The 57,671-nt window shown below is 36.2% G+C and carries 47 protein-coding genes and 1 pseudogene (1 of these 48 running past the window's edge); 21 read left to right on the plus strand and 27 right to left on the minus strand.

Annotation, left to right across the window (positions count from 1 at the left end; all coding sequences use genetic code 11):
- The 13 genes from QZ657_RS07870 to QZ657_RS07930 form a co-directional block, all read left to right on the plus strand.
- Positions 1 to 1,488, plus strand: a 1,488-nt coding sequence (locus QZ657_RS07870; protein WP_291966077.1) for a hypothetical protein, incomplete at its 5' end; no start/stop codon positions are given.
- Between the two features lie 225 nt (positions 1,489 to 1,713).
- Positions 1,714 to 2,280: a cysteine hydrolase family protein gene (locus QZ657_RS07875; protein WP_291966079.1), complete on the plus strand. Its 567-nt coding sequence runs from the start codon at positions 1,714 to 1,716 to the stop codon at positions 2,278 to 2,280.
- Positions 2,281 to 2,596: 316 nt separating this feature from the next.
- Positions 2,597 to 3,130, plus strand: coding sequence for a nuclear transport factor 2 family protein (locus QZ657_RS07880; protein WP_291966081.1), 534 nt, complete (start codon positions 2,597 to 2,599; stop codon positions 3,128 to 3,130).
- 343 nt (positions 3,131 to 3,473) lie between these two features.
- Complete coding sequence (locus QZ657_RS07885; RefSeq protein ID WP_291966083.1) at positions 3,474 to 3,917, plus strand: GNAT family N-acetyltransferase; 444 nt, start codon at positions 3,474 to 3,476, stop codon at positions 3,915 to 3,917.
- Positions 3,918 to 3,985: 68 nt separating this feature from the next.
- Positions 3,986 to 4,315: a hypothetical protein gene (locus tag QZ657_RS07890; RefSeq protein ID WP_291966085.1), complete on the plus strand. Its 330-nt coding sequence runs from the start codon at positions 3,986 to 3,988 to the stop codon at positions 4,313 to 4,315.
- Between the two features lie 36 nt (positions 4,316 to 4,351).
- Positions 4,352 to 4,498, plus strand: a complete 147-nt coding sequence (locus tag QZ657_RS07895) for a hypothetical protein (RefSeq protein WP_291966087.1) — start codon at positions 4,352 to 4,354, stop codon at positions 4,496 to 4,498.
- Between the two features lie 189 nt (positions 4,499 to 4,687).
- Positions 4,688 to 5,947 carry a PQQ-binding-like beta-propeller repeat protein gene (locus QZ657_RS07900; protein ID WP_291966088.1) on the plus strand — a complete coding sequence of 420 codons (1,260 nt, stop codon included), beginning with the start codon at positions 4,688 to 4,690 and terminating at the stop codon, positions 5,945 to 5,947.
- Between the two features lie 209 nt (positions 5,948 to 6,156).
- The gene (locus QZ657_RS07905) at positions 6,157 to 7,569 is read left to right on the plus strand and encodes a carbon starvation protein A (RefSeq protein ID WP_291966090.1); all 1,413 of its coding nucleotides are present in this window, start codon (positions 6,157 to 6,159) and stop codon (positions 7,567 to 7,569) included.
- 36 nt (positions 7,570 to 7,605) lie between these two features.
- Entirely contained in the window at positions 7,606 to 8,148 is a 543-nt protein-coding gene (locus QZ657_RS07910) for a hypothetical protein (RefSeq protein WP_291966092.1), read from the plus strand.
- A 44-nt stretch (positions 8,149 to 8,192) separates the two neighbouring features.
- Positions 8,193 to 8,588: a hypothetical protein gene (locus tag QZ657_RS07915; RefSeq protein WP_291966093.1), complete on the plus strand. Its 396-nt coding sequence runs from the start codon at positions 8,193 to 8,195 to the stop codon at positions 8,586 to 8,588.
- 171 nt (positions 8,589 to 8,759) lie between these two features.
- A complete protein-coding gene (locus QZ657_RS07920) occupies positions 8,760 to 9,305 on the plus strand; it encodes a pyridoxamine 5'-phosphate oxidase family protein (protein ID WP_291963811.1) in 546 nt (181 codons plus the stop codon).
- A gap of 20 nt (positions 9,306 to 9,325) precedes the next feature.
- On the plus strand, positions 9,326 to 9,718 hold the full coding sequence (locus tag QZ657_RS07925) for a VOC family protein (protein ID WP_291966095.1): 393 nt from the start codon (positions 9,326 to 9,328) through the stop codon (positions 9,716 to 9,718).
- A gap of 51 nt (positions 9,719 to 9,769) precedes the next feature.
- A complete protein-coding gene (locus QZ657_RS07930; RefSeq protein WP_291966097.1) occupies positions 9,770 to 10,381 on the plus strand; it encodes a hypothetical protein in 612 nt (203 codons plus the stop codon).
- A gap of 87 nt (positions 10,382 to 10,468) precedes the next feature.
- Here QZ657_RS07930 and QZ657_RS07935 read toward each other — a convergent pair whose 3' ends face one another.
- Complete coding sequence (locus tag QZ657_RS07935; protein ID WP_291966099.1) at positions 10,469 to 10,945, minus strand: Dps family protein; 477 nt, start codon at positions 10,943 to 10,945, stop codon at positions 10,469 to 10,471.
- 196 nt (positions 10,946 to 11,141) lie between these two features.
- Between QZ657_RS07935 and QZ657_RS07940 the strand changes: the two genes are divergently transcribed.
- Together QZ657_RS07940 and QZ657_RS07945 are read left to right on the plus strand one after the other, a co-directional pair.
- The gene (locus QZ657_RS07940) at positions 11,142 to 12,041 is read left to right on the plus strand and encodes a sterol desaturase family protein (protein ID WP_291966101.1); all 900 of its coding nucleotides are present in this window, start codon (positions 11,142 to 11,144) and stop codon (positions 12,039 to 12,041) included.
- Positions 12,042 to 12,102: 61 nt separating this feature from the next.
- A complete protein-coding gene (locus QZ657_RS07945) occupies positions 12,103 to 12,729 on the plus strand; it encodes a DUF998 domain-containing protein (RefSeq protein ID WP_291966103.1) in 627 nt (208 codons plus the stop codon).
- A gap of 170 nt (positions 12,730 to 12,899) precedes the next feature.
- On the opposite strand, the gene QZ657_RS07950 is transcribed toward QZ657_RS07945, so the two are convergent.
- The 3 genes from QZ657_RS07950 to QZ657_RS07960 form a co-directional block, all read right to left on the minus strand.
- Complete coding sequence (locus QZ657_RS07950) at positions 12,900 to 14,144, minus strand: metal-dependent hydrolase family protein (RefSeq protein WP_291966104.1); 1,245 nt, start codon at positions 14,142 to 14,144, stop codon at positions 12,900 to 12,902.
- A 13-nt stretch (positions 14,145 to 14,157) separates the two neighbouring features.
- Entirely contained in the window at positions 14,158 to 15,585 is a 1,428-nt protein-coding gene (locus QZ657_RS07955) for an amidohydrolase family protein (protein ID WP_291966107.1), read from the minus strand.
- Between the two features lie 138 nt (positions 15,586 to 15,723).
- Positions 15,724 to 16,320, minus strand: coding sequence for a YdeI/OmpD-associated family protein (locus tag QZ657_RS07960; protein ID WP_291966109.1), 597 nt, complete (start codon positions 16,318 to 16,320; stop codon positions 15,724 to 15,726).
- 129 nt (positions 16,321 to 16,449) lie between these two features.
- Here QZ657_RS07960 and QZ657_RS07965 point away from each other — a divergent pair, with 129 nt between their 5' ends.
- Positions 16,450 to 19,473 (plus strand): ThuA domain-containing protein, encoded by a 3,024-nt coding sequence (locus QZ657_RS07965; RefSeq protein ID WP_291966111.1) that lies wholly within the window; start codon positions 16,450 to 16,452, stop codon positions 19,471 to 19,473.
- A 65-nt stretch (positions 19,474 to 19,538) separates the two neighbouring features.
- Here the strand turns inward: QZ657_RS07965 and QZ657_RS07970 are convergent, their stop codons facing one another.
- From QZ657_RS07970 to QZ657_RS08015, 10 genes are all read right to left on the minus strand, one after another.
- Positions 19,539 to 20,006 carry a GAF domain-containing protein gene (locus QZ657_RS07970; RefSeq protein WP_291966113.1) on the minus strand — a complete coding sequence of 156 codons (468 nt, stop codon included), beginning with the start codon at positions 20,004 to 20,006 and terminating at the stop codon, positions 19,539 to 19,541.
- 11 nt (positions 20,007 to 20,017) lie between these two features.
- Positions 20,018 to 20,284, minus strand: coding sequence for a hypothetical protein (locus tag QZ657_RS07975; protein ID WP_291966115.1), 267 nt, complete (start codon positions 20,282 to 20,284; stop codon positions 20,018 to 20,020).
- A gap of 3 nt (positions 20,285 to 20,287) precedes the next feature.
- Positions 20,288 to 20,653, minus strand: a complete 366-nt coding sequence (locus QZ657_RS07980) for an alpha/beta fold hydrolase (RefSeq protein ID WP_291966117.1) — start codon at positions 20,651 to 20,653, stop codon at positions 20,288 to 20,290.
- 71 nt (positions 20,654 to 20,724) lie between these two features.
- Positions 20,725 to 21,330 carry a YkgJ family cysteine cluster protein gene (locus QZ657_RS07985; protein ID WP_291966118.1) on the minus strand — a complete coding sequence of 202 codons (606 nt, stop codon included), beginning with the start codon at positions 21,328 to 21,330 and terminating at the stop codon, positions 20,725 to 20,727.
- Positions 21,331 to 21,472: 142 nt separating this feature from the next.
- Entirely contained in the window at positions 21,473 to 22,588 is a 1,116-nt protein-coding gene (locus QZ657_RS07990) for a DUF2914 domain-containing protein (protein WP_291966120.1), read from the minus strand.
- A 105-nt stretch (positions 22,589 to 22,693) separates the two neighbouring features.
- On the minus strand, positions 22,694 to 24,301 hold the full coding sequence (locus tag QZ657_RS07995) for a M1 family metallopeptidase (RefSeq protein ID WP_291966122.1): 1,608 nt from the start codon (positions 24,299 to 24,301) through the stop codon (positions 22,694 to 22,696).
- 18 nt (positions 24,302 to 24,319) lie between these two features.
- On the minus strand, positions 24,320 to 25,651 hold the full coding sequence (locus QZ657_RS08000) for a M28 family metallopeptidase (RefSeq protein WP_291966124.1): 1,332 nt from the start codon (positions 25,649 to 25,651) through the stop codon (positions 24,320 to 24,322).
- A 128-nt stretch (positions 25,652 to 25,779) separates the two neighbouring features.
- Positions 25,780 to 26,946 carry an MFS transporter gene (locus QZ657_RS08005; protein WP_291966126.1) on the minus strand — a complete coding sequence of 389 codons (1,167 nt, stop codon included), beginning with the start codon at positions 26,944 to 26,946 and terminating at the stop codon, positions 25,780 to 25,782.
- Between the two features lie 4 nt (positions 26,947 to 26,950).
- Positions 26,951 to 28,474, minus strand: coding sequence for a nuclear transport factor 2 family protein (locus QZ657_RS08010; protein WP_291966128.1), 1,524 nt, complete (start codon positions 28,472 to 28,474; stop codon positions 26,951 to 26,953).
- A gap of 22 nt (positions 28,475 to 28,496) precedes the next feature.
- A complete protein-coding gene (locus tag QZ657_RS08015; RefSeq protein WP_291962015.1) occupies positions 28,497 to 30,710 on the minus strand; it encodes a bifunctional alpha,alpha-trehalose-phosphate synthase (UDP-forming)/trehalose-phosphatase in 2,214 nt (737 codons plus the stop codon).
- A 103-nt stretch (positions 30,711 to 30,813) separates the two neighbouring features.
- On the opposite strand from QZ657_RS08015, the gene QZ657_RS08020 reads away from it, so the two are divergent.
- The gene (locus QZ657_RS08020; protein ID WP_291966130.1) at positions 30,814 to 32,616 is read left to right on the plus strand and encodes a glycoside hydrolase family 15 protein; all 1,803 of its coding nucleotides are present in this window, start codon (positions 30,814 to 30,816) and stop codon (positions 32,614 to 32,616) included.
- On the opposite strand, the gene QZ657_RS08025 is transcribed toward QZ657_RS08020, so the two are convergent.
- The 7 genes and pseudogenes from QZ657_RS08025 to QZ657_RS08055 all read right to left on the minus strand — a co-directional run bounded on the left by QZ657_RS08025 (position 32,617) and on the right by QZ657_RS08055 (position 42,872).
- Positions 32,617 to 34,041, minus strand: coding sequence for a pyridoxal phosphate-dependent decarboxylase family protein (locus QZ657_RS08025; RefSeq protein WP_291966132.1), 1,425 nt, complete (start codon positions 34,039 to 34,041; stop codon positions 32,617 to 32,619). It lies immediately after the preceding gene.
- A 103-nt stretch (positions 34,042 to 34,144) separates the two neighbouring features.
- Positions 34,145 to 35,956, minus strand: a complete 1,812-nt coding sequence (locus QZ657_RS08030) for an acyl-CoA dehydrogenase family protein (protein WP_291966135.1) — start codon at positions 35,954 to 35,956, stop codon at positions 34,145 to 34,147.
- Between the two features lie 41 nt (positions 35,957 to 35,997).
- Positions 35,998 to 36,354, minus strand: a pseudogene (locus QZ657_RS08035) (four helix bundle protein).
- Between the two features lie 46 nt (positions 36,355 to 36,400).
- A complete protein-coding gene (locus QZ657_RS08040) occupies positions 36,401 to 37,591 on the minus strand; it encodes an acetyl-CoA C-acyltransferase (RefSeq protein ID WP_291966137.1) in 1,191 nt (396 codons plus the stop codon).
- A gap of 98 nt (positions 37,592 to 37,689) precedes the next feature.
- Positions 37,690 to 40,095, minus strand: coding sequence for a 3-hydroxyacyl-CoA dehydrogenase/enoyl-CoA hydratase family protein (locus QZ657_RS08045; protein WP_291966139.1), 2,406 nt, complete (start codon positions 40,093 to 40,095; stop codon positions 37,690 to 37,692).
- A 33-nt stretch (positions 40,096 to 40,128) separates the two neighbouring features.
- On the minus strand, positions 40,129 to 40,560 hold the full coding sequence (locus QZ657_RS08050) for a MarR family winged helix-turn-helix transcriptional regulator (protein WP_276472196.1): 432 nt from the start codon (positions 40,558 to 40,560) through the stop codon (positions 40,129 to 40,131).
- 539 nt (positions 40,561 to 41,099) lie between these two features.
- Positions 41,100 to 42,872: an AMP-dependent synthetase/ligase gene (locus QZ657_RS08055; RefSeq protein ID WP_291966141.1), complete on the minus strand. Its 1,773-nt coding sequence runs from the start codon at positions 42,870 to 42,872 to the stop codon at positions 41,100 to 41,102.
- A 252-nt stretch (positions 42,873 to 43,124) separates the two neighbouring features.
- On the opposite strand from QZ657_RS08055, the gene QZ657_RS08060 reads away from it, so the two are divergent.
- Entirely contained in the window at positions 43,125 to 45,722 is a 2,598-nt protein-coding gene (locus QZ657_RS08060; RefSeq protein ID WP_291966143.1) for a T9SS type A sorting domain-containing protein, read from the plus strand.
- Between the two features lie 78 nt (positions 45,723 to 45,800).
- Here the strand turns inward: QZ657_RS08060 and purL are convergent, their stop codons facing one another.
- Entirely contained in the window at positions 45,801 to 49,520 is a 3,720-nt protein-coding gene (gene purL, locus QZ657_RS08065; RefSeq protein WP_291966145.1) for a phosphoribosylformylglycinamidine synthase, read from the minus strand.
- 272 nt (positions 49,521 to 49,792) lie between these two features.
- Here purL and QZ657_RS08070 point away from each other — a divergent pair, with 272 nt between their 5' ends.
- Positions 49,793 to 50,275: a winged helix-turn-helix transcriptional regulator gene (locus QZ657_RS08070; protein WP_291966147.1), complete on the plus strand. Its 483-nt coding sequence runs from the start codon at positions 49,793 to 49,795 to the stop codon at positions 50,273 to 50,275.
- A 166-nt stretch (positions 50,276 to 50,441) separates the two neighbouring features.
- Positions 50,442 to 52,034: an amidohydrolase gene (locus tag QZ657_RS08075; protein ID WP_291966148.1), complete on the plus strand. Its 1,593-nt coding sequence runs from the start codon at positions 50,442 to 50,444 to the stop codon at positions 52,032 to 52,034.
- A gap of 70 nt (positions 52,035 to 52,104) precedes the next feature.
- Here the strand turns inward: QZ657_RS08075 and QZ657_RS08080 are convergent, their stop codons facing one another.
- Positions 52,105 to 53,325 carry an RsmB/NOP family class I SAM-dependent RNA methyltransferase gene (locus QZ657_RS08080; protein WP_291966150.1) on the minus strand — a complete coding sequence of 407 codons (1,221 nt, stop codon included), beginning with the start codon at positions 53,323 to 53,325 and terminating at the stop codon, positions 52,105 to 52,107.
- Between the two features lie 155 nt (positions 53,326 to 53,480).
- Here QZ657_RS08080 and QZ657_RS08085 point away from each other — a divergent pair, with 155 nt between their 5' ends.
- Positions 53,481 to 54,503, plus strand: a complete 1,023-nt coding sequence (locus QZ657_RS08085; protein WP_291966152.1) for a WD40/YVTN/BNR-like repeat-containing protein — start codon at positions 53,481 to 53,483, stop codon at positions 54,501 to 54,503.
- Here QZ657_RS08085 and QZ657_RS08090 read toward each other — a convergent pair whose 3' ends face one another.
- The 4 genes from QZ657_RS08090 to QZ657_RS08105 all read right to left on the minus strand — a co-directional run.
- Positions 54,504 to 54,941 (minus strand): hypothetical protein, encoded by a 438-nt coding sequence (locus QZ657_RS08090; protein ID WP_291961998.1) that lies wholly within the window; start codon positions 54,939 to 54,941, stop codon positions 54,504 to 54,506.
- Positions 54,934 to 55,440 (minus strand): hypothetical protein, encoded by a 507-nt coding sequence (locus QZ657_RS08095; RefSeq protein WP_291961997.1) that lies wholly within the window; start codon positions 55,438 to 55,440, stop codon positions 54,934 to 54,936. Before QZ657_RS08095 ends, QZ657_RS08090 begins: the two co-directional genes overlap by 8 nt.
- A gap of 33 nt (positions 55,441 to 55,473) precedes the next feature.
- Positions 55,474 to 56,016, minus strand: coding sequence for an RNA polymerase sigma factor (locus tag QZ657_RS08100; RefSeq protein WP_291961996.1), 543 nt, complete (start codon positions 56,014 to 56,016; stop codon positions 55,474 to 55,476).
- Positions 56,017 to 56,114: 98 nt separating this feature from the next.
- Positions 56,115 to 57,671: the 3' portion of an ABC transporter ATP-binding protein gene (locus QZ657_RS08105; protein ID WP_291966154.1), read on the minus strand. The gene runs 270 nt beyond the window's last position; only the last 1,557 of its 1,827 coding nucleotides appear in the window; its start codon lies off the right edge, out of view; it ends in the stop codon at positions 56,115 to 56,117.

Genomic DNA, 57,671 nt, shown 5'->3' on the forward strand with positions numbered 1-57,671 from the left:
ACAATGCCCCAAGGGACACTGTTCATAGCTCTGTCGTTATCTGCAAGCTCAAAAAAACCACCAGTAAACATGATTAAAGTTTATTTTGACTGGAATGTCCTCTCACAAATAAAAAATGGAGCACATTCGGAGTTGAAAGAAATCCTTTTAAATAATCACAATTTATTTGTTATTTTTTCTAGTTCTCATATAACTGATATATCTGCTAGTTTGAGTGAAAATCAAAAACAACAGGAACTGATTAACTCGGACTTAGAGTTTATTTCAGAACTAACAGAGAACTATTGTTTATATAACAATGGAAAGGGAATTGTTTGTGAACAGTATCCACCTAAAGAGTTATTTGAGCAGACAATTGAAAGTAAAGACTCATTTAAAGATTTAAGTATTGAAGGATTAATGAAGACCTTCGAAGATGATGAAAAAACGAACAAGATAGTTAAACCATTGTTTGATTTACTTAAAAATCTACCATTAGATGATTCACTTAAAGAAGCTTTCAAAAACCCGGAAAGCGCAGCAATAATTGAAAATATATTCCCTGGTTTAAAAGATAATCCTACAATGGGTGGGTTTTTCGAAAGTTTTTCTCAAATGAATATAAATCTTAATGAAAATGATGGCTACAAGGAGTTAAGACAAACAATACAAAATGGTATGGGTATTAATAGGGATAAGATTTTTAATACTGAAAATCCATTTGATTTAATTGACAAAAGTTACGATAAACTTGGTATTACCGTTGACCAGTTCAAAAACAATGGCAAGTATGCCCCGAAATGGTTTAATGACATATCTAATGAATATCTAAAATTAGATATGCACGGTTATCAAGAAGATAAAGTAAACATTAAAAAAGGTAGAAAAGAAACTTTCAAGAATACAACAGAAGACGCGTTCCACGCAGCATATGCGTCAACCTGCAATTTCTATGTTATTAATGATAAAAGGTCTTACAAGAAAACACTTAAAGTTTTTGAAAAATTAGATATAAATACTAGAGTTCAAAAACCTGAAGAATTTTTAGAATTTTATAAAAATTTCTTAGGCAATAAAGACCCTCAAACTGATTTAAACATTTTTCAAAACCGTTTGGAATCCAATGATTTTTATGAATCCGAAATTGATACAGGAAAATACAGAACATTTTACTTTCCATATTTCTTGTTTGGCTTTTTCAATAAATTAGCTACTTTCCATCCTTTCGACGAGAATGAAGAATGGTCTGTTTTTTTAAGTCAAGACAAGCCAACTAATTGGTTTATAATAGATAAAGAAATAAGAGAATTAGTAAACCGCTTATTAGCAGCTTTCGGTCCTGATATAAATGCCGACGGACCTTTTAAAATGAGCGAATTTGATGATGGAAAGTGGCATGGAAGAAGATGGAAAATAGGCAAATTTACTTTAAGACTAATTGCCGTCAATAATTACGTGCAATTATATTGGGATTTAGAAGCGGAAAAGCCAGCAGATAACAATACCTAAACGTAATGCGGACTTTAGGGCTAAACCAAAAGGTCTGCGTATATTTATGAAGTCGCTAAATCTTTGGGATTTAGCTTTGGACAAAAAAAATAAAACCAAACAATAAGCTTTAGCTTCATGTGCAGACCTGGTTGCCGACAGACAGGCGGAAACGAAAAGTTTGATTGCCTCAGCACTACGCTTAGAAGAGCGGTTGTGTGTCATTATAACTGAACAAACATCAAAATGAAATTAAGAGATAATAATCCAGTTTTAATCCTTGTGGATGTTCAAAAAGCTTTTTTGGAAGAAGATTATTGGGGAGGAAATAGAAATAATAAAAACGCTGAAATCATTTGCGGAGAAATACTAGGGAAATGGCGTGAATTAAATTTGCCTATATTTCATATTAGGCACAGCTCTACAAATCCACAATCGAAACTCAATGAACAAAATAAAGGATTTGAATTTAACGAAAATGTTCTACCTGAGAAAAATGAACCTGTAATAACGAAAAGTGTAAATAGTGCTTTTATAGGAACCAATTTAAAGGAGCAATTGGACGGATTAGGAATTAAAACCGTGGTAATAGTCGGAATTACTACAAATCACTGTGTATCTACCACGACACGAATGGCAGGTAACTTTGGCTATGAGACTTATTTAATTTCCGACGCAACAGCTACTTTTGACAGAATTGGAATTAACGGAGAAAAATACAGCTCTGAAATAATACATTTAACAACCCTTGCAAATTTGAGTGAGGAATTTGCAACTGTTTGGGATTCTGAAAAACTATTGAATGAAATATAAAAACTATAGATTGCTTCACTATTTCTTAACGAGTTATAAATACAAAAATCAGGAGTATTTACCTTAGTATTTAAAATAATTCACGGTCCCATTAAAAAGCAGCTTTAGTATTATATATAATATCCTATTTATTTAATATGAATACTATGAAAAAGTAATTTTAAATCACTAAATTACAGTAGTTTAGAACAAAGCATGTTTATTAATATTAGATGAAGTAAAAAAGTTCCCATAGTATTTGTAACTAACTATATTATTCCCCCATTTGTGGCAAGAGACCAATTGAGTAGAATAATAACCAATAAATACATAAATTATGAGAACTATTAAAATGATTATGCTTTTTACGCTTGCCGTGCTGTTCACTCCGCAAATTAGCACTGCACAAGAAATTTCAGCTACTATGGACTTTGAGAACGCTGAAGCCAATGTAACTACCGTGTCAAATTATGTAAATGCAGTACAGAATGGAGATGTGCAAACTATGGTGGCGCAATTAGCGGACGATGCCAAAATTTATGGCCTCTCTGGGAGTTTTGCTCAAGAAATGAATCCCGCTCAGTTAGCTGAATATTATAAGGAGAGCTTTGAAACCACTAAACATTCAATTGACGAAAACACGTCTTATGCCCCCATAAAAGTAACTGGAGGAATCAATGAGGGCGAATGGGTAATGGTTTGGACAACCGATACCATATCCAATAAAAAAACCGGGCAAAAGATAATGATACCAGCGCAGGTAACCTGCTTTTTAAAAGATGGGAAAATTACGATGATGGCGCATTACTATGATCAATTGAATGTCATGACATCAATGGGGTACACCCTACAACCGCCATCACAAGAATAAGAACTCCCTTTATTAATGTTTAAACCCAGAAGCTTCTTCTGGGTTTTTCATTTGTAATGTACTCATCTAACATTACTTTGTTGAATGAAAAGTACAACGAAATACCCCTTACAGACCCTATTTAAATCTTACCTTTTATACCCACTTATGCATACTTTTTAAAGGAAATTTAGGAGCTATTTTAAATCAAAACTTTATTTTTAAATGATAATTCACAAAAGAATTATTTAATGAAAATGCGAATGGACTTAAACTTTACTGAAATACTTTGTTCATAAACGAGAACAACTGTTCTATACTTTAGTTCATTCCATGACAGCAATTAAAAAGTGTAAACAACAAAATGAAAATTAGAGAAGTACAAAAAAACGATTTTACCATTTCAACGGATAAGAACAAGCTAGATGTTGAAAATATTCACAAATTTCTTTCAAACGAAACCGACTGGGCAAATGGAATTCCTATCCATACGTTGAAAACATCCATTGAAAACTCTTTAAATTTTGGGGTGTACTACAAAAACAGGCAAATTGGTTTTGCAAGAATAATCAGTGACTTTTCTACCATTGCCTATTTAGGTGATGTTTATATTTTAAAGGAATTTAGGGGAAAGGGATTAAGTAAATGGTTGATGAACGAAATAACGGAACATCCTAACCTTCAAGGATTAAGACGCTGGATTTTATTAACTGACACGGCTGAGTGGCTTTATGAAAAATTTGGTTTTACAGAATTACCAAATCCTAAATTGTATATGGAGAAGCATAATCCAAATGTATATAAGTAAAAACGAAAGGTTCTTTACTTCCGTATGATGCTTATCCAAGCTATTATCTGTATTTAAAAAATGAAATTATGGACGTATTTAAACTAGTAATAGAATGGGCAAAAGCCGAAGTATTCTCAACACGTTTCTTTATTTTCTTTGCAATTGGCTTTTTTATAGCAAGTGTAGGATTTTGGCAATTGGGAAAAACAGACTTAGCAAAGGCATATATCATTCCAACGCTAGTAGTAGGTATCTTACTCTTAATAATTGGTAGCGGCACTAACTACGCCAATAATAAAAGAATTAAACAATTTGAAAAGGATTTTTATACCGACGAAACTGCCTTTTATCAGTCCGAAATTGAACGTTCTGAATCCACTATTAAGCAAATTGGACTACGATGGTATCCGTTGTAATTGTCAACATCATTATTTTACCTAATCCACCACAAAATGAAAAATTTATTCACTCTTCAAAATTTAAAATTCATATTAGGTTTCGCGACCGCATTTATTATTTATGATGCCTTTGCAAAAGATGAGATTGACTGGGTAAAAGCAATTGTTGTGGCCATTTTGTCTGTGGTTATAATTTATTGAGTTAAGCACGTAATAGATTACATCTTTAGAATTTGTACTAGTTTCTTTTCTTACAATTAAATAATAGGGATTTAATGTTAGGTTAAAACGTTGGTATCTAAATTGTTCTAATTTTAATTAGTTTGCAATATCATCGTTATAATGAAGATTTTAAATTTTTCGCTACCGTATAGTACAAAGATTTTAGGCTTGATACTTTTAATAATAGTATGCATTTCATGTTCAGAAAAAAATAATGACGATATCTTCGAAGCTGATGATAATGAACAAATAGACAATGATAAACTCATAGTTTCCGGTAAGCCAGAAAATAATGATTTTATAGTAACCGCATCTTATGAGAGTCTGTTCACCGTAGATGCTAAAACAGGGAAAGAAACACTTGTATATACATTTTCCGATCAAACAGATGTGGAAAAACTTGCAGATTATGATGAAGGCAACCTATTTGTTACTACCGATGATAATAGTGTAAACGCAATAAATCTTGCCAACAAAAATCTACTGTGGAGTACTCCAATGCTAAATTATGATACGAGTAGTTATGGGATAACGCCACCTGCCTGTGTAGATGGCATATGCTATGCATCGGGTACTTATGGAGTTGTTGTAGCTTTAGATCAAAATACTGGAGAACTTTTATGGTATTATTCAACGGATCCAGATGGGGATTTGGATGATGCTTTAAACGAGAATAGAACACCTGTAGTTCATGACGGTAGGGTATTTGTAATGTCTGAAGAAAGCTTTTATGGGTATTTCCCTACCTATCTGCATATTTTAGATAAAGAAACTGGGCAATTATTACAAAAGATTGAATTTCCAGAAGACATAGAAGTTATCAATGAACCGTTGATAGTAAATAACATCCTTTACATATCAGCTAAAAATCTATATGCTATAGATTTACAAAGCCTAGAAGTTATATGGATTTTTGAAGCTGAAAAACTAGGCGATATAAATATTTTAAACAATAGTTTGGTGGTACAAGGGGAGCCAACGAGGGATACGGTTTATTCTTCACTTTTCTGTCTTGATTCACAGACAGGTGAATTACAATGGGAAATTGAAACTGGTTTTAAGGCCACATGGTCACCAATTATTGTGGAGAATGTTGTTTATGGGCTTTATGATCAGGGTAATAGTTTAACTTTTAATGATTTAAGACCATATGCAGTTTCTTTGAGCAATGGAGAACAACTTTGGTTTAGGGATGATATCTCCGTTGATAACAGTCCCGTTTACGCAAATGGACAATTGTTTTATCATGGGCATGCCATTAATTATACTGATGAAACTAAAGATAATTCAGGTATAATGGCATTGAACGCGAATAATGGGAATATAGATTGGTTAAATCCTGCTTTTAGGTTTGGTACATCAATGGCTCCATTAGTAGTAGGTCAAAACGGTGTATTTGGTCCATCTTATTATAGAGGAGGAAATTGAACATGCACCTATTCTAGTCTTCCGGTACTTGTCTTGACGCAATGGTAGATGAATATTTTCTAAAAGCATTGTTCTAATTGATAGGCTTAAAAAATAGGATTAAATTTGCTTCGACCTTAGGCTAGAAAATTCTTCTTACTCCTATACCGGTCACTAGTTAAAGCAAACATTCAATTCAATTCATTTTATACCAAGTCTAAAACAACCTCATGATTACATTTATTACGGCACTGGTTTTATTGGTATTGGGGTATATGTTCTACGGTAAGTTCGTGGATAAAACCTTTCAACCCATTGAAACTAAAGATACTCCTGCACACACTATGGAAGATGGGGTAGACTTTGTGCCCATGAACAGTAATAGAAATGCATTTATTCAAATTTTGAATATTGCAGGGGTAGGTCCTATTTTTGGTCCCATATTGGGTGCTTTGTACGGTCCCATAGCCTTTATTTGGATCGTGCTTGGATCTATCTTTGCAGGTGCCGTTCATGATTACCTAACCGGTATGATTTCCTTACGTTTTGGCGGTGCACACTTGCCGGCATTGGCATCGCGGTTTTTAGGCAAATCATTTAGTCACGTGGTTAATTTCTTTGCCCTATTACTTTTAATATTGGTGGGAACCGTTTTTGTAACCGCACCCGCAAATATGATCAATGATGTTATTGGTACGGAAACTAATTATTTGACCATAGTTCTTTTTGCCATATTCTTTTATTACATAATCGCAACCTTATTGCCCATAGATAAGATCATAGGTAAAATTTATCCTGTACTTGGTTTGTTGCTCATATTAAGTGCCATTGGTATTTGCATAGGTATGTTCGTTATTGGAAATCCTATTCCAGAGCTTACGTTTCAAAATATGCATCCGCAGAACATTCCTTATTTTCCGGTTATTTTCTTAACAATATCCTGTGGTGCATTATCGGGTTTTCATGCCACGCAATCGCCCATTATTTCGCGCACCATCAATAATGAGAAAGACGGAAGAAAAGTATTTTATGGCATGATGATTCTTGAGGCTGCCATTGCCATGGTATGGGCAGCGGCATCCATGAGTATTTTAGATGGAGATCAGTTAAATGAGCTTTTGCAAAACGGAGGGCCTACTGCCGTGGTAAACAAAATCGCCATTTTTTCATTAGGAAGCATTGGCGGTACCATTGCTGTATTGGGTGTTATTGTGCTACCCATAACATCAGGAGATACTTCTTTTAGGGCTGCACGTATGATTATTGCCGATTATTTGAAGATAGACCAAAAAGTATTGAAGAATCGGTTTATGGTGGCTATTCCGTTGTTTATCATCTCTTTTATTTTAACCAACATGGATTTTCAGTTATTGTGGAGGTATTTTTCATGGGCAAACCAAGTTACGGCTGCCATTGCCCTGTGGATCGGAGCAGTTTACTTGTATCAAAATAAAACGTATTATTTTATTGCCTTGCTGCCCGCATTTTTTATTACCAGTGTTGTGGGGTCTTACATATTCTATGACCCCAATGTTGGGTTGGGATTGGATATCGTACTATCCAATTGTATAGGTATCGGAATTTCTATTTTGCTGACGGTGTTGTTTTTTATGAAATTGAAAGATAGAAATAGTACTTTATGAGCAAATAGAAATTTACTGACAACCAAAGCTTATAATATGAATAAAACTATCATAGAATTTTTTAAAGAGATAATTACCATTATAGTCGGTATTTTAATTGCTCTCTATATCAATAATTGGAAAGAAGATCGAAAAGATGCAAAGTATATAGATCGGATATTTATATCAATGAATAAAGAGTTGAGAGAAACCAATGACGATATAGATGAAAAATTAATTAAGCAAAGAACTTTAATCGATTCTCTGAATTTTTATATGAAAGATGATGAGTTATCGTTAAGCAAGGTAATAGAAAAGTCAGAAGGTATTTTTGTTCCACTAATTAAACTTAATTCTTGGAAAGCTATTTCTAATTCTAAAATTGAATTGATAGAATATGATAAAATATCTGTCTTGTCAGATATTGAGGAACAAAAGGAACTTTTGAAAATGAAAGCGGATAAACTTATAGATTTTATATACGTGAATTATAAAGAGACCGGAGAAATTAAAAAGGAGTTTTTAAAAGTATACATGTTAGAGATTATAAGTACTGAAATCGATCTTCAAAAAGACATTCAAAAAATAATTGTTGAATAGAACTTAAAATCACATCCTTAAAACATTAGAACTAAAGAATAAAATTGATTAAAATACTAAAAAAGCTATCCTGGTTCATTCTTTATCTACTGTTCAATGCGTTTCTGTTTATAAATGAATTAAAAGTATGGTTTAAAAGAGATACTTCTGGCTACAGCGGCGGCAGTGGTCTTGAGACTGTAGAAGATATTTTAGAAGCCATTAGTGCCATGTTCAATATCTTGGAAAGTATTGCCATGATCGGTTATTTTTATGTAACCGTAGCTTTGGCTATTTTAGCCTTAGTACTATTTATACCGGTGCAGGTGTATTATATAAAACCGAAATTTACAAACCGCAGTAAGAAATTTTGGTATGGTTTATTGGCTTCTTTTGCGGTAGTGCTAGTATTGAAATTACTGCTATATGCTTGGGTTTTTGTAGACGAAAACTACCTGTAAAACCTAGCCAGCTGGATAAATATAGACTGGCTGCACTCATGTAAGGATCCCATTTGTCCAATGCTATAATAAACACATGGAAAGCCTACTGGTCCATTGGAAAGAAATAGAAACAGGAAATAGTGCTTTTTAAGTACTTAGAAAAAATTACGGATAATAAACATTAAAATCATGGGAAAGCAATTACAATCCATTACACCCCAATTACAGGAATTTATAGAAAAGCAGAACATATTTTTTGTGGGTACTGCGGCTGCAGAGGGCAAGGTAAATGTCTCGCCAAAGGGAACGGACTCCTTTCGGGTCATTAACAAGAATAAAATTGTTTGGTTAAATCTGACGGGTAGTGGTAACGAAACGGCTGCACACCTCATCAAAAATAATAGAATGACCATTATGTTCTGCGCCTTTGAGGGCAAACCAATAATTTTGAGATTGTACGGTGTAGCTAAAATATACCATAGAAGAGATCAAGAATTTTCAAAGTACATAAACCTTTTTCCTGAAAATACAGGGTCCCGGCAAATTATAGAAATGCAAGTGGACTTGGTACAGACCTCGTGCGGATTCGCGGTTCCGTTCATGGATTTTAAAGAAGAGCGAACTACCTTGAACGATTGGTCTAAAAAGCAAGGTGAGGAAAAGATCAAAGAATATTGGAAAAATAAGAATACCAAAAGTATAGATGGTTTTGAAACCCATATTTTAGGAAACTAACAGATAAAATAAACAATATATTGAAGCAATCCATAGCACGTATAGCACTGGTCGTTGATGATTACGATAAAGCCATTGAATTTTATACTAAAAAATTAGACTTCCTACTGGTGGAAGATACCCCGTTAGAAGGGGATAAACGTTGGGTCACAGTTACGCCACCAGGGGATGGACAATGCACTTTGGTTTTAGCAAAGGCGGACAATGAAGCGCAGGAATCAAGGGTAGGAAACCAAACAGGCGGACGGGTATTTCTATTTTTGTATACAGATGATTTTTGGCGAGATTACTATGCCATGGTAGAAAGAGGCGTAAAGTTTACTAGAGAGCCAGAAAAGATGCCGTATGGTATGGTAGCCGTATTCAAAGACCTATATGGCAACCTATGGGATTTATTGGAACCTGCGTCTTAATTATAGGTCCATTTTAAACCAAAGAAGATAGTGCTGAAGTTTTTAAAAAATATGTTCAAGTTAAACGGGCTCACCGGTTTTACCATTTCCAGAAATGCTATAACCTTCAAAAGGCTGCTCTGTGGTATTGGAACATCTAGCATAGGAGAGAATAGTATTGAAATTACGGATTACCCTATTGAACCTTCGGTCGTTTATCCTTCAGCAAGCATAGTAGCCCATGAAATTGATGCTATTTCCTTAGAGTTTGGTGTGTGTAAAGTATATGTAAAAGATGATATTGTTCTTGTGTCCGCTGAAAAGAAGAAGGAGCTAGCGCATTTCGCCAAAGTTCATAATTTAAAATTGATACCCTATAGTTGGAATTGGGATTGGCTTCTAGAACCATACTTGGATACGGAATTTACCAAAGAGAACGAGCAACGGGTGTTGAAGAGACTTCTGGAAAACGGTTTTACCGCTAATGAAATCGATGCCATAAGAGCCGAAGTGAAAAAACAAATGTATGCCTATAATTTTGATACCATGCTTTGGGATTGGTGTAGTCTAAGCCTATCTGATGTTTTGAGCGCCATGCGTGCAAAATATAATAAAGTCCAATTTCGTGACTTTTATAGTCGCGCTTTAGAAATTGAAAAACGTTCCCCCACAAATACAAAGTGATCGTACTATCTTTAAAGTAAATAAGGGGCAAAAAAATAGCAAAAATCTAAGTAGACTTTTGCCATTTTATTTAGGTAAAACAATGTGCTATTGTAAGGTAGACTTAAGCATCCAGATTAGTTTTTCTTGTCCGGATATTAAATCGCTAACCAGCGTAGCGGTACCTTCATCATTGTTGTCAGATGATAATTCCAAAATTTCTCGCTCTTGAATCAATAACTCGTTCAAGTTATCTATCAATAAGGAAATACCCGTTGCGCCGTCAGACACTTCTTTGATGATTCTAATAGTCTTGTTGTCCAAGTAATCTTCAAACGTATGTAAAGGTTGTTGATCTAGGGTTAAAATACGTTCAGCGATTTCATCAACGGTTTCAGTAGCTTCGGTGTATAACTCTTCAAATTTTTCATGTAGAAGAAAGAAATTGCTTCCTTTTACATTCCAATGCATACCTCTCAAATTCATGTAATGAACTTGATAGTTAGCTAAAAGAAGGTTTAATTTATCACTAATCTCTATTTTGTAATCTTGGTCTATTCCCACGTTTTTATGTAAAGTTTCCATATGTATGTTGTTTTAATTTCTTAATGTAAAATTACGGATAAAGCCCCTGTTTATAGGTAACTAAAGTTACATAACCCATACAGTTTTCTTATACCGTTATCATTTTTTATGAGTGATAAAAGTTGTCTTTTTAAGCAATTGTAGTTGACCAAATAGATTCGTAAATTAGAAAGGTTAAAACAGATAACGAACCGCCATGCAAATACCCGAAATACCTAATTTAATACACTATGCCATTCCGTTTTTTACGGTCACGGTAATTTTAGAAGTAATACTGTCGGTAAAGATCAAGCTTCATGATTATGAGTTTAAAGATGCGGGTACTTCAATTGTAATGGGTTTGGGTAATGTGGCAATAGGTTTGGTTACTAAAGGCATTGCATTAGGGTTCTTTTATTTGCTGTATAATTTCTATCATGTTTTTGAAATTCCGTTTGCGTGGTGGTCTTGGTTAATACTTTTATTTGCCGAAGACCTTTGCTATTATTGGTTTCATAGAACCAGTCATGTAAGTCGGTTTTTCTGGGCTAGCCATGTGGTGCACCATTCCTCTAAAAATTACAATCTAAGCACGGCTTTAAGACAATCTTGGTCTGGCGGATTTTACACTTTCATTTTTTGGACTCCGCTCATACTCATCGGTTTTCATCCGGTGATGGTTTTGGTACAGATGTCCGTCAGTCTTATTTATCAATATTGGATTCATACCGAGTATATTACCAAACTGCCTAAATGGTTTGAAGCTGTTTTTAATACGCCCAGTCACCACAGGGTACACCATGCCACCAATCCGCAATATTTAGATAGAAACCATGCCGGTATTTTTATTATTTGGGATAGATTGTTCGGCACCTTTGAACCCGAGGTAGAAAAACCGGTATACGGTTTGGTAACGAACATAAACACGTATAATCCCATAAAAATTGCTTTTGGAGAGTGGTACAAAATGTTGACCGATTTCTTTACTTCAAAAACCTCATTGGTAAATAGGTTCAAATACTTGACAAAACCACCCGGATGGAAACATGACGGCACCAGTATTCTTTCTACAGATTTGCGGAGGGATTGGGAAGAAAGTAAGAATGCGGAATTGTAATTGCTGTAACAATACCGAATGATTATCGTCATATAAACAACTGACCAATTCAATTTTCAATATGAGCAATAAGCTAGTAGCGTATATAGGAATTTTAGGAGTTAGTTTATTTGCGATTGCCGCTATTGTTGGTCCGTTGTTAATTGAAGATTATAGCATAGTAAGTCAGTACATTAGTGAATCTTTTGCATCTAATACTGAATATGGATTGTATTTGCAATACTTCGGCTATGTACCAAGCGGAATCTTAATTACTATTTTTTGCTTTAGTGCACCAAAGTATTTTCCAAGTTCAAAATTGATTTTAGCCGGATTCTTCGGATTGGCAATTTTCTATGGTATGGGGACCATTTTGGTAGGATTATTTCCGTGTGATGCAGGCTGCCCAACAGATGTAATGGACTCCAGCCTAGCGCAACTTATACATAATGCAGTGGCATCTTTAACGTATATATTTTTTCCTATTTGTTTGATGGCAATCGGTTTGGGTTTAAAGAAATCTGAGAACTACGGTCGCTTATCCCAAATAGCGAGTGTTATGGGAATCGTCAGCGGTATTTTCATATTCGCGCTATTCTCAAATCCAGAATCTGGCTATAGAGGTATTTTACAACGTATAATAGAAACCTGTTTCATCGTATTTATAGTTTCTAGTGCTTTGAGAATTACCAAGGATGTGGAAAAATAGTATTAAGTACTTAGTACAAAGTATCAAGTTCAAAGCAATTAGTATTAAGTACAACAATTAATAGTCTTGAAATAGCTGCGTTGCGCTCGTTATGGCGAACAACCAACAACGAAAAACGAAAAACGATTTTTGGTCACTGAGCGGAGCCGAAGTGAACGGACAACGAACAACTACTCCTTATAAACCACTCCATCTTTCATTACAAAAGATACATTTTTCATTACGGAGATATCCTTGGTAGGATTCCCTTCAACGGCAATGATATCGGCTAGAAAGCCTTTTTTTAAGTTTCCTAATTGGTTTAAGTGAAACATTTTGGCATTGTTAGAAGTGGCGGAAATTAAAACGTCTAAGGGTTTCATACCATAATCCACCATTAATTCCATCTCTCGATAATTTTCTCCATGGGGAAAAACACCTACATCGCCACCAAAAACAATTTGCACGCCAGAATCGAGCGCCATTTTAAACGATTTTCGTTTCTGTTGAATACGTTCCGGCTCAGGATCGGTACTTTTGTTCCAACCTCTATATTGTGTAATGGCATCACCTGCGGCAAGGGTAGGGCATAGGCCAACACCTTTTTCTTTCATCAATTCAAAAATTTCAGCTGTACCACCGTCGCCATGCTCAATGGTTTCCACACCACCAAGAATGGCTCTTTTCATACCTTCTGGGGTACTGGCGTGGGCAACCACATATTTGCCCGCTGTAGTAGCTGTGGCAACCATTGCATCGATTTCTTCCTGAAGAAATGTAGGTTTGGAATCGGCACCCGGTGTCCATCGGTAATCGGCATAAATTTTTATCAAATCTGCGCCGTTACCCATTTGCCTACGAACGGTGGTAATACAATTGTCAACACCACTTGTAGCTTCTGCACCCAAGGGTACCGTTACGCCATCATGAAAACCTTTTGGACCGTACGCGCCCGTAGCTACAATAGCAGGTCCTGCAACCAATAATCGCGGTCCGTCAATAATACCGTTTTCAATGGTTTTCTTTACGTATACATCTGTATAACCTGCACCTTCGGCCCCAAGGTCTCTCATGGTGGTTACACCTGCCATTAAAGAATTTTTTACATGTACCGTAGCCCTAACGGCACGTTCAACCGGAGACTCTTTGAGAACTTGGTCGTTCCAATCGGTTTCATTGTATGGGTGTAGTAAAATATGGGAATGCCCTTCAATAATACCGGGCATTAAAGTAGTTCCCTTTAATTCAATTTCAGTGGTATGGGCAGGTAGATCAATGCCAGATAATTTACCGGCATATGTTATTAGATTTTTCTCTACTAAAACCACCCAATTTTCATGCATTTCCGTACCATCAAATACGCGGTCTGGTTTTAAGAGTGTTTGTGAAAAACCAAGGTAGCAAGAGAATAGTAGGACGATAAAAAAGGATTTCATAACAATAGTGGGTTTAGTGAACAATAGCAGATGTTAGAAGGCTGTCCAGGTCTGATTTGGAATGATGATTTCCGTTGGATAGAACCATATAAATATCTTGTGTGTTTGTAATATTTTCTAACGGATTGCTGTTGAGTAAAACGATATCGGCAATTTTACCTTCGGTAATAGAACCATAGTCCGCATCTTGTTTTAAAAATAATGCTCCGTTATAGGCTGATGATTTCAGGGCATCTAGCGGAGAAATTCCTGTAGCAACCATAGCTTCCATTTCTTTATGTAATGATATGCCTGGGTAGGTATAGCTATTGTAGGCCCCACTATCTGATCCCGCCAGAAGTGCTACTCCGTTTTTATTCAAGTTAAAAGCCAGTTCGCCAAAGAATTGATCTAGGGCTTTTCGGTCGGCAACCTGTTTTGCAGAAGCATTTTTTACCCGGTCAATTCTGCCTTTATAAGTTTGTTGTATTCCAAGACCCATATATTTTAAGTAGTCATCATCAGCATGGTCAACTTCATCCAAATAACTAAGAACCCTACCAATGTGTAGTGTGGGAACAACAAATACATTGTTTCTTTTCAATTTGCCGAATGTTTTTAATGCGGTGGAGTCCGTATATGAAGACTGTAGTAGGGGCATAGCATCCCAAAATCCGATTTCCTTGTCTATCAGTTTTTGGGTAATTTCCTTTTCATTGCTGGAGCATCCTTTCATGATGTAATATAAATGCTCTACAGCATCTATACCTGCATTAATGGTAGCATCTAGTTCAACGGTAAAGGGCATATGTCCAGAAGTAATTAAGCCACGTTTTTCGCTTTCCTGAATCACCTTCAAATAATTTTCACCAGAAATTCGGCTATCGTAGATTTTTACAAAGTCAGACGGTATAGCTTGTAAAGAATCTAAGGCAGTGATAATATCTTCTTCGGTTTCAACTTCCAATGAACCTGCCCATGTACCGCCTGGTCCATCAATCTTTGGTCCCGATGTAAAAATGGTAGGTCCGACCAATTCATTGTTTTCAATAGCCTTACGCCATTTTAAAACCGATGAGGTTAGGTCTCCGCCAGCATCACGCACCGTGGTAATTCCGTTGGCCATAAAGAGTTTAAGAAAATTCTTATTGGTATCAATTAAAGAATCTCCACCCCTAAAATGGGTGTGATTATCCCAAAAACCAGGTATTATAAATTTATTTGTGGCATCTATAACCGTATTGGCCTTTAGATGACCAGCATCAATGTCTTTAGTAATTTTGGTAATCCTATTATTGGAAATTAAAATATGAGCCGTTGAGACCGATCCGTCTTCTAGATTGATGACAGCACCATTTTTGATCAAAGTGTCATAGCTAACCTCTTTCTCTTTATTACAGCTTACAATTGCCATGAGTAAACACAAGACAATAGCTCTCATCATTTTCAATACGCTCATCATATATATGCGGTTTTGCAACGGTAAGGTAAAAAGAATATGTGGTAAATTTTAGTTTACGCCTTATATCCTAGGGCATTTTAGACATTGGTAATGAATGTATAGTTGATTGATAAAATGATTGAAAAACTCGTGTTAATTTCATTTTTTCATAGCCTGCCAACCACCGCCATTTCTATATTTGATATTCTCATGGGCATGTTGTATTATTTCCTTAATACGTTTCGTCTTGGTTTCTTCTCGCTTAGCTTGGTTTAACCAATATAGGTAGCTTTTACGTTGGCTATGGGTAAAGTTCTTGAAGTTGGTATGTGCCTGGCTATTTTTTTCAAAAGCTATTTGTAATGCTTCTGGTATGACTCCGTTTTCAACATCATCTAAAGAAGTCCATGATCCGTTTTCTTTTGCAATTTTAATCGAAGCTAATCCTGCTTCATGCATTAAGCCATTGGATTTTAAATCTTTAATATGATTTTTATTGACCTTGCTCCAAACGCTTTTGGGTTTTCTTGGGCAGAAGTATTGTTTTCGCTTACCGTCACCCAAACTTTTTACCGTACTGTCAATCCATCCATAACATAAGGCTACACGCACAGCTTCTTCCCATCTCAAACTATCATTTTTATGAGCTACCGAGTAGAAAATGAGATGAACACCTGAATGGTTAGAATGGTTATTATGCAGCCAATTTCTAAATTCACTATCATTTTTAAAATATAACTCGGGTTTATTTGACATAACTATAGAAAAAGGGTCTTAATTTATCATAAATGTACAATGTTTAGCAGACAAAGTATTGGTTAATACAACAACGCTCCCTATTTTTATCAATTCTAAAAACAACTGAACAACAACAACTGATTACGTATGAAAAAAATCTTCAATGCGCTGCTTTTGGGCTTTGCGCTTATTATTGTCTCGTGTAGTGGCAATAAACGAGAAGGGGAACCAAAGGTTTTGGTATTCTCTAAAACGGTAGCCTTTAAGCATGCTTCGATACCCGCTGGTATTTCGGCCATTCAAAAATTAGGATTGGAAAATGGATTTGCTGTAGATACCACCAAAAATGCAGCTTTGTTTACTGATGAAAACCTTAAACAATATTCTGCCGTTATCTTCTTAAGTACAACGGGCAATGTATTGGACCAGTATCAAGAAGCCGCTTTTGAGCGCTATATTCAAGCCGGTGGAGGTTATGTGGGTATACATGCAGCAGCAGATACCGAGTATGATTGGGGTTGGTACAATGACTTGGCGGGAGCTCAGTTTTTAAGTCACCCAAAAGGAATGCCAACGGCAGATTTCATTATAAAGGACAAGAATTTTAAGGCTACCCAGTTTTTGACAGACTCCGTTTGGACAAGAACGGATGAATTGTATAATTACAAGAACATCAATCCAGATATTAACGTGTTAATGACCTTGGACGAATCTTCCTATGAAGGTGGCAAAAACGGGGATTTTCACCCAATTGCTTGGTACCATGATTTTGATGGTGGCCGTGCATTTTATACCGGTGGCGGTCATGCCGATGCCAGCTATTCAGAAGACCTGTTCTTAAAACACTTATTAGGTGGTATTCAGTATGCCATTGGCGGAAACTTGGTGTTGGATTATAGCAAGGCAACATCCCGAATACCACCGGATGCCGATCGTTTTACCAAAGTCACTTTAAGTGAGGGTATGTTCTTTGAACCTACGGAAATGACTATTCTACCTAACGGAGACGTACTTGTTGCGCAACGTAGGGGAGAAGTTATGCTTTATAGTACCGAAACAAATGCCCTTAGTGAAGTATTGAAGTTAGATGTATATAGCAAAACCTTAAATGCCAGCGGAGTAAATGCTGAAGAGGGGTTAATGGGATTGCAAAAAGATCCCGATTATGTAAATAATCATTGGATATATTTATACTATTCACCAACTGGAGATAAGTGGGTTAACCGATTGTCAAGAATGAAATTTACGGATGGTAAGTTTGATGTAGCATCTGAACAAGTAATAATGGATGTGGACAGCCAAAGAGAAATATGCTGCCATACCGGTGGTTCAATTGCATTTGGTCCTGATGGATTATTATATCTTTCCACCGGTGATAATTCTACACCGTTCAATGAGAAAGGGGTAAAATACGTAAACAATGGTTTTGCACCGTTGAACGATATACCGGGTCATGAGCAATATGATGCGCGTCGTTCTTCTGCAAATACAAATGATCTTCGTGGAAAAATCTTAAGGATAAAAGTTAAGGAAGACGGTACTTATGACATACCTGAAGGAAACTTATTTCCGGTAGGTACTGAAAAGACCAGACCAGAGATTTATACCATGGGCCATAGAAACCCATATAGAATATCGGTAGATATGAAAAAAGGATATCTCTATTGGGGCGATGTTGGTCCTGATGCAAGAGCTGATAGTTTAGGTAATAGAGGACCAAGGGGGTATGATGAAATGAACCAAGCTAAAAAAGCAGGTAATTTTGGTTGGCCGATGTTTATTGGTAACAACTTTGCCTATAATGCTTATGATTATGAAACAGGTAAGATAGGTGCAACATTTGATCCGGAAAAACCTATAAATAACTCGCGCAACAATACGGGGTTAACAGAATTACCACCGGCTATGCCTGCATATATATATTATCCGTATGTAGGATCACAAGATTTCCCTCAAACCGCAACGGGCGGTAGAAATGCAATGGCAGGCCCTACATATTATTCTGACATGTTTGATGGCGATGAAAAACTACCGAGCTATTATGATGGTAAGGTCATTATTTACGATTGGATGCGTGGTTGGATGTTTGCCGTTCATTTAGACGAAAATGGAGATTTCAGTAAAATGGAACCGTTTGCGCCTAATATAGAGGTCAATAGTTTAATTGATATGGAAGTTGGTCCAAATGGTAAAATTTATCTCTTGGAATATGGTAGTGGTTGGTTCTCACAAAATGCGAATTCATCCTTAGGTTATATAGAGTTCAATGGAGGAAACAGACCACCGTTAATTTCTGATATGACCGTAAATGAAACAGCTGGTAGAATACCGTTGACCGTAAAAGCAACAGTTGAAGCTAGTGATCGTGAAAATGATGCCATAAAATATATTTGGGATTTTGGTAATGGAGATACTAAAGAAACCACAGAGTCAAATGTCAGCTATACGTATGAAGATGCAGGAGTCTATAAGTTAAAGGTGACCGTTGCAGATGTTAAGGGAGAAGAGGCAATAAGTGAAAGCACCGGTATCGTTGCCGGTAACTCAAGACCGGAAGTAGCTATCTCATTAGGTAAAAGTGCACCGGAATTTTATATACCGGGTCAAAAAATAGCCTATGATGTTACGGTAACCGATCCAGATGGTACTGCAGTTGATGCAAGCAATATTTTTGTAAGTGTTGATTATCTAGAGGGAATGGATAAAGTAGCCATGAATTTGGGACACCAGCAAGTTTCTGCAACGGTTACTGGAAAAGCATTGACCCAAGCAATGGACTGTAAAACGTGCCATAAAGAGGTAGAACCATCTATTGGTCCAAATTATAAAGATATTGCGGCGAAATATAGAAAGCGTAAAGATGCTCTAAAATACTTACAAGGTAAAATGAAAACAGGTGGTACAGGAGCTTGGGGAGAGGTAACAATGCCTGCACACCCTAACATCACATCTGACGAAACCAGACAGATCGGTTTGTACATACTATCGTTGAACGGTGATGAAAAGAAAGAGAAGTCCTTGCCGTCTAAAGGTATTATTACGGCAGAGTCCTCAGCACCGGGCAATATGTTGGTGATTACAGCTAGTTATACAGATGCAGGTGCCGAAGGTACTATACCGCTTACAGGTTCTAAATCTGTAGTCATACCGGCCAAAACTGAAAATAAATAATGAATTCAAGTAATAAAAAAAAAGCCCGCTGCATTGCGGGCTTTTTTATATATAAGGGTGAAATATTACTTTAATTTTTTACTTATCAATTCACCCACTTGCATTAATAAGTCTATTTCAGTTTTGGTAAAATCATATGGTACTGGTTTTGCAATACCAATAGTTCCGTATAACTTGTTATCGTATATTAGGGGAGCGGCCAATGCCCCCTCAACTTTAGTGTCCTTGGCGGAAGGACGTGCCACACCAGAATCATCTGTTTGTAAATTACACATTTCAACAGGTTTTCTACGTTCAGCTGCAATACCTGCCATACCCTTACCTATTGGAATAGTAGATAGTTTTGGAACTAAAAACTCAGGAATTCCCACTTGAGATTTCAGCTGTAATAAAGAGTTCTCATCTAAAAAATGTAGTGTACCCGTAAAGCAATCAAAATGCGCTAAGATCAGTTTTAGAAGATTATCCCAATTGGGAGTGTCTTTCTTTAATTCGGCGCTAAGAGTAGCTAAAAATTCTTTAGAGTTGTTCATATTGCTTTGTGCTAAGTATTTCTAATCTCAAAATTAATGATTTCGCTAATCTCCTCCGCTCTATCAAAGATCATAAAATGTTCTCCACCTTCAATTAGCTTTGTTCTTGTCTTACCCCTAGGTGGAATCAATTTGTCTTTTGTGCCATTTATTTTTAGCACTTTGGTAGATGTAATTGTGTTTTGCCATGCGGTAAATTCTTGTAATGCCCATTTTACAAAACTTAGATCCGTATCATAAAGAATCTCATAAAATAATTTAGAATTATGGGCTCCCATAAGCTACTTGGAAATGATTTTAGGAGGATTAAAGAGAGCAGTAGGTATTAGCTTTATAATTTTTGAATTTCCTACCCATTTGTAAATTGACCTCAGTTCATATTTGGTTTGAACCGAAGAAATAAGAACAATTTTTATAGGGCTAAGAATTTTGCCTATTTCAGTAGCAATTAACCCTCCAAAACTAACACCGATAAGACAGAACTCGTCATCCGTTTCAATTACCTCGCTTAACCTTTTGGCATAAACTTTAATGGATTCATTTTTATGGGGAGTTATCCAATCTAATGCTATCAGTTCAACATCTAGGTTTAAGTGTTCAAAGACCCTTTGATCGGCACCCAATCCGCTAATAGCATAAATTTTCAAACTATTCCTTTAAAAGTGATTGTTAACTTACTTATAAAGGTACGTGTAAACACCATTTTAATTTATATAGATTAGACTATTTTTCTTGTCTCTGGTGGTTTTCTATAGGCATAATACGCCAAAACGGTTTGGATGGCCTTCTCAATAGCAATTCTAATTGGAAACAAGTTTTCACCTAAAGACTCATCTATAGAACGGACTTGCATGTAGTAGTTACTAATAAGTGGATAGTTTGTTTTTGTGGCAATATGTAATTCTGCCTTTGCAACTGCCTCAGATTTATTTTCTTTGATTGGCTTGCAGGTCACTAACATAGGTTTGTGATTTTTGTGCAACATGGCAGAAAAACCGAACAATCTACAAATTAGTCCCCTATGGGCATATTCTGAACAAAAACCCTTTGCACCTGGGGCAATGATTTTGTTTAGAACAGGACATATTTTATTGTCCTTGTCAATTTGAAGATTTTCTAGCCATTGCTCAGCTTCTCCGTTTATAAATAGGTGATATGCGAGTGGTAAAAACTCTAATGCGGTAGCGTTGATGTCTGGTTTTAGACAACAATTTCCACAATTGGCTACACAGCCAAGTCCTGTAGATTTTTGAAAGGAGCCTAACTCCTTATCCAATTGGTCGAAGATACGTTCTACCGATTGAACCTTTTGATATAGCGTCACTTATGAGTTTAAGGTGGCGCGAAGGTAGTCTATGTTTTCATACGCGTAACAATTAAAAAATATATTAATTGAATTTAGTAGGATTAATAGTTAAGGTTAGTGCTAATTATTTGATTTTCATAAAATTATATTTTTTTTGTTTTTAAAATAACGAGGTTTTAAGCCGTAATTTTTTTTGATTTGTTATGGGTTTTATTTTAAAGGATATGACCCCTAATACTTGCTCTTCTTCTGTTAAAACTTGAACCTCCCAATCTCCGGCACTTACATTGGTCTTGTACGTATAACCCCTAAATCCGCCATCTCTTCCACCTGTAATATCATAACCAATATCTTCAACGATTACCCATTCCTTGGTTTTCTCATTATACCTTCTCCATCTATGAAAAATGGATTTTTTTAAATCTGTAGGCGCAAAAATGGAAGAAAAAATATATACAGGTTGGTCTGGAGAATAACTAAATTCCAATTTATGTTTTCTCCAAAATATATAGGAATCTTCAGACTCATAAGTAACTTCGTAGTTGCCATTTCTTTGAATGACTTTATGTGCTACAATACCTTTATCCAACGCCAAGGGTACGGGAGGAATCAATTTCAGGAAATAAAATAGATTGATTATTCCGTAAATGGCAATGATGATAAACACCATTTTTCCTAGCTTAATTTCTTTTCTGGTACTAGGACTTTTACTATAGATAATAGTTAAAAGAACCAATGTACTTACCAAGCTGACCCCACCCGAAATTAAAAATATGTTGGTGTTCAATTCCTTTAAAAAAACAGGAATCATAAAAGTGAAAAACGTAAAGCTTATAAAGTAATACACGCCAAATTGAAGATACTTATTGGAAATACGTTTTTTTAAAAATTCATTGGCAATTAATAGTAAAACAAGAATAATAAAGAACGATGCCGTTTTTGACAACGAAACACTCCTTGAGAAATAGATAACATAGGCACTTGATAATCCCCCAAAAAAGAATTGAATAGCAAGAGGTAAATACTCTTCATACCGAGCTAAAAAAGTATCTTTCCATTTACCATCATCTGCTAAATTATACAGATATAATGTTATGGACAACGAGGTCATGTGCAGACATAAAACTGTTAAGTCATACGTTCTGTCAATACGCCCTAAGGTTAAGGTATCAAAAATAAACCCACCTATAAAGAACAATATTGGCACATATTTAGAGTGCTTTCTAATAAAATTTCTAAAAGCACTATTTCTATATCTGGCAAGGGTTTTCTTCATGAAAGCTTATTACAATGAGCGCAAAAGTAATTGAATGAAACAATTGAGATTTGCCTTATTTAACATTTCATGAACGCTAAAGATCTAAACGTTAAATGCGTTGATCTAATTTTTAGTTTCAACATAGAAATTTGGGTCTACCTTTAATGAATTCAAGTCACCTTTAATTTTCTCGGTTTTCCATTCAGTAGTTGGTTCTATCCAAGCGGCAGTGCCATTTACGTATATTTTCAATGGCATGGTAAAATCTTCGACAGTATTGATAAAGCGATAGGTGAGCTTATTACCTTTCACCTTATATTCCAAAAACGGAATTTTTGTAGTTCTTAAATACTGATCAAAGAAAGGTTTTAAATCTCTTTTCATTTCTAAAGCGATAACCTTTTCAATTTCATCTGTAGTTACCGTCTTGTGATAAAATTCAGAATTAAGTCCGCGTAAGATAGTTCTCCATTTTCTGTCATTATCAACAATTTGGCGTAGGGTATGCAATATGTTAGAGCCTTTATAATACATATCTCCACTACCTTCATGATTTACATTATAAATACCAATAATAGGTTTGTCATTTCTAATATTGTTCCTTATTCCTTGAACGTAGGCGTTTGCAGCTTCTGTACCATAATGATAGTCTAGGAACAAGCTTTCTGAGTAACAGGTAAACCCTTCATGAACCCACATATCTGCGGCATCTTTATACGTAATGTTATTGGCAAACCACTCATGGCCGGCCTCATGTATTATGATAAAGTCAAATTTTAATCCCCACCCCGTATTTGACAGATCCCTTCCTAAATATCCCTTTTTGTATTGGTTTCCATAAGTTACGGAACTTTGGTGTTCCATGCCTAAATAAGGAACCTCTACCAATTTAAAAGAGTCTTCGTAGAATGGATACGGACCAAACCAATATTCAAAAGCTTTCATCATTTTAGGGGCGTCCTTAAAATGTTCTTTTGCCTTTTCCAGATTATCCTTTAACACGTAATAGTCCATATCAAGAGCACCTTTTTCACCTTGGTACATTTCGCTAAAATGAATATAATCCCCAATATTGACATTTACGCCGTAGTTATTGATAGGATTAGAAACAAACCAATTGTAGATGTTAGTTTCTTTGTTTACACTGCGTAACCTACCATTAGAAACGTTCATAAGACCTTTTGGAGCTTTTACACTGATCAGCATACTATCTACCTCATCATACATATGGTCTTTATTGGGCCACCAGACACTGGCACCTAAACCTTGGCAAGAGGTTGCCACAAAATCTTTACCGTTGTTGTCCTTTTTCCAAGAAAATCCACCATCCCATGGTGCATTGACCGCTTCTTTAGGATGACCTGAATAGGTAACTACAATTTCATTGAATTCCCCTTTTACCTGGGGTTTGGTCAACTGTATAAAATGTGCATTTATATTATGGGTTACGGAAAGTTCTTTTCCGTCTTGAGTAACCTTTTCAATGCTTAGAGGAGGTTGAAGGTCTACTTGTAGAACTTGATGGGGGTCTAGCACTTTATAGCGAATTGTGTTTTTGCCACTTATGAATTTCTCATTTGGGTCTACCGCAATATCCAAATGATAGTAATTAAGATCCCACCATTCTCGTTCTGGGGTAATACTACCTCTAAGCGTATCTTGTTCGGTAAAAGTTTGTGCCTGGGTAAATGTGCAAATGGCTAAAGCCAAAAAAGTGATAATTTTTTTCATAAGTAGCAAGCTTTTGTTTTATCTGAAAATACCGTTAGGAAATACAACCGGACTTTCAAATCCGTCTTTACCAACGGCGGATACTCCGAAAAAATAATTATCAATAACAATGCCTTCCAAAACAAATTCAGAAACATCACCAACGTACCTGCTATAATCCCAAGTAGGGGAAGTGGTATCTCTCCAGTAAATTTTATAGCCTTTTGCGCCATCTACCTTACTCCATTGAAACTTCGCCGCAGGTTCAACAATACCACCAATTTTAACAGTTGTTGGGGCAGGTGGAGCCCATGCTATAGAGGCAAGGTTAATTGCGTTTACCGCGGTCAATTTGGCGGCATACTCAAAATTTACATGTTCTAGAACATCACCATATGCAATACCATCTTCAACACGAATATCTTGATGTTGTTGCGTGTAGTTTTCATGAGCTTCCATAATTCGAATTCCAGGGAAACCTGCATCGTTAAAAGGTCTATGGTGACCACCACGTCCAAAGCGGTCTAGACGATAAATCATCATTGGGTTCATCTCTGGCATGTATTGCTTCACGTTTTTATGTACGTAGCGCGCCAATTGTCTAGAAACACCATCAACCTCACCGCCATAAAAACGTCTTGCTTTACGTTGTTTTTCAGTTTCTGTGGGTGGTACAGGTTCAGAGAATATTCTAAAATCAACGTTACTGATAGTGCCGTCAACTCCTTTTATATTACCGATCATATCATTATTGAATATGCCGATTATTTCCCAACCTTTATCCTTGGCATATTGTGCTATGCCATCGCCGCCAAAAAGACCTTGTTCCTCACCTGAAAGACCCATGTAGATAATACTATTTTCAAACGTGTATTTAGAAAGTACGCGAGCGGCTTCTAACGTTCCTGCCATTCCACTTGCATTGTCATTTGCACCTGGCGAGTCGTCAGTGTAATTGGTGGGGTCGCTAACACGAGAATCAATATCACCGCTCATAATAATGTATCGATTGGGGTATTTAGTACCTTTTTGAACGGCAAGTACGTTCACTACTTTAACATCTTTAACAATACGGTCGTTAGCGCCTTTTTTTACTAAATCTTTTTGATAAAACACGTTTAAGCAACCTTTGCATGCCGCAGATGTTTTTTCGAATTCACTTTTGATCCATCTTCTTGCCGCACCAATTCCCCTGGTATTGGAAACCGTATCGCTTAACGTATGTCTTGTTCCAAAATTTGCGAGTTTGGTAACGTCGTTTTTAATACGTTCGGCAGAGACGGCATCAATAATATCATAAATACGTTGATCTTTTTGTGCTGTTAAGGTCATAGCCGAGATTAACAATGCAAGAAGTAAAAATCTTTTCATTTCAATTTTTTTTTTTTGAGTGAGTAAAGTTAGTTTGGGTAATCGGTTTCTAAAATTAAGTAAAATATAGGGCTGACCATAATTTCATTAAAATAAAGTATTTGGTCACTTACAAATTGGTAACACCATTATTCATCATTCTTTGCCATTAAATGATAAACTCCAAATAGTGGACCTATTGCTAAAGGAATAAACAAAAGAGAAATAGGCACGATGGATTGAAGCGATCCTAGAAGTTGTATACTGATGATCGTTATTGCAAAACCTATACAATTTACTAGTGTAAGTGCTGTGCCTTTTAACTCTGGAGCAACTGCGGATGCCACTAAATTTGAGAATTGTGGTGAATCTGCAGTTACCGCAATTCCCCATAAACACCAACCTGCTAAAAAAAGGTATATAGGAAATGAAAATAGTATTGGCGATATTAAACATAAAAAACCAGATACTATTAGAGCAATTAGAGCCACTTTTTTACTGCCTATGCGTTGCGAAATTAGACCACCATAGGCACATGATAATCCGCCAAGGGCTATTACGACTCCCGACCAAAGTGATACAGAAATTTCGCTAGCCGATTCTAAAGCAAAAAACTGAATTGCGATAGGTGTAAATGCCCAAAAAGCATAAAGTTCCCACATATGGCCAAAATAGCCGAAAGCAGCTTTTTTGAATTTTTTATTTTTGAACAGTTGGGGTCCTGCATCTAGTTTTATAGTAGCACTCGCAACTCTGAAAGGACCATTGGGTACCAGAAAAAACAGAAATAAACCACCTATTGCAGTAATACTAGAAGTCAATTTAATAACGGTATCTGGATGGTTGGCCAATGGGCTGCCCTTAATTAAAAATGGAAAGGCGGTACCAAGAACTAAAGCCCCTACGAGAAATCCCAATGCTTTGCCCAAACCTTTTTCATAATAATCTGCAGCTATTTTCATTCCTACGGGATAGATACCTGCTAAAAAGAAACCTGTACTAAACCTGGCAAATAATAATCCGCCAACATTTAAATCCGGGTAAACCAACAACAGGTTTGAAATAGAAGCTAAAAAAGCGCAAACCATAAAAACCTTAGAAGGGGAAAAGCGATCAGCAATCATTAGAATTCCAAAAATCAATGTACCTATTATAAATCCGAATTGTACGGAAGAGATGACGTAACTAACAATGTCTGCACCAAAATCTAATTTTTTGGTCAACGATTCCATAATCGCGTTACCTGCAAACCAAGTAGAGGTACAGGCAAATTGAGAAATAATTATAATTGGTAGAATATGTAGCTTTTGCTTCAATAGATCAATGTAAAAAAGTAACCTTGGCTATTTTATTGTTTTCAATTTCATAAATACCAATTGCTGTAAAAGAATTACCGTTAACGGTAATAAATTCTTCATCAATGACAATATTACCTATTACGATCCTATTCTTGGTATCACAATGAAGGTTTGGGGTAGTGCCAAAAAAACGATTATAGTCCTTACGCATATTTTCAATTCCCTCTGTTCTTAGTTCGCCGTTAGCACCATAAACTTTCACGTTCTTGGCGTAAGCATTTAAAAAAGCATCAATGTCCTTTGCATTATAGCCCTCAAGCTGTTGTTGTACAAGTATTTCTGGATTGTAATTGATTGGTATATCTTTTATGAAAGTCATGCTATTTATAAAGTCGTCAACCTCATAAATGGCAACTTGTTGAAATTGTTTATCGCCAATGGTTATCTGTTCTTGATCAATGACGGTCTTACCCAAATGTATTCTAGAGGATACTTTTACATCAATATGTGGCGTACGGTCATAAAAGCTCTGATATTTTTCCTTTAAAATTTCCCGCCCTATATACAAGGTGTCTTTTGGGTAGTTTTTTACCACAACATTTTTGGAAAAACAGTTGGCAAATGCTTGTGCATCTCGTGCGTTGAACGTTTCTACTTGTTTGTCAATAATAGTTTTTTGAGAATCTTTAGATACAAAACTCAGATAATTTCCTTTTGGACTAATTGCCAATCTAGATACGCCGTTGACATCTGGATGATCAATTTGGCATGCCAACTGCCATTCTGTATCCGTTTTGGGGTCAAAAGACAAAATTGTTGATTCATAGGTAGTAAGTAATTTGCCATTGTTCGTCCAACAAACATCTTGGGTATCTTCTAAAAGAGTTATGATATCATTTGTTTCCTTAGAATTAGGATTTAGGGATGTAACAGTTGCATTCTCGCCCTCTTTTGCTATAAAACTTATTAGTTCTGTATTGGGAATTTTATGCAAAGACCTACCTACATTTTTCCGTACAATATTATGGGTATCTTCCTTTAAATTATATACCACCAAATCCATACGATTTTTAATTAATACGGTACATACGATTATGTCTTTGGTGTACCAAACATGATAACCCACTTTCAAATCTGGTATTAACATCCTTGATTTACCTGTCTTTACGTTATAGGCATATAAACGTTGTAGACCAGTGTCATCTAAACGAACGGCTGAAATATTTTCATTACCAGGAATTTTTAGCGGAGAATATTCACTACCATTAGGAGTATTGGAAAGCCAGGCTGTTGTTTTTTCGTTTATATCATAGATAGCAATATCAGTTTGAGTAGTTCTTGTTGATGCAAATAAAATTTTATCATCAGAAAAAAAAGAAGGCTGATTGTCATAACCTTCTTTATTAGAAATATTTATTGGGAATCCAATTTTTAATGAGTCATTAAACCAATTTATATCCGCCAGGTACAATTCTGTTCCTTGTTGAGCATAAGATTCAAGGCAGCAAATAACAACTACGAAGACAAGCGTGAAATTTTTTTTCATTGTAATAAGTAAGTGGATAACATTATTTTTTGTTGGCAAATCTTTTTAAAATTGCACGAACATTTTTTGTGTTATCAACAAAGTATCTTGCTTGTGTTTTTTGGCGACCTACTTTCACGGTAATAGAATCTTCTGGCAGCTCTTGAAACATAAACTCATCTGTCCAGTCATCACCAATAGCGAAAACAAAATCGTACTCGTGTTCCGTAAACACACGCATAGAGGCTCTACCTTTGTTTACATTGCTACTTTTTATTTCCATAACCTTGTTACCGTTTAAGACACTAAGGTCATCATTGGCAATAAGACTGGTAAGTACTGTATTTAATTCAACAGAACGTTTTTGACCAAAATCTGGATCGGTTTTTCTGTAATGCCATGCCAAAGAGTAATTTTTCTCTTCAATAAAGCTACCTGGTGTGCGGTCTACAAAAGATTCCAATACGGGTAGAATTTTTTCCATCCAATCTTTCTTTACGGTCTCTAACATTCTAAACTCTTCGCCACCTTGTGAGATCCATACGCCATGTTCAACAATCATATTGTATTTTTTGGGCAAGAACCATTTGGTAAACGTTTCTTTGTCACGCCCACTGATCAAATACATATCCGTATTTGGCTGAGAAGAAATCTCGTCTAAAAGTTGGTATAGCTCCTCGTCCGGTGAGGCTTTTTGTGGGTCTGAATGAAAGCCTGCCAATGTACCATCATAATCCAAGAACACCAATCTTCTCTTGGCTTTGCTATAATCATTCATCACGGTATTCATGAGGTTTTCGGATAATTTTTTCGATTTATACGTTTGGTCTTTTTCTTTTTGACCTACTAATGAATTCATAAAGTCGTTCGCCCATTTTTCTACATTGTAACGTTCTAATCGTTTTTGTAATGACGTATTTCTAGAAATCTGCTCTTCTTTTGGCATGTTGATAGCCTCGTATAAAGAATCTGCTATTTGTTCAAAGTTGTTGGGATTTATAAGTAAGGACTCGTTCATTTCATTGGCAGAGCCGGCCATTTCGCTTAAGATTAATACACCCGTTTTATCCGTTCTGGTAGCAATGTATTCCTTTGCAACTAAGTTCATACCATCTCTAATTGGTGTTAACCAAGCAATATCTGAAGAAGTGTAAAGGTCAATTAAATTATCAAAAGGCATTGATCTGTAGAAATACCAGATAGGTGTCCAGCTAACTGTTGAAAGTTCCCCGTTAATACGACCTACGAGTTCATCTACTTCACGTTTTAGCAATTGGTACTGCGGTACATTAGATCGTGAAGGCACAGCAAGAATAATCAGTCTTACTTTCTCTTTATATTGTGGGTATTTGTTTAGGAAATATTCAAAGGCATTCAGGCGTTTTGCAATACCCTTGGTGTAATCTAAACGGTCAATAGATAAGAAGAATTTGGCATCTGGTGCAGATTTTTTATGGGTATCCAGTCGTTTCTGCAATTCAGATTTTTCATCCTCGGTCCGCTGAGAATGTTCTTTTGCAGCTTCGCTGAATTTTTTATAATCGATACCCATAGGGAAGGAATCAACTTTAATCACCCTATCATCTAAATAGATGTCATTAAAACTTACTTCTAAGCCCAACAGTCTGCGTACAGAGCTTAAAAAGTGACGCTCATAGTCATAGGTATGAAAACCAATTAAATCTGAACCTAACAAACCTTGCAATACCTCACGTCTCCATGGTAGTGTTCTAAAGATTTCATATGAAGGAAAGGGAATGTGTAAAAAGAAGCCAATAGAAATATCAGGTCTTTCTGCGCGTACCATTTGTGGTACCAACATCAGCTGGTAGTCATGAATCCAAATTGTATCTTCATTATCCGCTTTGGCAAGAATGGCATCGGCAAATTTCTGGTTCACCGCTTTATAAATTTCCCAGCTCTCCAATTCAAACTCAGAGTATTCCAAAAAGTAGTGGAAAAGTGGCCAAACGGTTCTATTGCTAAATCCGTAGTAAAATCCGTCAACCTCTTTTTCTGTCAAGTTTACTTTTGAAGAACCATGTTCTGCAAGTGCACTATCAATTTTTGGTATCAACTCTTCAGGTATTTCTTCGTCAGTTAATCCGCTCCAACCTATCCACAAGCTATCACCGCCAGAGTGTACAGATTTCATTCCAGTAGCCAATCCGCCTACACTTGGTACCGCAGTAATGTCGCCATTGCTAATTTGTAATTGTACAGGTAGTCTATTTGAGATAATGATAGTTTTCGCCATAAAAGAGATTTTTTTGCTACTTTTTGATAATTATTTCTCTAAATTTCGGGAAAAAGGAGGGCAATACCAATTGAAACCTCATATGAATCAACATTTTTATTGAATGGATAATTTAGACTACGGAATAATAGGAAATTGTAGAAGTGCCGCATTAATATCAAAGACAGGAAGTATAGACTGGTGTTGTTTGCCAGAATTTGATAGTCCGTCAGTATTTGCCAAATTATTGGATGACTCTATTGGAGGAAGTTTTGAAATCAATGTAGATGATAGTTATGAAATTACACAGAAGTACGAGCAGTATACCAATATTTTAATAACTTCCTTTAAATCTGGCAATGACCATTTTGAGATTCATGATTTTATGCCCAGATATCGTAAAGAGGAGAAAAAGTATCATTCTCCTCCAGAATTGATACGGTATTTTAAGCATATCTCCGGTAAACCTAGTTTTTCGGTATTATATGACCCTAAGTTAGAGTATGCAATGGGTACCACCGATACCTTTATCAAAAAAGATTTCATAGCAAGTCTAACGCACGATGTAAAGTTCGATACTGTTTTTTTATATACCTCTTTCAATAAAGAATCTGTTGCAAACAGCGCAGAGCTCACGTTAACACAAGATGAGTTTATGTTAATGGGCTACAACGAGAAATTGTTATTGCCAACCACGGAAAGAGCGTATTTAGAATTGCAAAATACAAAGGTGTATTGGTTAAACTGGTCTAATTTAACGCCTACCTACAAAAAATTCAACGAAGAAATTTCTAGAAGTGCGCTGACCTTAAAGCTTTTAAGCTATGACAAAACCGGTGCCGTATTAGCGGCTGCAACAACTTCATTGCCAGAAACTATTGGAGAGGTACGTAATTGGGATTATCGCTTTTGTTGGATCCGTGATGCCTCTATGGTAATTAAGGTAGTATCAGAATTGGGTCATAAGAATGTCGCTCGACGTTATTTGCAATTCATTATTGATTTAATACCAGATAAAGCAGAAAAGCTACAGATCATGTACGGTATTAATAAGGAGAAAAAATTAACCGAAGAAACATTGGAGCACTTGGCAGGTTACAAAGGCTCAAAACCTGTACGTATCGGTAATGCGGCATATCACCAAAAACAGAATGATATTTATGGTATTCTGATGGATGTGATATATGAGCAGATGGTAAAATTCAGCATTGATATTGAAAATGGTGAAGATTTATGGGCGATAACGAAAGGAATCGTTTGGATCGTTAGCAATAATTGGAAGGATGCCGATAAAGGTATTTGGGAGTTTAGAGCAGAAGATAGACATTTTACCTTCTCGAAAGTATTATGTTGGACAGCCTTAGATCGTGCCATTAAGGTTGCAGAGATGTTAGGTAAAAAGCATAAAATTGAAAAATGGGAGCCTATTAGAGCTGAAATCTGGAAAGATATCTATGATAATGCATGGAACGAAGAAGTAGGGGCTTACACGCAATCGTACGGTTCTAAGGAGCTAGATGCCTCTGTATTATTGATGGAATCTTATGGTTGTGTGAAAGCCAAAGATGAGCGCTACATAAAAACCGTTAACGCTATTGGAAAAGAATTAAGCAATGACGGATTGTTATACCGATATAAGAACGAAGATGACTTTGGTCTACCATCATCATCGTTTACCGTATGCACATTCTGGTATATAAATAGCCTGTTTAAAATAGGGGAGCGCAAGAAAGCACTTGAATATTTTGAGCGATTATTAGGTTATAGTAATCATTTAGGTCTCTTTAGTGAAGATATTGATTTTAAGACAAAAAGATTGTTGGGTAATTTCCCACAGGCCTATTCACATTTGGCACTTATAGAGTGTGCTATCAACTTCTCTAAAAAAGAGAGTGAGGATCAAATGATGGAATCTTTAAGAGAATAATCACCCAGTAACATACGCTTTAATTTTAGCGATTAGGGCTTTTAAATGTTGCTCTGTAGTGAACGGATTCATGATTGTAACACGTAAATAATGTAGTCCTTTCAGCTTAGTCTGTACAATATAAAATTCGCCATCTTCTAAAAGAAATTGGCGAATTTTTTCATTTAGAATGTTTAAGCTTTCAATATCCGAACCTGGAGCACAATATCTAAAACATACAATATTGGACATTGGTCTTAGCGCCAATTCAAAATTGGTTTCTTGCTCTATTATGTTTGCAAATTGTACACCCATGTCGTACAGATGGGTAACATTGGTGTCAAAAACTTCTTCCCCGTATAATTTTAAAAGCGTAAACCAATGTATGGCCATCATATTTTTGGTACATTCAAAGGTACGTTTGCCAGAGTTGTACCAATCTTCATGTTCAGAGTCCGATAGCAAATAATCGGCTTTTTGACTAAAAGTGGTTTTTGCATGGACTTCATTTTTAAAGAGTAGGGCGGTGGTCAATGCTGGCATCATCATCATTTTATGGCCATCGATAACAACCGAATCCGCTTGGTCAATACCTTTGAGGGTATGTTTGTATTTTTTAGAAAATATCCCCGCACCACCATGGGCTCCGTCAACATGAAACCAAATGTTTCGTTCTTTTGCAAATTTCCCAATGGTTTCCAAGTCATCAAAAATACCGGTTGCCGTAGAGGGGGCACTACCTACAATAGCAAATATTTCTATACCTTGGTCAACAGCTTCTTTAAATTTGACCGCTAGAATATCGGTATTCATGCTAAAACATTCTGTGACAGGTACTTTAATGATGCCTTGTTCACCTAGTCCCATAATTCTAGCTGCACGATCAACGCAATAATGTGCTTCTTCGCTCACCATAATTCCTAATTGATTTTGGCAGCCGTCATTCCATATATCTTGTTTTGTAATGGCTTTTCTGGCGCTTAATAATGCAGTTAGGTTGGCCAAGGTTCCTCCAGAAGTTAAAAATCCTCCCGATAAATCATTGAAGCCAATTTTCTGGCATATAAGTTTTATGATAATACGTTCTATTGCATTTGAGGACATGCCCATTTCGTAAACCGCTGTTCCGTTATTTAGTAAAGCGCTGATTAAACTCGTTAATGCGGTTATTGGTGCTGGCGGACTTACTTGGTGACCTATATAATGTGGATGGTGAATATATGTGGTTCTATTGGTAATTTCTTTGAACAAGTTGTTACTATCTCCATTAATCAGAAAATTTCTCCAAAATTCAAGTTCATCATCAGGATTGTTCCAATTTATAGCTTTTTTTGAAGTTTCATTAAGCTTATCCTTTAAATGCAAAGTAAGTTGATCAACTAATTGATGCCCATTCGTATTAAAGTCTGAAGTGTTATAAACCTGTTCTAGTAATTTCTTGTTCATGGTTTAAAAATAGTTTCAAAATGAATCTTTACCAAACAAAAAAAACCGCCCCATTCGGGACGGTTTAGTATTCAAGTTACCAAACAACAAAAGGTAATCTGAATTAGTCAAACGTGTAACCGTTGTCTGCAGCAACCTTATCGGCAATTTGTGTGCGTAAAGCAACTACATTAGGGTAATTTGTATATTTCGTGAAACGTTTAAGTCCCATTAACATCATTCTTTGCTCATCGCCCTCGGCAAAAGAAATAATAGCTTCTTTTCCTTTATTGATGATGGTTTCAGTTGCATTGAACAAATATAATCTAGACATCGCTATTTGTGTAGCTTGAGCTTCCTCGCCAAAACGTTTTGCATTTTTCTCTGTACGTAATAAAGCAGATTCTGCCATATATACCTCAATAAGAATATCAGAAGCCGCCAACATTAACTGCTGGTGTTTTTCTAATTCTGGTCCAAATTTTTGAACTGCAGAACCGGCAACCATTAAAAATACTTTTTTTAATCTCTTTAAGATATCTTTTTCTTCGGCAAATAATTCTGAAAAATCAGGAGTATCAAAAGAAGGAATACCCATTAACTCTTCACCAACCGCCGTAGCAGGACCTAAAAGATCTACATGGCCTTTCATGGCTTTTTTAACAAGCATACCAACGGCCAACATTCTATTGATTTCGTTAGTACCTTCATAAATACGTGCAATTCTTGAATCTCTCCAAGCAGATTCCATAGGAGTATCGGCACTAAAGCCCATACCACCAAAAATTTGGATTCCTTCGTCAGTAGTATTTTGGCAATCTTCAGAAACGGCTACTTTAAGAATAGAACATTCAATTGCATATTCTTCAACACCTTTTAGTTCAGCTTCTTGGTGTGTATTACCTTCAGCTTCACGAATAGCAATACGGTCTTCAATATTCTTGGCAGCTCTATAACTGGCAGACTCATCTACATAAACACTGGTAGCCATATCCGCAATCTTAGACTTAATGGCGCCAAAGTTCATAATAGGAGTTTTAAACTGAATACGCTCGTTAGCATATTTAGTAGCTTCACCAATAACTCTTCTTTGTGCATCTAAACAAGCAGCGGCCAATTTAATACGCCCCACATTTAAAGCGTTCATTGCAATCTTAAATCCGTTTCCTCTAGTAGAAAGCATATTCTCAACGGAAACTTTTGTTTCATTGAAGAATACCTGACGGGTAGAAGAGGAGTGGATACCTAATTTCTTTTCCTCATCACCTAAAGTGATTCCGTTACTTGGGTCATTTTCAACGATAAAACCAGTAATGTTTTTATCATCTTCAATACGTGCAAATACAATAAACATGTTACAGAAACCTGCATTTGAAATCCACATTTTCTGACCTGTAATGCTATAAGATTTACCATCTTCAGAAAGAACAGCTTTCGTTTTTCCTGAGTTTGCATCAGATCCAGCACCTGGTTCGGTAAGGCAATATGCGCCAAACCACTCTCCTGAAGCTAATTTTGGAACATATTTTTGCTTTTGCTCTTCTGATCCGTAAAGGGTAATTGGCATTGTACCAATACCTGTATGCGCTCCAAAAGCAGTACTGAAGGATCCAGTAGCCCCAGAAATATAATCACATACCAACATAGTAGAAACAAAGCCCATGCCCATACCACCATATGATTCCGGTACAGCAACACTCAATAACCCTAACTCACCTGCTTTACGCATAGTTTCTTCAGTGAAAGCATAATCTTTATTTTCAAAACGCTCCCAATGTGCCCAAAGTTCTCTGTCAACAAATTCTTTGGTACTCTCACGCATCATGCGTTGCTCTTCGTTTAAATCTTCAAGTGTGAAAACGTCTTCACAATTAGTTTCCTTTACAAGGAACTGTCCTCCTCTAAGAATATCTTTTTTTGCTGTATCTGTACTCATGTTGTTAATAGTATTTAGTATTTAGAATTGAGAAAATAGAATTAAGATAGGCTGTTTTGAAAACCCATTGTCATTTTCTTAAATTCTTCAATTTTATCTTCAAGTAATTTTAATTTATTATCAGTTATATAATTTCTGTTATTCGCAATTAATAGTTGTGTTCCTAATTCAAAAGAAGAACCCATGGAGATATTTAAAAAATGACTAAATGATTAATCTGTTCTAGCCGATCCCTCTGCTATATTACTTGGGATGGAAATTGAACAACGACTCATTTGTGAGCCTAAATCATACTTTTCATGTTTAGGAAGACTTACTAATAAATCTGATATATCATTAGCTATTTCCATACCTAACTTCCAAATTTTCAAATTTCTATAGTTATGCCTAAAAGCCATTAAACATTATTCTTCAATCTCTTTTCTATTCTCTAGCTTCTAAATTTTAATTTAAAAATTCAAATATACCTGCCGCACCTTGACCTGTACCTACGCACATGGTTACCATACCATATTTGCCCTGCATATTTCTTTTACGCATTTCATCAAATAACTGTACGGATAATTTAGCACCGGTGCAACCTAATGGATGACCAAGCGCAATAGCACCACCATTTACGTTGACAATATCTTGATTCAGATTTAATTCACGCATAACCGCTAATGATTGTGAGGCAAATGCTTCGTTCAATTCTATCAAATCAATATCGTTCTGTTTTAATCCCGCCTGCTTCAATGCTTTTGGAATGGCGGCAACAGGACCAATACCCATAATTCTAGGCGGTACACCTGCGGCAGCATAATTAACTAAACGAGCAATAGGCTCAAGATTTAATTCTTTCACCATTTCTTCGCTCATGATTAAAACGAACGCTGCACCATCACTCATTTGAGATGAATTTCCCGCGGTAACACTACCACCTGCAGCAAATACGGGACGAAGTTTGTTTAAAACTTCTACCGAAGTACCTTTTCTAGGTCCTTCATCTTTGGTTACCGTATATTTGCGATGTGCTTTTTTTCCGTTAGCGTCCAAGTATGTTTCTTCTACTTCTATTGGGGCTATCTGACTTTGAAAACGGTCTTCCGCTTGCGCTTTTAGTGCTTTCATGTGTGAGTTGTAAGCAAAGATATCTTGGTCTTCTCTTGAAACCTTGTACTCATTAGCTACAGCTTCTGCGGTATTACCCATGCCCCAGTAGTAATCTTCATGACCAGAACTTGCCAAGTCATAGTTTAGTTCCGGTTTGTTACCTGTCATAGGAACAGAACTCATACTTTCTGCGCCTCCGGCAATGATGCAATCTGCCATTCCGGCCTGAATCTTAGCTGCGGCAACACCAATAGTCTCTAAGCCCGAAGCACAGAATCTATTTACGGTGACACCTGGTACATCAACAATATCCAATCCCATTAATGAAATTAGCCTTGCCATGTTCAGACCTTGAGAACCTTCTGGCATTGCGTTACCAACGATAACATCATCAATACGTTTTTTATCGAATTGTGGCAATTCCTTCATCATATACTCAATGGTCTCGGCAGCCAATTCATCTGTACGCTTAAAGCGGAAAACACCTTTTGGAGCTTTTCCAACAGCAGTTCTATATCCTTTTACTATATATGCAGTTTTCATTTTTTATGCTTTTGGCTATTAGCTTTTAGCTATTAGCATTTAATTGTTGTTTTATAATAAACCCATAGGTAATACCATAGGCTAACAGTTACGTAATTTTAGTTACGTAACGGCTTACCCGTTTTCAACATATGTTGAATACGTTCAAGGGTCTTTCTCTCCGAACATAGAGATAAGAATGCCTCACGTTCAATATCCAATAAATATTGTTCCGATACTCGAGTAGGTTCCGATAAATCACCACCTGCCATTACATAAGCAAGTTTATTTGCAATTTTCTTGTCGTGTTCACTAATATAGTGGCTAGCCTCCATAGAATCAGTACCAACAACGAACATACCCAAAGCTTGTTTACCCAATACTTTTATGTCATTACGTGCTGCTGGTTGTGTATAACCGGAATCTGCCATTAACATAGCATGTGCTTTTGCAGTTGCTATTTGGCGGTCTTTATTTACAACAACAACATCCTTGCCTTTTTGTAGTAAACCTAAATCATAAGCTTCATAAGCAGAAGTAGATACTTTGGCCATACCAATGGTCAAGAAATATTCTTGTAGAACGTTTAATTCAACATCACCTTTCTTGAAAGTATCTTGTGCACGTAAGGCCATTTCCTTGGAACCACCTCCGCCAGGAAGAACACCGACACCAAATTCAACAAGACCCATATAGGTTTCTGCCGCTGCAACAACCTTGTCAGCGTGTAAAGAAATTTCACATCCACCACCCAATGCCATACCATGTGGGGCAGAGATTGTAGGGATAGAAGAGTAACGCATGCGCATCATGGTATCTTGGAAATATTTAATAGCCATGTTAAGCTCATCATATTCTTGCTCAACGGCCATCATAAAAATCATACCGATATTTGCACCTACAGAGAAGTTAGCAGCTTGGTTACCAACAACCAAACCTCTGTAATCTTTTTCGGCCATGTCTATAGCCTTATTAAGACCGTTTAGAACATCACCGCCAATGGTATTCATTTTAGATTGGAATTCTACATTTAAAATACCATCGCCCAAATCTTCAACAACAACACCGGCATTTTTAAATACTTCTTTAGATTTTCTAATATTATCCAATATGATAAATGAATCTTGTCCAGGTATTTTTTCCATGGATTTTTTCGGAATATCATAAAAATAAGTACTGCCTTCTTTTACGGTATAGAACGAATCTTTACCGGCATCCTTCATATCTTTGACCCAAGCAGCAGCTTCTAAGCCTTCTGCTTTGATGAATTCAAGTCCCTTTTCTAAACCAACGGCGTCCCAAATTTGGAAAGGACCATGTTCCCAACCAAACCCAGCTTTCATGGCATCATCTATCTTATAAAGCTCGTCTGTGATTTCAGGAATTCTATGTGATACGTAAGCGAACAACTGTCCGAAACTTTTACGGTAGAATTCACCGGCCTTATCTTTTCCTCCACAAAGAACAGCAAAGCGATCAACAACTTTATCAACCGTTTTTGTCAATTCTAAAGTGGCAAATTTCGCACTCTTTTTAGAACGATAATCCATCGTATCCAAATCAAGTGTTAATATTTCTGTTTTACCTTTTGCGTCTTTAGATTTTTTATAGAAACCTTGTCCTGTTTTACTTCCTAACCATTTGTTTTCCATCATTGTATTGATGAAACCAGGTAGTTTAAACAGATCGTGACGTTCGTCATCCTTACAGTTATCATAAATACCATTGGCAACGTGCACCAATGTATCTAAACCAACAACATCAACAGTTCTAAATGTAGCGGATTTTGGTCTGCCAATTACAGGACCTGTCAATTTATCTACTTCTTCAACGGTCATATCCATATCTTTAACCATATGAAAAAGACTCTGAATACTGAATATTCCAATTCTATTACCAATGAATGCCGGGGTATCTTTAGCTACAACAGAAGTTTTACCTAAGAACTTTTCACCGTATCCGTTTAAAAACTCAAGTACATCTGCATCTGTTTTTGGACCAGGAATTATTTCAAAAAGTTTAAGGTAACGTGCCGGGTTAAAAAAGTGTGTACCACAGAAATGTTTCTGGAAATCTTCACTTCTACCTTCAGACATGAATTTAATAGGAATACCAGAGGTATTTGAAGTAATAAGGGTGCCAGGTGTACGATATTTTTCTAAGTTCTCGAAAACCTGTTTTTTAATATCCAAACGTTCAACGACAACCTCAATGATCCAATCTACCTTAGAAACTTTTGCAATATCATCTTCTAAGTTTCCTGTGGTAATACGATTTGCAAATTTCTGATGATAAATAGGAGATGGTTTTGATTTCAACGCTGCCGTCAAAGAATCGTTCACCATTCTATTGCGTACTACCTTGTCTTCTAAGGTTAAACCTTTAGCTTTTTCTTTATCATTTAGTTCACGAGGAACAATATCTAACAATAGAACCTCTACGCCAATATTTGCAAAATGACAGGCTATACCGCTACCCATTATTCCTGAGCCAATTACTGCTACTTTTTTAATGTGCTTGTTCATGTACTTTATGCTGTATTAATTTGATAAGTTGTATTAAAATAATTTTTTGTCTGCAATGAGCTTGTTGATGGCATCCGTAACCTCAAAAAAACTTTCCAGTTTTTCTTCTGTAACTTCTTGTTTTACCGCTTCATTAAATCTAAGAACAGTGCTTTTAGAATCATTTCTTTTTTCTAAACCGAAATCCGTTAAATATATAAGAACACCTCTGCCATCGTTAGGGTTGGGTTTCCTAAGAATCAATCCTTTCTGCTCCATGCTTTTTAGAATTCTAGAAAGGCTAGTAGCTTCCATGCCCATTTTTGGTCCTAATGCCGTGGAAGGAGTTCCGGTCTTTGGGTCAATGCTCAATAAAGTAAACCCAACAGCCATAGTAGAATCAAAATTCTTTGCTTCTTCATTATACATTCTCGCTACCGCTTGCCATGTAGCTCTCAACGCATAATCTATAGTTGCTTCTTTCATACTCTTTAGTTGGTTTCCAAATATAAGAAAATTTATTATGCATGCATAATAAATTAATGTAAAATTTCTATCAATTATAATCGTCAAAATAGAGAAGGAGTCTCTTTATGGTCTAAAAATTAGTTCGTTATCCAATTTCGGAGATAATTTAGGACAAACAAAATTGCGTATTATAAAAGTTGTAGATAATATTTTTTCTAAGATAACGGTGTATGTTTAATTTGCGAATTTATTGATCAACTGGGTATTTTACACGCTATTAAATTGTTTTGAATTGCTGTATAGGAATTTATGATTCCTAATTTTTTCTACTTGAATTTATATCATTGATGATGATACTTTTTAAAGCTAAAAAACCGAAAGAACACTACAGCAAATAATAAAGATTTATAGTAATCGAGAAACAGGCTTTTGCCTTGTTTGGTTGCTTACTGCAACTATTATTTTATAAAAGATGGATGGACCATTTTATAATCCATCCATCGTTTATATATAGTTATTGTATTAAGTATCTACGCTATTAAATGAAACTGAAACTGTTAATGTTGGTAGATATCATTATATAGGTCAATATATTTTTCCTTTATAATTTTTCTTTTCAACTTCATGGTAGGGGTAAGGTGTCCGCCTTCCATACTCCAAGCATCTGGTGTAAGTCTAAACTGTTTCACTTTCTCCCATTTGGCAAATTTCTCATTTGCTTCATCAATTTCTTGTTGGTACCTATTTAAGACTTTTTCATTGGATATGAGACTGGCATTGTCAGATACCTTAATATGATGTATAGAAGCCCATTCTTTTAAAAACTCAAAGTCTGGTTGAATTAAAGCGGCAGGCATTTTTTCACCTTCACCGACCACCATAATCTGTTCAATAAATCTAGATTGCTTAAAACGATTTTCTAAAAGCTGTGGCGCTACATATTTACCGCCAGAGGTTTTGAACATTTCCTTTTTACGATCGGTGATTTTTAAAAATCCTTCACTATCAAGTTCACCAATATCTCCCGTTAAGAAATAACCGTCAACAATGACTTCTTTGGTTTTTTCTTCATCCTTATAATAGCCCATCATTACTTGTGGACCTTTAATACAAATTTCACCGTCAGAAGCAATTTTGACTTCGGTCTGCCCAATAGGTTTTCCTACGGTACCAATTTTAAATCCGCCTTCGCGCATATCATTAACTGATATGACCGGAGAAGTTTCGGATAGTCCGTAGCCTTCCATAAGTCCAAATTCCGCAGCATTGAATATTCTTGATAATCGTGGTTGTAACGCGGCACTACCGGATGCTATCAAGCCTAGATTGCCGCCTAAACCTTCTTTCCATTTACTGAAAATTAATTTTCTTGCTATAGATAATTTCTTTTCGTACCACCAACCATTTTGTCCGTAGGGCTCGTACGCTAGTCCTATATCTACCGCCCAAAAGAACAATTTCTTTTTTATACCGGTTAGCTCTGTACCTTTGGCGTATATTTTATCGTATACTTTTTCTAAAAGGCGTGGTACCGCTGTCATAACATGCGGACTGGTTTCTTTTAGGTTGTCACTTATTTTATCAAGCGACTCTGCATAGTATATAGATACGCCTCTATACTGATAAAGGTAAATTAGCATACGCTCATACACATGGCATAGAGGTAAGAAACTTAATGCCTTTGTTTTACCGTCCTCTATAGGAAAACGTTTAGAACTTTCAATAGCGTTACTTACCAAATTATTATGTGATAGCATAACCCCTTTGGGTCTACCAGTGGTACCAGATGTGTAAATTAATGTTGCCAGATCGTTTGGTGAAACGGCGTTCATTAAACTTTCTACTTCTACTTGGTTAGATGTATCTGCACCTAATTCAAGGACTTTTTCCCAATTATCACAATTAGCAATCTCATCAAATGAGTATACGTTTTCTAAACTCTTTACTTGGTCTTTAATTGCAGATACTTTTTCATATACTTCGTCACAAGAAACAAAACAGAATTTTGCTTCTGAATGATTTAGCACATAAGCATAATCCTCTTCTGATATTGTTGGGTAGATTGGGACGTTTTGTGCACCAAGTTGAAGAATGCCGATATCCATAATATTCCACTCTGTTCTATTGGTAAGTGATATTACGGCAATCTTGTCATTGGGTTTGACCCCAAGGCGTAAAAGCCCTCGACTAATAGTGTTTGCTTTATCTATATATTCTTGAGTAGATGTTTTAATCCACTCGCCATTTGTTTTTGACACCAATGCCGCTTTTAAGGCATGCTTTTCAAGCTGATAATATGGAAAGTCAAAAAGACGGGTAACTTTTTGCATACTTAATTTCTAATAAGAATTGCAAAATAGTGAAAGAACTCCATATTTTAAAATTGTATTGTTAAATAAATCAGCATCTCATTACAATATTCTTAATAAGAGCTCATTAGGGGGCATTCATCGATTTTTGCCATTTATCTACAATAAATTGTAATTGAACGTGTTATGTATACATCTCAAATATTTGTAAGAAATTTCCTTAAAATTAATTTTAGATTTGAGAAAGAATAATTATCCCAAATTGTAGAAATAATGGAAAAAAACTACGTATCTCTATTTTCTTTAAAGTTCATAACAATCATTGCCGGTATTATATTACCTTTTAGTATTAGTGCGCAATCAGAACCTTTCAATTGCGATTATAACGCATATTTATTTCAATATAATGATATTTATGCACTAGATCTTGCATCTGGTAGTTCCTATTTAGTTGCCGAAGATATTACTCCGGGCAACGTAAACGGAGTAGGGTATAATGCAACCGATGGTTATTTATGGGGCTACCTTTCTACCCCGTCAAGCACAATTGTGAGAATAGGTAAAGACTACACGGTTAATCAATTTACAATTCCAGAATTACCAAGCGGTAATAAGTATGTAGGTGATATTTCTCCTGATGGTATATATTACTTTAAGGCAGGAGGTTCTTCTTATTTTAAGGTCGATATCAATCCCGCTTCGCCAACTTATTTGGAATATTTAGGTGCGTTTGAATTAAGTCAAAGTTTAGGTATTGCGGACTGGGCTTTTAATGCCGCCGATGGTATGTTGTATACGGTTGAGGGTGGAAGTAGAAAATTATACAAAATTGATCCTCAAACTGGTAAAGTCTACAATTTGGGTGAAGTACCTATTTTAGAGGGTTTAAGCTATACTTTTGGAGCGGTCTATTTTGATGTGGATGGCAACTTTTACATTTCTGCCAACCAAACAGGTTCTGTCTATAAAATTGAACAAGTACAGGATGTGGTTAGCGGAAATATGAAATCTAACATATTTGCATTTGGTCCTGCAGCTTCTAGTAATGATGGTGCACGTTGCCCAACGGCTCCCGTTCCACAAGAAGATTGCTTGAACGGCATTGATGATGATGGTGACGGTCTTGTAGACTGTGATGACCCTTCCTGTTCAGGTGTAGCATCTTGCCCGGTAATAGTTACTACCTCTAGTGCCAGTAAAGGTGGTTTGGAAAGTAATGACAGGTTGGCAAATTTAATTAGTAAAAGAAATTTTAACAGAGCAAAATCCAACTATGTTTTTGATAAGGAAACAGCAAAGAAAGTGGTAAAGAACGCCTATTACGGATTAAGTTCTAAAACCGGCATAAATGAAATTCCTTTAAACAGTTTAGTACCCTTAGGTGTCGTTGGTGAAACTAGTACAATAGAATCTTCACCTACAGATTTACTTGATTTAACGAACGCCTCTGATATCTATTCGGTTGATTATTTGAACGGTACTGAAAATTTAGGATCCTTAATGGTCATTAAAACAGATAATGCGGTTTATGAACATAGTAAGTTTATTTGCGATCGTTTTCTTGGGGCGCAATTATTATCGGTGTCAAACATACAATTGAGAGAGAAAGATTTTATAAAGTCAATTATTAAACAACCGGACGGTAGTTTGGAATTTGCATTAACGTTTTCTGCAAGAGTAAATGCCGATGATAAATTTACGATAGAATCGCATTGGAATATTGACGCCTACGCTAGTGACACATCATATTATAATTTTCAAATCTGGTCTAATTCCGTGGACGATTTATTGCTAATGGCCGATGAAATTTTAAACCTATTAGAGGTCAATGCGGAAATAACCCAATATAATGGATCAACCCCGCCACCGGTATTTGTAAAGTCTGCAAGTTATAAGAATGGTGAAGTGTTGTTGAATATTGTAAATAAGAATAATTCCGAAAGCATAAACTTGGAAGGAGGGTTAAAACTTACTGAAACCAGCAACACCGAAGTATTGGGAGTTTCTGCGGATATAGATGGTTATCTAGATTCTGTTGCTCTTAAAACGGGTACTTTGTTCGATCTTGGTTTTAGAATAAGTGCTGGTTTGGGAACCACACCAGATGACCTGTTCGTGGCAGATGCACCATGGGGGTTAGATGATTCGGCAGATGAAACTGTGGTAACGGACTATGAAGTTTTGCCTGCGGATGGACCTTATGTTGGTGATGGTTACCCTGTAGAAAGAAATATTAAATTAAAAGGTACTACCAGTACTTATATAGGTGCCTACCGTGCTTTGAGCCCAAGGTTTACTGCAGTAGATTTAAGTGATTATGGTAAAGTAAGTTTTGAGGCAAAAGGAACTGGTAACTTAGAAATACAATTGATAAAGGGTGATGGCGCTATCTATAAAACTACTGTAAACTTAGATAGTAAAATGGATACGTATACATTGTCCGGTACTGATTTTAAAAATGATGCAGATGCAAGTACGGATTTTTCGGATTTAAAAGTAGTGTCGTTCAATCTTCTTGCAAATAATGGATATGCAGAAGAGAAGTCCATGGAGTTACAAAATATAGACTTTCATAATCGTGAGCCAGGTCAAAAATTTGTAGACTCAGATTTAAACAAGTCTGTGGTATATCCAAATCCTATGGTAGAAAGCTCTAGTCTATTCTTTTATGAAGAGAAGGCAGATACATATCAATTTGATATTTACACGTTGAGTGGCAGATTAATAGGAAATCACCATATGGAAGGTGAAAGCATAGCCGGACAAAATGAGATAACGGTAGAAAGAAAAGATTTAAATCCAGGGTTATACCTCTATAAATTACAAAACTCAAATGAGAAGATATGGAGTGGAAGGCTTTTGGTTAGATAATACGTTTTGGTTGTAAAAAAAGCTGTGTACCCCAGACATGGGAGTGCACAGCTTTTGCTTTTTATAATTAGAATAGGTTTATTTCTGTTTGTCTACCCATTTTTTTGCATTCTGAAATGCTTCTAACCATGGTGAAACTTCGTCATTTCTGTCTAACGGATAGTATGCCCAATTCCATGGAAAAATAGAACGTTCAATGTGCGGCATAGTTACCAAGTGTCTACCGGTTTTATCGCAAAGCATAGCAGTATTGAAATCACTACCATTAGGATTTGCCGGATAGCCTTCATAACCGTACTTGGCAACAATATCATATTTGTCTTCTGTAAGCGGCAACGCAAATTTACCTTCGCCATGAGATATCCAAACACCCAATTTACTGCCTTCTAAAGAGGAAAGCATAACAGAATTGTTTTTCTGTATTTCTACAGAGGTGAAATTGCTCTCATGCTTATGAGAATCGTTATACGTCATTTTACCATGAGTCTCGTGCTCCGGGTTAATTAAATCTAACTCCATGAACAACTGGCAACCGTTACAGATACCTATGGATAGCGTATCCGGTCTGGCAAAGAAGTTTTTAATGACCGTGTTAGCCTTTTCGTTGTATTTAATAGCTCCTGCCCATCCTTTTGCACTTCCTAATACATCAGAGTTAGAGAAACCGCCAACGGCTCCTAGGAACTGAATGTCCTCTAGGTTTTCACGACCAGAAATAAGGTCGGTCATATGAACATCTTTTACATCAAACCCTGCTAAATACATTGCATTTGCCATTTCACGTTCAGAGTTGCTTCCTTTTTCACGGAGAATGGCTGCTTTTGGTCTACTTTCACTAGCACTGAAGGCACGGCTAGGAAGGGATAATACACCTGAAGTCGGAAAAGTATATTGTAACGGTTGTACTTTGTAATTTTCAAACCTGTCTTTTGCCAAACCGTTTGCAGTTTGCTGATTGTCCAATAAATATGAAGTTTTAAACCAAGTGTCACGCAAGGTTTCAACGTTAAGCCCCATTTCCATACCGTTATTTTTAACAGTAAGTGTAGCTTCACTGGTAACAGTTCCTATTTTCTTGACATCAATATTATTAGACCTTAATATAGCTTCTATGCTATCGTCTTTTGCTTGAAAAACAATACCTGCGTTTTCGGAAAACAGTAATTTAATGGTATCAGCCTCATCTAAGCCTGTAAGGTCAAGATTTGCTCCTAATTCAGTATCGGCAAAACATAATTCTAAAAGTGTAGTAATTAATCCGCCAGAGGCAACATCATGTCCCGCTACTATTTTGCCATCTTTTATTAAAGATTGAATAGTGTTGAATACATTTTTAAAATATGAAGGATCGGTAATGGTCGGTGTTTCGCTACCAATGCTATTTCTAGTTTGGGCAAAAGATGAACCACCTAATTTAAAACTATCTTTAGATAAATTGATATAGTAGATTGCGCCTGCATTTTTTTGTAAGACCGGCTCAACTACCTTGGTGATATCGTTACAGTTACCGGCCGCTGAAATTACTACCGTACCAGGAGATATAACATCACCATCTTTATATTTTTGTTTCATGGAAAGTGAATCCTTTCCTGTTGGTACATTGATACCAAGGTCGATAGCGAAATCAGAAACTGCTTGTACCGCTTTGTATAGCCGCGCATCTTCACCTTCGTTTTTGCAAGGCCACATCCAATTGGCAGAGAGTGATACAGAGGCCAAGCCATCTTTTAGCGGTGCCCAAACCAAGTTGGTCAAAGATTCCGCAATACTGTTTTTGCTACCTGCAGCAGGGTCTATTAATGCGGAAATGGGGGAGTGCCCAATACTAGTGGCAATACCTTCCTTTCCTTTAAAGTCTAACGCCATTACTCCACAATTGTTCAATGGCAATTGTAATGGGCCTACACATTGCTGTTTTGCTACACGCCCTCCCACACAACGGTCTACTTTGTTGGTAAGCCAATCTTTACTGGCTACGGCTTCCAATTGAAGAACGGCATCCAAATAGTCATGGAAATACTCCAATGAATACTCCGCATTTTTATAATCACGTTTTACCGTATTGTCGGTCATTACTGTTTTTGGAGAACTACCGAACATGTCCGATAATTCTAAATCCATGGGCTTGGCACCGTTCGTTTTGGACTCAAAAGTAAATCGGTCATCACCGGTAACATCGCCCACTTCATACATAGGCGAACGCTCACGGTCAGCAATACGTTTTAAAAGGTCAACATCTTTTTTACCGATTACCAGGCCCATACGTTCTTGGGATTCATTACCGATAATTTCTTTTGCGGATAGGGTAGGGTCACCAACAGGTAACTTGTCCAAATCTATTTTACCACCTGTTTCTTCTACTAGTTCGGATAGGCAGTTAAGGTGTCCGCCGGCTCCGTGATCATGAATGGAAACAATGGTATTTTCATCACTCTCTACCATTCCTCTAATGGCATTTGCAGCTCTTTTTTGCATTTCTGGGTTAGAACGTTGCACGGCGTTCAATTCAATAGCGGAGCTGAATTCGCCGGTATCAGCACTGGAAACAGCCGCACCGCCCATACCAATTCTGTAATTATCACCTCCTAGAATAACAATTTTATTGCCGGTTTCCGGCGCCGCTTTAATGGCTTGATCTACTTTACCATAGCCAATACCGCCAGCTTGCATAATAACTTTATCATATCCTAATCTACGATTGTTGTCATTTGCAGAACTTTCATTTTCAGATGATTCAAACGGAGTAGAGGCTTCATCATACTCAAAAGTAAGCACCGATCCGGAAATCAATGGTTGTCCAAATTTGTTTCCAAAATCAGATGCACCATTAGAAGCTTTTATAAGGATGTCCATAGGAGTTTGGTATAACCAATCTCTCTCTTTCATTCTTTGTTCCCAAGGTCTTTCTTTTTCCAAACGAGAGTAAGCGGTCATATATACAGCGGTTCCGGCAAGCGGTAAAGAACCTTTGCCACCGGCTAAACGGTCTCTGATCTCTCCACCAGCACCGGTTGCGGCACCGTTAAAGGGTTCTACCGTAGTAGGAAAATTATGTGTTTCCGCCTTTATGGAAATTACGGAATCAAATTCTTTCTCCTGGTAGAAATCTGGTTTATCGGCAGTTTTTGGAGCAAACTGCATCACCTTAGGTCCTTTTACAAAGGCTACATTGTCTTTATAGGCAGATACAATATCGTTAGGAAATTCTTGAGAGGTTTTCTTTATCAATTTAAATAATGAAGAAGGCATTTCTTCACCATCAATAACAAAAGTGCCATTAAAAATTTTATGTCTACAATGTTCAGAGTTTACTTGGCTAAACCCAAATACTTCAGAATCGGTAAGTTTTCTACCTAATTTTTTGCTCAGGTTCTCTAAATAATCAACTTCTTCATCATTAAGTGCCAAACCTTCTTGTTGGTTGAAAGCAGCAATATCCTCAATATTTAAAATAGGTTGCGGTTCAATATGAACATCAAACACCTCTTGATTTAAAGTGCTGTATTTTTGAGAAATCATAGGGTCAAATCCTGTATATTTTTCCTCTACAGCATTAAATTCCTCAATTCTAATAATATCAGAAATGCCCATGTTTTGAGTAATTTCAGTGGCATTGGTACTCCAAGGAGTAATCATTGCGGCTCTAGGACCAACAAAAAAGGCGTCAAAAGACGCCGCATTTATTTTAGGTTGGTTGCCGAACAACCATATAAGTTTACTTATATCTTCAGATGAAAGTTCCTTAGCGGTCTGTACCGCAAAAACCTTTTTGCTAGGTTCCCCAAAAAAGTGAATCATTGTAATGTGTCTGGTATTGATTTTTGAATTACAAAATTAAGACTTTACTACATACTATTTACGCTAATCTTAAACAGTTTTAAACAGTAATTGTTAATGAAATAAGTAAGATTTTGTTTTATCTTTATCACCCTTAAATATACTATTGATTAAGTAATACTTTAAAGTATGAAAATTAGACTTTCATAATTAATAAATTAACAGTACGTTTATTGGACGTAGGTATATTAATTTTTTTTGAAGTATTTTAGAGCTAGTAAAGGTTAGAACATATGGCAAAACACAATAAGGAGACTCAAGCACTGGACTATAGTATGCAAATGATCGGTGGTAAGTGGAAACCAATTATTCTCTATCATGTAAATAAGGGTACGAACAGATTTAATAAGCTTTTTACGGAAATAGAAGGTATTAATCGCCAAATGTTGAGTAAGCAGTTAAAGTCCTTGGAGCGTTCAGGTATTTTAGATCGTACGTTATACGGTGAAATTCCGCCACGTGTAGAATATACATTGACAGCGTTAGGTAAATCGTTACTTCCTATTGTAGAGGTCATGACAAGTTGGGGGCAGAAGCAAATAACGGATGCTATAGTAATCTCTGAAGTTGTGGAAGTCGAAAAAATTCCAGAAATAAAAGAAATGCCTAAGGCACAACAAATTTTAGAAGTTAAAAAGGACGCTGAAATTAAAAAAGAGCTAGAAGTTGAAGAAGCTCCAAAAGTTCCTCAAAATCATCAGTTGCCACTTTTTTAATAGTATTAAATAATTCTGGAGTTTTCAATTATGGATTTTAGCGCCTTGTAAAATTCATTTTGCTTTAAATTAGATTACCCAGGTTTTGAATTAGACAAAAATTGAATGATTATGCATGTGTAATCATCAATTTGTGTAACTTCTAGCAACTAATTCAAAAACCATCATGAAACAAAAAACTACGCTATTGGCAATCGCATGCTGTTTATTCTCCTTAAGCGCTACGTATGCACAGCAGAAAAAATCAAAAAAACAAATTGAAAAGTTAAAAACCGAAGTAGCGGCATTAGTTGATGACAACAAGAAGCTGGCACAGGTAATGGTCGATAAGATTTTTAGTTTTTCGGAACTAGGATTTCAAGAAGTGGAATCTTCAAAATACTTAACAGGAATTTTAGCGGAAAATGGTTTTGAGATAGAGAATTCAATTTCGGGAATACCTACTGCTTGGTTTGCCAAATGGAGTAATGGAGAAGGGCCTACAATTGCCTTGGGTAGTGATGTGGATTGTATACCAAAAGCCTCACAATACCCAGGTGTTGCTTATCATAAGCCAATAGTTGAAGGGGCGCCAGGTCATGGGGAAGGTCATAATTCTGGTATTCCTTTAAATATAACATCTGCGCTAGCGGTTAAAAAAATTATGGAGCGCGAGAATATAGGCGGTACATTACTAGTTTGGCCAGGTATTGCGGAAGAACTTGTAGCTGCAAAAGCATGGTATGTAAGAGATGGTCGTTTTGACGATATAGATATGTGTATTTTTACCCATGTAGGTAATAATCTTGGTGTATCATATGGTCCAACTAGAGGTACGGGATTAATATCTGTAGAATACTCCTTTGATGGTGAGGCGGCACACTCCGCAGGGTCACCATGGAGAGGCAAGAGTGCCTTAGATGCTGCAGAATTAATGAATATTGCTTGGAATTACAAGAGAGAACATTTACATCCTTTAAAACGTTCACATTCTATATTTACAGATGCTGGCGACCAACCTAACGTGGTACCTTCAAAAGCGGCAGTATGGTTTTATTTTAGGGACATTAAGTATGAAGGAATTATGGAAATGTACGCTATGGCCAACGATATGGCTAAAGGTGCAGCGTTAATGACGGGGACTACAATGACTTCTAAGGTTTTGGGTACAGCTTGGCCAAGACATTACAATAAGGTAATTGCGGAAACCATGTATTCCAATATCAAAGAAGTAGGATTGCCAGAGTGGTCTGAAGCCGATCAGCAATTGGCAAAAGCAGTGAAGAAAGAAGTGAACTCTGAAAAGATAGAAGGTTTGCCCCTTGAGTTGGCTGAATTAGGGCTTCCGGTCCTAGAGCCAATAAGCGGTGGGTCAGATGATATAGGTGATATCTCTTGGAAAGTGCCAACGGTAACGTTGAGGTACCCATCTAATATACCAGGTTTACAAGGTCATCATTGGAGTAATGCAATTACTATGGCAACTCCTATAGCACATAAAGGAGTAGTGGCAGGGGCAAAAGTTGAGGCTATGACAATTATCGACTTTTTGTTGAAGCCCAATTTGTTGGAAGGTGCTTGGGATTATTTTAATAATGAACAGCAAAAAGAAACCAAATACCGGCCGATGATATCAGAAAGTGATATGCCTCCAATTTATTTAAATAAGGACAAGCAAGATCAGTTTCGATCAGAGCTGGAAAAATACTATTATGATGAAACTAAGTATGATACTTATTTAGAGCAATTAGGAATTGAATACCCAACGTTAAAAGATTAGGCGCTTAAATACTACCATCAAAAAAGCCTTTCAATTCTTAGAATTGAAAGGCTTTTAATTTTGTATGTAACTAATATTTTATACTCTTCTCTAATAGTGCCATATAAAATCCGTCATAGCCACTTTTAGAAGCATATATCTTTTTGTCTTTTACCAAAGTAAAATCTTTTCCTTCTTCAGACTTCAAGAAAGACTGTACTTGGTGGCTGTTTTCTTGAGGAAGAATAGAACAAGTAGCGTACACCATTTTTCCGCCAGGTTTTACTATTTTACTATAGTTTCTAATGATTTCGTGCTGGGTTTTTACGATTTTATCAAGAAACTCAGGCTTCATTTTCCATTTAGAATCCGGGTTTCTTCTCAAAACTCCCAATCCTGTACAAGGTGCATCAATAAGTACTCTGTCAGCACTACCATAAAGTTTTTTGTACACTTTGGTAGAGTCTATTTCACGAACTTCAATATTGTGTGCGCCATTTCTTCTAGCACGTCTTTTCAGTTCTTTCAATTTACTTCCATAGATGTCCATGGATATCAATTGACCTTTGTTTTCCATTAAAGCGGCTAGGTGTAGTGATTTTCCACCGGCACCGGCACATGTGTCAACAACGCGTTGCCCAGGTTCTACTTCTAAAAACTCGGCTACTAATTGAGATGAAGCATCTTGCACTTCAAACATTCCGTTTTTAAAAGCTTGGGTTACAAAAACATTTGCTCTTTCAACCAATTTTAACGCAGAGGCATAGCCTCTAATTGGTTCGGCAACAATATTTTCGTTCAATAATGCTTTGCGTAATTCTTCTTTATTGGTTTTTAAGGTATTGGTACGCAAAATTACTTCTGCGGGCTCATTAAGTTTTGCTAGCTCTTCTGTCCATAATTTTTCACCTAAAGCTTTTTCGCATAATTCATCTATCCAATCTGGCACAGCTTCTCTAAACTTTCTAATTTGAGAAAGTTCGTCGAATTTACCTTTTATTCTTCGCTCAGGTGTTGGTTCTATCTGTTTCCAATCTGGTAGTTTAATACCTTTTAAAACTGCCCAAACTGCCCACATGCGAAATAGATCGGGTCTGGTAAAAGGAGCTTTTACCTCTGCTATTTCAGTATATAAACGTTTGTAACGTACCATTTCATAAGTAGTCTCGGCAATAAAGCCACGATCGCGAGAGCCCCATCGTTTATCGTATCGTAGTACTTTTTGAACGACCTTGTCTGCATATTCGTTTTCGTTAAAGATGAGGTTGAGGGCGTCTATTACGGCAAACACCAAGTTTCTGTGTAATTTCATTAGAATAGCTATTGTTACTTTATCAGAAGGTTTAAAGCCATCATAGTATTAATTATCGATCAAATAGGCTTTTGTCCTCCAAAAATTTATGGCTGCAAAGGTATTGTTTTAGAAGTGATTCCATTTATTTTTGATGAACTTTATACCAGAATACCATGCGTTATACCTTTCTTTTAATCGTTTTAATGATTTCATGTGCTAAAAGTGTTTCAAAAGCTCCTTTTCAATCTTTAGAAATTGAAACATTATATACAGATTCATTAAGTATTAGAGCGATAGAGTTGATGGATAATAGTTTGGCCTTTGCTGCAAACAATGGCAATTATGGTACGGTTGATTTAATTACAGGGAAAGTTCGTGCCAATTTTGAAAAATATCATACAAGTATACCGGCTTTTAGGGCAGTAGCCCATACGAGTACCGATTTTTTTATGCTTTCAATAGAGTCTCCGGCATTATTGTATAAAACAGGGAATAACGGTCTAATGGAATTGGTTTATAAAGAGGAGGGAGAAGGTGTTTTTTATGATGCCATGACTTTTTTGAATGATAAAGACGGAATTGCAATAGGAGATTCTGTAGATGGTTGTTTAAGTATTATAATAACTTCAGATGGAGGAAGCACTTGGTCTAAGTTACCTTGTTCGCAATTACCAAAAGGAATAGAAGCTGAAGGTGCTTTTGCTGCAAGTAATACAAATATCAAGACTTTAGGAGATAAAATTTGGGTGGCGACCACATCCGGTAGAATTTTGTTTTCAATGGATAAAGGTAGGTCATGGAAAGTATATTCAACCCCTATAAAAAGTGAAGCGGCAACCGAAGGTATTTATTCCATTGATTTTTATGATGAAAACCTAGGTTTTGCCATTGGTGGTGATTATATCAAACCAGATAATAAAAATGCCAACAAGGCAATTACAAAAGATGGTGGAAAAACATGGGAATTAATTGCCGAAGGCAAAGAGCCGGGTTACAAAAGTTGTGTTCAGTTTGTTCCTGGTTCTAATGGTAAGGAAATGGTCGCCTTAGGTTTTACAGGTATTTCCTATTCTTCGGATATGGGTGCAAGTTGGAAAGAATTATCTAAAGAATCTTTCTATACAATTCGTTTTAAAAATGATTCCATTGCTTATGCTGCAGGTAAAAATCGTATTTCTAAACTAACGTTTAAGTAGCTATCTGCCACCTTTGTTTTGACGGTATTGCTTCATTAGTTGACGTTTAAATTCTTCTTCTGAGCGCAATAACAAAAGAGTTTTTTTTGCGGTTATAACTTTACTTACTTTTTTCAAAAAACTAGAATCCAAAGCCTCTTCTTCTTCTTCAATTTGAATATGTAATGCTAAAAGGTTTTCCGCTTCCTTTTCGGTAAGCGTATTTGAATCTTTTATTTTACCTCTAATCTGGTTATGACTTTTTTTGCGAAGCGCATTTCTTTTCTCTTGGTACTCGTTATAAACTGGCCAAAATTCTTGTGCTTCCTTAGAACTTAACGAAAGTTTTTCTGTAATAAAAGCAACTTTTAAGCTGTTTATTTTTTCCCAATCTTGATTTCGCTGTCCAAAAGAAAGAGTGGTTACAAAAAGGAATATGATTACTATATATTTATTCATTGTCTACAATGTTTAATTCGTCAAAATCGCTCACATTTTCATTTAAGTATTCCAAAAGAATATCACCTTCTAATGGTGAGCTTAGGAAATCTGAGTATTCAGTATTTGTTACGGGCAGTACTTCAGCAATTTCATAGGGGGTTAATTCAAAATCATTATTTTCAAAATAAGCTTCAATATCAGTGTTGGCCAAATCATTGAAACCCAATTCTTGATTATTGTTCCAATTATATCCTAAAGCTAGAATGGCAATTGCGGCAATAGAAGCTGCCACGGCAAAAAAATTCTTATATGAAACAAGAGGAACTACTTTTGTCTCATTCTCAAGCTTGTTCCGTAATCTTTTATTGAACGTTTCAAAATAATTATCGGGTACCTGAAATGCATTTTCTTTTGGAAAAGTACTTTCTGGTTGAGATAATTTATCCATCAATTTATCCTCAAAGCTATTAAAATAGCCTTTTGGAGTTTTAAACGGATTATTTTTGTTTTTGTTCATGATATAAGTTTGACAATCAATTGTATAAAAGGTTTAATCTTCTTTTAAATACTGTTCCAATTTTTTAACCGCTAAGTGATAAGATGCCTTTAATCCGCCAACGGATGTGTCCAAAATTTCTGAAATTTCTTCATATTTTAATTCTTGAAAATACTTCATGTTAAATACTAATTTTTGCTTTTCAGGTAGCGTTGCAATAGCTTTTTGTAGTTGAAGCTGAATTTCGTCTCCTTCAAAGTATACATCAGCTTCTAAGTTGGCTACCAATTTATCTTGATAATCGGTATCTGATACACCCTGTATTTTTGCACGTTGTTTTATAAAGTTCAAGGCTTCATTAGTTGCAATTCTGTATATCCAAGAAAAGAGTTTGCTATCACCTTTAAATCCATCTATATTTTTATATACTTTAATAAAGGTGTTTTGTAGCACATCATCAGCATCATCATGATTTAAAACAATACTACGTATTTGCCAGTACAAGCGCTCTTTATAGGTATTTACCAATACCTCAAAAGCCTGAGCTTGTCTGCTCTTTGTTTGTAAGTCTATAACTAATGTTTCCTCTTCGATCACAAAAATTGAGGTTTGTTTATTATTAGACCTTGAAGTTGATAAAAGGTTTAATGTAATTCTTTTTTTAACCTAATTTAAGGTAAAACACGTAAGTGTGATTAAGCCAACGATTGCATCTCAACCAGCTTTCTATATGTGCCATTTAATTCTAAAAGTTCAGCATGCGTACCTTGCTCAACTATTTCTCCTTTCTGAAGTACAACAATTGTATCTGCATTCTGAATGGTTGACAGCCTGTGAGCAATAACAATAGAAGTTCTGTTCTTCATCATCTTTTCAAGCGCATCTTGCACCAGACGTTCGCTTTCAGTATCTAGGGCAGAGGTAGCTTCGTCCAATACCATAATAGGAGGATTCTTAAGAACCGCTCTAGAAATGGACAAACGTTGTTTTTGTCCGCCACTTAATTTATTGCCGCTGTCCCCAATATTAGTGTCGTAACTTTTTGGGAGATCCATTATAAAATCATGTGCATTGGCAATTTTTGCGGCAGCTATAATTTCTTCGTCAGTAGCATTTTCTTTACCTAGACCAATGTTGTTTTTAACCGTATCATTAAATAGGATAGAGTCTTGTGTAACCAGACCCAATAGACCTCGGAGCGATTTTTTGCTTAGGTTTTTTATATTGTTTCCGTCAATGCTGATTTCGCCTTCATTGACATCATAAAATCTAGTGACAAGATTTGCGATAGTACTTTTTCCACTTCCGGACTGACCAACTAGAGCTACTGTTTTTCCTTTTTCAACGGTTAGGTTGAAGTTTTTAAGCACATATTCATCTTCATATTTAAAGGAAATATTATCAATTTTAACAGCCTTGGTGAAAGTGTCCTGTTGAATAGGGTTATCTATTTCGGAAATAGGGTTTTCCGTTTCTAAGACTTCTAAAACACGTTCTGCAGCAGCATTTCCTTTTTTAACTCCGTAAGATGCTTTACTTATTGCTTTCGCGGGCGTTAAAATTTGGTAAGATAAAGCCATGTAGGTTATAAAAAGTTCAGCTTCAAGTGTTTTTTCAACAAGAACCATTTGCCCACCGTACCATAGAATGACACCAATGGCTGCAATTCCGAAAAATTCACTTGTTGGGGAAGCCAAGTTTTGTCTGTTTAGCAAACTGTTCGAAAAATTAAAAAATCTTTTTGTAGAAGATTGAAATTTTCTGGCGAATACAGATTCTGCATTAAACGCTTTTATAACTCTAAGTCCCCCTAAAGTTTCCTCTAAAATGGATAAGAAGTAACCTTGCTCTTGTTGAACTTTGTCCGATTTACGTTTTAACGATTTACCGATCAAGGAAATTAAGAATCCTGAAAGTGGAAGAAACAGAAAAACGAACAACGTCAGTTTCGGACTAATGGTGAGCATTGCTATAATCGTAAAAATTATAGTTAAGGGCTCTCTAACGATTAGCTCCAATATAGATAGAAACGAATGTTGAATTTCTAGTACATCTGAAGTTATACGGGCAATAGTATCACCTTTTCGTTTTTCAGAATAATACGAAATAGGTAATTCTACAGTTTTATCATATAGTTCATTACGTAAATCTTTAAGGACACCGTTACGTAGAAACGTAATAAAATACATTGCTAAATAATTGAAAAGATTCTTTAATAGAAACATGGTAATAATCAGCCCAACCATGTACAT

Source organism: Maribacter sp. (assembly GCA_020629415.1).
Classification (GTDB): Bacteria; Bacteroidota; Bacteroidia; order Flavobacteriales; family Flavobacteriaceae; genus Maribacter; species Maribacter huludaoensis.

Excerpts from the sequence above, each read along its gene's own strand:
- QZ657_RS07875 (WP_291966079.1), top strand. The coding sequence starts at position 1,714 with ATGAAATTAAGAGATAATAATCCAGTTTTAATCCTTGTGGATGTTCAA.
- QZ657_RS07880 (WP_291966081.1), top strand. The coding sequence starts at position 2,597 with ATGAGAACTATTAAAATGATTATGCTTTTTACGCTTGCCGTGCTGTTC.
- QZ657_RS07885 (WP_291966083.1), top strand. The coding sequence starts at position 3,474 with ATGAAAATTAGAGAAGTACAAAAAAACGATTTTACCATTTCAACGGAT.
- QZ657_RS07890 (WP_291966085.1), top strand. The coding sequence starts at position 3,986 with ATGGACGTATTTAAACTAGTAATAGAATGGGCAAAAGCCGAAGTATTC.
- QZ657_RS07895 (WP_291966087.1), top strand. The coding sequence starts at position 4,352 with ATGAAAAATTTATTCACTCTTCAAAATTTAAAATTCATATTAGGTTTC.
- QZ657_RS07905 (WP_291966090.1), top strand. The coding sequence starts at position 6,157 with ATGATTACATTTATTACGGCACTGGTTTTATTGGTATTGGGGTATATG.
- QZ657_RS07910 (WP_291966092.1), top strand. The coding sequence starts at position 7,606 with ATGAATAAAACTATCATAGAATTTTTTAAAGAGATAATTACCATTATA.
- QZ657_RS07920 (WP_291963811.1), top strand. The coding sequence starts at position 8,760 with ATGGGAAAGCAATTACAATCCATTACACCCCAATTACAGGAATTTATA.
- QZ657_RS07930 (WP_291966097.1), top strand. The coding sequence starts at position 9,770 with ATGTTCAAGTTAAACGGGCTCACCGGTTTTACCATTTCCAGAAATGCT.
- QZ657_RS07935 (WP_291966099.1), bottom strand. The coding sequence starts at position 10,945 with ATGGAAACTTTACATAAAAACGTGGGAATAGACCAAGATTACAAAATA.
- QZ657_RS07940 (WP_291966101.1), top strand. The coding sequence starts at position 11,142 with ATGCAAATACCCGAAATACCTAATTTAATACACTATGCCATTCCGTTT.
- QZ657_RS07945 (WP_291966103.1), top strand. The coding sequence starts at position 12,103 with ATGAGCAATAAGCTAGTAGCGTATATAGGAATTTTAGGAGTTAGTTTA.
- QZ657_RS07950 (WP_291966104.1), bottom strand. The coding sequence starts at position 14,144 with ATGAAATCCTTTTTTATCGTCCTACTATTCTCTTGCTACCTTGGTTTT.
- QZ657_RS07955 (WP_291966107.1), bottom strand. The coding sequence starts at position 15,585 with ATGATGAGCGTATTGAAAATGATGAGAGCTATTGTCTTGTGTTTACTC.
- QZ657_RS07960 (WP_291966109.1), bottom strand. The coding sequence starts at position 16,320 with ATGTCAAATAAACCCGAGTTATATTTTAAAAATGATAGTGAATTTAGA.
- QZ657_RS07965 (WP_291966111.1), top strand. The coding sequence starts at position 16,450 with ATGAAAAAAATCTTCAATGCGCTGCTTTTGGGCTTTGCGCTTATTATT.
- QZ657_RS07970 (WP_291966113.1), bottom strand. The coding sequence starts at position 20,006 with ATGAACAACTCTAAAGAATTTTTAGCTACTCTTAGCGCCGAATTAAAG.
- QZ657_RS07975 (WP_291966115.1), bottom strand. The coding sequence starts at position 20,284 with ATGGGAGCCCATAATTCTAAATTATTTTATGAGATTCTTTATGATACG.
- QZ657_RS07990 (WP_291966120.1), bottom strand. The coding sequence starts at position 22,588 with ATGAAGAAAACCCTTGCCAGATATAGAAATAGTGCTTTTAGAAATTTT.
- QZ657_RS07995 (WP_291966122.1), bottom strand. The coding sequence starts at position 24,301 with ATGAAAAAAATTATCACTTTTTTGGCTTTAGCCATTTGCACATTTACC.
- QZ657_RS08000 (WP_291966124.1), bottom strand. The coding sequence starts at position 25,651 with ATGAAAAGATTTTTACTTCTTGCATTGTTAATCTCGGCTATGACCTTA.
- QZ657_RS08010 (WP_291966128.1), bottom strand. The coding sequence starts at position 28,474 with ATGAAAAAAAATTTCACGCTTGTCTTCGTAGTTGTTATTTGCTGCCTT.
- QZ657_RS08015 (WP_291962015.1), bottom strand. The coding sequence starts at position 30,710 with ATGGCGAAAACTATCATTATCTCAAATAGACTACCTGTACAATTACAA.
- QZ657_RS08020 (WP_291966130.1), top strand. The coding sequence starts at position 30,814 with ATGGATAATTTAGACTACGGAATAATAGGAAATTGTAGAAGTGCCGCA.
- QZ657_RS08025 (WP_291966132.1), bottom strand. The coding sequence starts at position 34,041 with ATGAACAAGAAATTACTAGAACAGGTTTATAACACTTCAGACTTTAAT.
- QZ657_RS08030 (WP_291966135.1), bottom strand. The coding sequence starts at position 35,956 with ATGAGTACAGATACAGCAAAAAAAGATATTCTTAGAGGAGGACAGTTC.
- QZ657_RS08040 (WP_291966137.1), bottom strand. The coding sequence starts at position 37,591 with ATGAAAACTGCATATATAGTAAAAGGATATAGAACTGCTGTTGGAAAA.
- QZ657_RS08045 (WP_291966139.1), bottom strand. The coding sequence starts at position 40,095 with ATGAACAAGCACATTAAAAAAGTAGCAGTAATTGGCTCAGGAATAATG.
- QZ657_RS08050 (WP_276472196.1), bottom strand. The coding sequence starts at position 40,560 with ATGAAAGAAGCAACTATAGATTATGCGTTGAGAGCTACATGGCAAGCG.
- QZ657_RS08055 (WP_291966141.1), bottom strand. The coding sequence starts at position 42,872 with ATGCAAAAAGTTACCCGTCTTTTTGACTTTCCATATTATCAGCTTGAA.
- QZ657_RS08060 (WP_291966143.1), top strand. The coding sequence starts at position 43,125 with ATGGAAAAAAACTACGTATCTCTATTTTCTTTAAAGTTCATAACAATC.
- purL (WP_291966145.1), bottom strand. The coding sequence starts at position 49,520 with ATGATTCACTTTTTTGGGGAACCTAGCAAAAAGGTTTTTGCGGTACAG.
- QZ657_RS08070 (WP_291966147.1), top strand. The coding sequence starts at position 49,793 with ATGGCAAAACACAATAAGGAGACTCAAGCACTGGACTATAGTATGCAA.
- QZ657_RS08075 (WP_291966148.1), top strand. The coding sequence starts at position 50,442 with ATGAAACAAAAAACTACGCTATTGGCAATCGCATGCTGTTTATTCTCC.
- QZ657_RS08080 (WP_291966150.1), bottom strand. The coding sequence starts at position 53,325 with ATGAAATTACACAGAAACTTGGTGTTTGCCGTAATAGACGCCCTCAAC.
- QZ657_RS08085 (WP_291966152.1), top strand. The coding sequence starts at position 53,481 with ATGCGTTATACCTTTCTTTTAATCGTTTTAATGATTTCATGTGCTAAA.
- QZ657_RS08090 (WP_291961998.1), bottom strand. The coding sequence starts at position 54,941 with ATGAATAAATATATAGTAATCATATTCCTTTTTGTAACCACTCTTTCT.
- QZ657_RS08095 (WP_291961997.1), bottom strand. The coding sequence starts at position 55,440 with ATGAACAAAAACAAAAATAATCCGTTTAAAACTCCAAAAGGCTATTTT.